The 57,671-nt window shown below is 45.9% G+C and carries 45 protein-coding genes and 1 pseudogene (2 of these 46 cut by a window edge); 21 read left to right on the forward strand and 25 right to left on the reverse strand.

Annotated features, from left to right (window positions below; translation table 11 throughout):
* The 8 genes from hisB to MMG82_RS01755 form a co-directional block, all read right to left on the reverse strand.
* Window positions 1-1,049, reverse strand: the 5' portion of a protein-coding gene (hisB, locus tag MMG82_RS01720; protein WP_011716856.1) for a bifunctional histidinol-phosphatase/imidazoleglycerol-phosphate dehydratase HisB. It extends 43 nt beyond the left edge of the window; the window shows 1,049 of its 1,092 coding nt (coding positions 1-1,049); it begins with the start codon at window positions 1,047-1,049; its stop codon lies off the left edge, out of view.
* Between the two features lie 82 nt (window positions 1,050-1,131).
* The gene (hisC, locus tag MMG82_RS01725) at window positions 1,132-2,322 is read right to left on the reverse strand and encodes a histidinol-phosphate transaminase (RefSeq protein ID WP_156143165.1); all 1,191 of its coding nucleotides are present in this window, start codon (window positions 2,320-2,322) and stop codon (window positions 1,132-1,134) included.
* A 66-nt stretch (window positions 2,323-2,388) separates the two neighbouring features.
* Window positions 2,389-3,690 (reverse strand): histidinol dehydrogenase, encoded by a 1,302-nt coding sequence (gene hisD / locus MMG82_RS01730; RefSeq protein WP_047535517.1) that lies wholly within the window; start codon window positions 3,688-3,690, stop codon window positions 2,389-2,391.
* A gap of 3 nt (window positions 3,691-3,693) precedes the next feature.
* Window positions 3,694-4,593 carry an ATP phosphoribosyltransferase gene (gene hisG / locus MMG82_RS01735; RefSeq protein ID WP_037418029.1) on the reverse strand — a complete coding sequence of 300 codons (900 nt, stop codon included), beginning with the start codon at window positions 4,591-4,593 and terminating at the stop codon, window positions 3,694-3,696.
* Window positions 4,594-5,196: 603 nt separating this feature from the next.
* Window positions 5,197-6,024, reverse strand: coding sequence for a hypothetical protein (locus MMG82_RS01740; protein WP_047535516.1), 828 nt, complete (start codon window positions 6,022-6,024; stop codon window positions 5,197-5,199).
* 65 nt (window positions 6,025-6,089) lie between these two features.
* The gene (locus tag MMG82_RS01745; RefSeq protein ID WP_047535514.1) at window positions 6,090-6,416 is read right to left on the reverse strand and encodes a hypothetical protein; all 327 of its coding nucleotides are present in this window, start codon (window positions 6,414-6,416) and stop codon (window positions 6,090-6,092) included.
* Window positions 6,417-6,484: 68 nt separating this feature from the next.
* On the reverse strand, window positions 6,485-6,937 hold the full coding sequence (locus MMG82_RS01750) for an acyltransferase (protein ID WP_047535512.1): 453 nt from the start codon (window positions 6,935-6,937) through the stop codon (window positions 6,485-6,487).
* Window positions 6,938-7,028: 91 nt separating this feature from the next.
* Entirely contained in the window at window positions 7,029-7,499 is a 471-nt protein-coding gene (locus MMG82_RS01755; RefSeq protein WP_047535510.1) for a DUF2059 domain-containing protein, read from the reverse strand.
* A gap of 434 nt (window positions 7,500-7,933) precedes the next feature.
* On the opposite strand from MMG82_RS01755, the gene MMG82_RS01760 reads away from it, so the two are divergent.
* Window positions 7,934-9,856, forward strand: a complete 1,923-nt coding sequence (locus tag MMG82_RS01760; RefSeq protein ID WP_047540232.1) for an ATP-dependent DNA helicase — start codon at window positions 7,934-7,936, stop codon at window positions 9,854-9,856.
* 231 nt (window positions 9,857-10,087) lie between these two features.
* On the opposite strand, the gene MMG82_RS01765 is transcribed toward MMG82_RS01760, so the two are convergent.
* Together MMG82_RS01765 and MMG82_RS01770 are read right to left on the reverse strand one after the other, a co-directional pair.
* Window positions 10,088-10,378 (reverse strand): cytochrome c3 family protein, encoded by a 291-nt coding sequence (locus MMG82_RS01765; RefSeq protein WP_037417920.1) that lies wholly within the window; start codon window positions 10,376-10,378, stop codon window positions 10,088-10,090.
* A gap of 522 nt (window positions 10,379-10,900) precedes the next feature.
* On the reverse strand, window positions 10,901-12,418 hold the full coding sequence (locus MMG82_RS01770; RefSeq protein WP_047536995.1) for a methyl-accepting chemotaxis protein: 1,518 nt from the start codon (window positions 12,416-12,418) through the stop codon (window positions 10,901-10,903).
* Window positions 12,419-12,888: 470 nt separating this feature from the next.
* Between MMG82_RS01770 and pheS the strand changes: the two genes are divergently transcribed.
* From pheS to lpxM, 4 genes are all read left to right on the forward strand, one after another.
* Entirely contained in the window at window positions 12,889-13,872 is a 984-nt protein-coding gene (pheS, locus tag MMG82_RS01775) for a phenylalanine--tRNA ligase subunit alpha (RefSeq protein ID WP_047540433.1), read from the forward strand.
* A 14-nt stretch (window positions 13,873-13,886) separates the two neighbouring features.
* Window positions 13,887-16,274: a phenylalanine--tRNA ligase subunit beta gene (gene pheT / locus MMG82_RS01780; RefSeq protein WP_047536997.1), complete on the forward strand. Its 2,388-nt coding sequence runs from the start codon at window positions 13,887-13,889 to the stop codon at window positions 16,272-16,274.
* 3 nt (window positions 16,275-16,277) lie between these two features.
* Window positions 16,278-16,574, forward strand: a complete 297-nt coding sequence (ihfA, locus tag MMG82_RS01785) for an integration host factor subunit alpha (protein WP_011622581.1) — start codon at window positions 16,278-16,280, stop codon at window positions 16,572-16,574.
* Window positions 16,575-16,669: 95 nt separating this feature from the next.
* The gene (lpxM, locus tag MMG82_RS01790) at window positions 16,670-17,608 is read left to right on the forward strand and encodes a lauroyl-Kdo(2)-lipid IV(A) myristoyltransferase (protein WP_069455451.1); all 939 of its coding nucleotides are present in this window, start codon (window positions 16,670-16,672) and stop codon (window positions 17,606-17,608) included.
* Between the two features lie 92 nt (window positions 17,609-17,700).
* On the opposite strand, the gene hypA is transcribed toward lpxM, so the two are convergent.
* From hypA to hyaA, 11 genes are all read right to left on the reverse strand, one after another.
* Complete coding sequence (gene hypA, locus MMG82_RS01795) at window positions 17,701-18,057, reverse strand: hydrogenase maturation nickel metallochaperone HypA (protein WP_088585672.1); 357 nt, start codon at window positions 18,055-18,057, stop codon at window positions 17,701-17,703.
* Window positions 18,057-19,076 (reverse strand): hydrogenase expression/formation protein HypE, encoded by a 1,020-nt coding sequence (gene hypE / locus MMG82_RS01800; protein ID WP_047539673.1) that lies wholly within the window; start codon window positions 19,074-19,076, stop codon window positions 18,057-18,059. Before hypE ends, hypA begins: the two co-directional genes overlap by 1 nt.
* The gene (gene hypD, locus MMG82_RS01805) at window positions 19,069-20,208 is read right to left on the reverse strand and encodes a hydrogenase formation protein HypD (RefSeq protein ID WP_037417937.1); all 1,140 of its coding nucleotides are present in this window, start codon (window positions 20,206-20,208) and stop codon (window positions 19,069-19,071) included. The genes hypE and hypD overlap by 8 nt, the downstream gene beginning before the upstream one ends.
* 62 nt (window positions 20,209-20,270) lie before the next feature.
* On the reverse strand, window positions 20,271-20,516 hold the full coding sequence (locus MMG82_RS01810) for a HypC/HybG/HupF family hydrogenase formation chaperone (RefSeq protein ID WP_037417941.1): 246 nt from the start codon (window positions 20,514-20,516) through the stop codon (window positions 20,271-20,273).
* Window positions 20,516-21,313: a hydrogenase nickel incorporation protein HypB gene (gene hypB, locus MMG82_RS01815; RefSeq protein ID WP_047539671.1), complete on the reverse strand. Its 798-nt coding sequence runs from the start codon at window positions 21,311-21,313 to the stop codon at window positions 20,516-20,518. Before hypB ends, MMG82_RS01810 begins: the two co-directional genes overlap by 1 nt.
* 243 nt (window positions 21,314-21,556) lie before the next feature.
* Window positions 21,557-23,971, reverse strand: a complete 2,415-nt coding sequence (gene hypF / locus MMG82_RS01820) for a carbamoyltransferase HypF (protein WP_241406414.1) — start codon at window positions 23,969-23,971, stop codon at window positions 21,557-21,559.
* Between the two features lie 132 nt (window positions 23,972-24,103).
* A complete protein-coding gene (locus MMG82_RS01825; RefSeq protein ID WP_047539669.1) occupies window positions 24,104-25,942 on the reverse strand; it encodes a Ni/Fe hydrogenase in 1,839 nt (612 codons plus the stop codon).
* Window positions 25,923-26,501 (reverse strand): HyaD/HybD family hydrogenase maturation endopeptidase, encoded by a 579-nt coding sequence (locus tag MMG82_RS01830; protein WP_037417949.1) that lies wholly within the window; start codon window positions 26,499-26,501, stop codon window positions 25,923-25,925. Before MMG82_RS01830 ends, MMG82_RS01825 begins: the two co-directional genes overlap by 20 nt.
* Window positions 26,502-26,508: 7 nt before the next feature.
* On the reverse strand, window positions 26,509-27,183 hold the full coding sequence (gene cybH, locus MMG82_RS01835) for a Ni/Fe-hydrogenase, b-type cytochrome subunit (RefSeq protein ID WP_037417952.1): 675 nt from the start codon (window positions 27,181-27,183) through the stop codon (window positions 26,509-26,511).
* A 21-nt stretch (window positions 27,184-27,204) separates the two neighbouring features.
* Window positions 27,205-28,908, reverse strand: a complete 1,704-nt coding sequence (gene hyaB, locus MMG82_RS01840; protein ID WP_037417953.1) for a nickel-dependent hydrogenase large subunit — start codon at window positions 28,906-28,908, stop codon at window positions 27,205-27,207.
* A gap of 3 nt (window positions 28,909-28,911) precedes the next feature.
* Window positions 28,912-30,048, reverse strand: a complete 1,137-nt coding sequence (gene hyaA / locus MMG82_RS01845) for a nickel-dependent hydrogenase small subunit (RefSeq protein ID WP_037427738.1) — start codon at window positions 30,046-30,048, stop codon at window positions 28,912-28,914.
* Between the two features lie 348 nt (window positions 30,049-30,396).
* Between hyaA and MMG82_RS01850 the strand changes: the two genes are divergently transcribed.
* From MMG82_RS01850 to MMG82_RS01895, 10 genes are all read left to right on the forward strand, one after another.
* Complete coding sequence (locus tag MMG82_RS01850) at window positions 30,397-30,864, forward strand: TlpA disulfide reductase family protein (protein ID WP_172589802.1); 468 nt, start codon at window positions 30,397-30,399, stop codon at window positions 30,862-30,864.
* A gap of 3 nt (window positions 30,865-30,867) precedes the next feature.
* Entirely contained in the window at window positions 30,868-31,089 is a 222-nt protein-coding gene (locus MMG82_RS01855; RefSeq protein WP_037417959.1) for a DUF4266 domain-containing protein, read from the forward strand.
* A gap of 75 nt (window positions 31,090-31,164) precedes the next feature.
* On the forward strand, window positions 31,165-32,511 hold the full coding sequence (locus MMG82_RS01860; protein ID WP_050991330.1) for a DUF3570 domain-containing protein: 1,347 nt from the start codon (window positions 31,165-31,167) through the stop codon (window positions 32,509-32,511).
* Window positions 32,512-32,647: 136 nt separating this feature from the next.
* Complete coding sequence (locus MMG82_RS01865) at window positions 32,648-33,550, forward strand: FAD:protein FMN transferase (protein ID WP_037417962.1); 903 nt, start codon at window positions 32,648-32,650, stop codon at window positions 33,548-33,550.
* Between the two features lie 9 nt (window positions 33,551-33,559).
* Window positions 33,560-34,219, forward strand: a complete 660-nt coding sequence (locus tag MMG82_RS01870) for a response regulator transcription factor (protein WP_037417965.1) — start codon at window positions 33,560-33,562, stop codon at window positions 34,217-34,219.
* 110 nt (window positions 34,220-34,329) lie between these two features.
* The gene (locus MMG82_RS01875) at window positions 34,330-35,724 is read left to right on the forward strand and encodes an ATP-binding protein (protein WP_088585664.1); all 1,395 of its coding nucleotides are present in this window, start codon (window positions 34,330-34,332) and stop codon (window positions 35,722-35,724) included.
* Window positions 35,725-36,134: 410 nt separating this feature from the next.
* The gene (locus tag MMG82_RS01880) at window positions 36,135-37,769 is read left to right on the forward strand and encodes a glucan biosynthesis protein G (protein ID WP_037417971.1); all 1,635 of its coding nucleotides are present in this window, start codon (window positions 36,135-36,137) and stop codon (window positions 37,767-37,769) included.
* 23 nt (window positions 37,770-37,792) lie between these two features.
* The gene (mdoH, locus tag MMG82_RS01885) at window positions 37,793-39,976 is read left to right on the forward strand and encodes a glucans biosynthesis glucosyltransferase MdoH (protein WP_037417976.1); all 2,184 of its coding nucleotides are present in this window, start codon (window positions 37,793-37,795) and stop codon (window positions 39,974-39,976) included.
* A 331-nt stretch (window positions 39,977-40,307) separates the two neighbouring features.
* On the forward strand, window positions 40,308-41,798 hold the full coding sequence (locus MMG82_RS01890; RefSeq protein ID WP_052184020.1) for a L,D-transpeptidase family protein: 1,491 nt from the start codon (window positions 40,308-40,310) through the stop codon (window positions 41,796-41,798).
* A gap of 123 nt (window positions 41,799-41,921) precedes the next feature.
* Complete coding sequence (locus MMG82_RS01895) at window positions 41,922-42,470, forward strand: DUF882 domain-containing protein (RefSeq protein ID WP_047540686.1); 549 nt, start codon at window positions 41,922-41,924, stop codon at window positions 42,468-42,470.
* Here the strand turns inward: MMG82_RS01895 and MMG82_RS01900 are convergent.
* Window positions 42,421-42,864 carry a hypothetical protein gene (locus MMG82_RS01900; protein WP_037417982.1) on the reverse strand — a complete coding sequence of 148 codons (444 nt, stop codon included), beginning with the start codon at window positions 42,862-42,864 and terminating at the stop codon, window positions 42,421-42,423. The genes MMG82_RS01895 and MMG82_RS01900 overlap by 50 nt on opposite strands.
* A gap of 312 nt (window positions 42,865-43,176) precedes the next feature.
* Between MMG82_RS01900 and rplY the strand changes: the two genes are divergently transcribed.
* Window positions 43,177-43,464: a 50S ribosomal protein L25 gene (gene rplY, locus MMG82_RS01905; protein WP_037417983.1), complete on the forward strand. Its 288-nt coding sequence runs from the start codon at window positions 43,177-43,179 to the stop codon at window positions 43,462-43,464.
* A 195-nt stretch (window positions 43,465-43,659) separates the two neighbouring features.
* Here rplY and MMG82_RS01910 read toward each other — a convergent pair whose 3' ends face one another.
* Both MMG82_RS01910 and MMG82_RS01915 read right to left on the reverse strand, forming a co-directional pair.
* A complete protein-coding gene (locus MMG82_RS01910) occupies window positions 43,660-47,844 on the reverse strand; it encodes a translocation/assembly module TamB domain-containing protein (protein ID WP_241406392.1) in 4,185 nt (1,394 codons plus the stop codon).
* Window positions 47,841-49,697 (reverse strand): autotransporter assembly complex family protein, encoded by a 1,857-nt coding sequence (locus MMG82_RS01915; protein WP_037417987.1) that lies wholly within the window; start codon window positions 49,695-49,697, stop codon window positions 47,841-47,843. The genes MMG82_RS01910 and MMG82_RS01915 overlap by 4 nt, the downstream gene beginning before the upstream one ends.
* Window positions 49,698-49,817: 120 nt before the next feature.
* Here MMG82_RS01915 and MMG82_RS01920 point away from each other — a divergent pair.
* Window positions 49,818-50,849: pseudogene (locus MMG82_RS01920) on the forward strand (isoaspartyl peptidase/L-asparaginase).
* Window positions 50,850-51,200: 351 nt separating this feature from the next.
* Here MMG82_RS01920 and MMG82_RS01925 read toward each other — a convergent pair.
* Window positions 51,201-53,912, reverse strand: a complete 2,712-nt coding sequence (locus tag MMG82_RS01925) for an acetate--CoA ligase family protein (RefSeq protein ID WP_037429109.1) — start codon at window positions 53,910-53,912, stop codon at window positions 51,201-51,203.
* 431 nt (window positions 53,913-54,343) lie between these two features.
* Between MMG82_RS01925 and MMG82_RS01930 the strand changes: the two genes are divergently transcribed.
* The 4 genes in view from MMG82_RS01930 to MMG82_RS01945 are tightly spaced (at most 14 nt apart) and all read left to right on the forward strand, a layout consistent with a single transcriptional unit that may run on beyond the window.
* Complete coding sequence (locus MMG82_RS01930) at window positions 54,344-55,486, forward strand: methyl-accepting chemotaxis protein (protein ID WP_347154111.1); 1,143 nt, start codon at window positions 54,344-54,346, stop codon at window positions 55,484-55,486.
* Between the two features lie 14 nt (window positions 55,487-55,500).
* Window positions 55,501-55,785 carry an STAS domain-containing protein gene (locus MMG82_RS01935; protein WP_037429105.1) on the forward strand — a complete coding sequence of 95 codons (285 nt, stop codon included), beginning with the start codon at window positions 55,501-55,503 and terminating at the stop codon, window positions 55,783-55,785.
* A 7-nt stretch (window positions 55,786-55,792) separates the two neighbouring features.
* The gene (locus tag MMG82_RS01940; protein ID WP_047537586.1) at window positions 55,793-57,490 is read left to right on the forward strand and encodes a SpoIIE family protein phosphatase; all 1,698 of its coding nucleotides are present in this window, start codon (window positions 55,793-55,795) and stop codon (window positions 57,488-57,490) included.
* A gap of 3 nt (window positions 57,491-57,493) precedes the next feature.
* Window positions 57,494-57,671: the 5' portion of a response regulator gene (locus MMG82_RS01945; RefSeq protein ID WP_037418002.1), read on the forward strand. The gene runs 188 nt beyond the window's last position; only the first 178 of its 366 coding nucleotides appear in the window; its start codon is at window positions 57,494-57,496; its stop codon lies off the right edge, out of view.

Consider the following 57,671-nt stretch of genomic DNA (forward strand, 5'->3'; position numbering starts at 1 on the left):
TTTACGGCCTGACGCAGCGCGCGGCCCAGTACTTTAAATAGCGCTTCGACCTTGTGGTGATCGTTGTCTCCTTCTGCGGCCACATGTAGGGTGCAGCGTAGGCCATCGGCAAAAGAGCGGAAAAAGTGCGGTACCATTTCGGTAGCCATTTCACCGACTTTTTCACGTTCAAATTGGGCGGCGAATTTAATAAAAGGCCTGCCGGAAAGATCCAGTAAGCATTCGCCTTTGGCCTCATCCATCGGCAAACTAAAACCAAAGCGGGCAATACCGCGTTTATCGCCCAGCGCTTGGCGCAGCGCATCCCCAATTGCCAATGCCGTGTCTTCAACGCTGTGGTGATCGTCTATCTCCAGATCGCCATCGACATTCACCTCCATTTTGAAGTTTCCGTGGGTGGCGATTTGATCCAACATATGGTCGAAGAAACCAATGCCAGTGTTAATGGCGCCTTTGCTGGGATTGTCGAGATCGACAGTCACGCGAATATCGGTTTCCTTGGTGGTGCGTACCACAGTCGCGGTGCGGCCCTTGTTGAGTAAGGCATCGGCAATCGCGTCCCAGCCAAGACTGCCACGCTGATATTGAAAGCTTTTAATCCCCATGGCATTACCCAGTTCCACATCTGTGTGTCTGTCACCAATCACGGCGGACTGGGTAAAATCGATGGTGCCTTGGGTCAAAAAGTCTTTCACCAGTCCTAGTTTGGGTTTGCGGCAGCTGCAATTTTCATCGTTAAAGTGCGGGCAGATGAGCACATCTTCAAACTTAACCCCTTGGCTAGACAGGATTTGCATCATCATATTGTGCGGTGCATCGAAATCTTCCTGCGGGAAGGAAGGGGTACCGAGCCCGTCTTGATTGCTAACCATCACCAACCTAAACCCAGCTTTTTGCAGGCGCAGTAAGGCGGGGATCACTTGGGGCTCGAATACCAGTTTGGCGAGGCTATCGACCTGTTTGTCGGTGATTGGCTCTTCAATCAAGGTGCCATCACGGTCGATAAAAAGTATTTTCTGGGCGACATTTGGGGTAAATACTGGGTTCATGCTGCTACCTTTCAATTCAGTTTGTTATCTTTATAAAATCAGTCTATTAGGCCAATGCTGTTACAAGACTTGCACCCAAAGCTCACAGCTTTTGCGATTCAAAGAGCGACACTAAGCGGTCGGTGTCAGACTGAGAGCTAAAGCTAAAACGAATGGCTTTAGCTAGCCTTGGGTCCTTATAGGCCCGCGCGACAATGCCATTGTCGATAAGCAGCTGTGCCACTGTTGCTACGTCGTCAAACTCGGCTAAGACATAGTTGCCATTAGGTTTTAGCACGGCGCCGCCCCATTGCTCGCAGTACAAATTCAGCGCCGCCGCGAGTCGCTCGCCCTGAGAATTGAGCTCATTCACTTGGGTTTTCATCCGCGCAATCCCAGCAGCTGATAGCGCTTGCACGGCCACTTCACTTACGGGCAATGGCACGGGATAGGGCGCAATTACCCGCATGATGATTTCGATAATCTCTTCATTGGCAAGCAAAAAGCCGCAGCGCGCGCCTGCTAAGGCAAAGGCTTTTGAGAGGGTGCGCAGTACAACGAGATTTGGGTAAGACTCGAGTAAATCCGCGACGCTATATTCTGGGCAAAATTCGATATAAGCCTCATCGACCACGACAATGGAGTCGGGTAGGGCTTGGATGGCTTGCTCTATGCGCGCCTTATCAATCACAGTGCCAGTTGGGTTATTGGGATTGCAGATAAACACTAACTTAGCGCCGCGCGTGGCCGTTGCAAAGTCGGATGGGAGACCGTATTCAGCCGTTAAGCTTAACGCCTTAACGCCCACATTAAAGGTTTGCGCGCTAATGGCGTACATGCCGTAAGTGGGCCCAAAGGTCGCAATGGAATCGATGCCTGGGACACAAAAGGCCCGGATCAGCAGTTCGATGGCCTCATCGGCGCCGCGGCTGGCGACAATTTTGCTTTCCACTACACCGCTATATTGGCTATAGGCATTGATTAACGCGGGCGGTTGGCACTCAGGATAACGATTTAACTTAGTTAAATCGAGCTCGCCGACGGCCACATTATTAAAGGGCGATTCGTTAGCGTTGATCCAAATATCCCCACGACCACCCAGCCTGCGAGCACTTTGGTAAGGCGTTAACTCGAGCAGTTCGGGCCGTGCAAGACGTGCGGCAAGGGTTGTTGGCTCGATGCTTGTGTTATCGAGAGTATTGTTATCGAGAGTGTTGCTGGCGCTATTGGCGCTCTGAATATTTGTCACTGGCACATTACTCGTTGTTGCTTGGCTAGTTGGCACTTGGCTCATCCTATTCATCCTAAGTCTTGCTATGGCTTTAATTAAGCGTACTGTTGATTGCGTTACTTATTTCCATCAGTCCTTAAGACTGGCTAAGCGTATCGCGACCGCATTTTTATGGGCATCGAGTAACTCATTGCTGGCAAGGGTCATTACCGCTTGCCCGAGTCCGAGCAGGCCCTTGGCACTGAGTTCTTGCACCGTAAAGCGGCGGCTAAAGTCTGCCAAGGAGAGGCTAGATACCGCGCGGCTATAACCGTAAGTTGGCAATACATGGTTAGTCCCACTGGCATAATCCCCAACCGATTCAGGTGTATAGGCCCCTAAAAACACTGAGCCTGCGGCGCGAATATGATTTAGTACGTCCCGTGGGAAGCGGGTTTGAATAATTAAGTGTTCGGGTCCATAGCAATTCGAAACGAGCGCCGCTTCTTGCATATCTTTTACCAAAATGGTGCGGCTGCCTTTTAGGGCCGTCGCAGCAATCTCTTGGCGCGGCAGGGCGGCCAGTTGCGACTCGAGCGCTTGATTGACAGCTTGTGCTAATGGCTCAGAATCCGTGACTAAAATGACCTGCGAATCTGGGCCGTGCTCTGCTTGCGAGAGTAAATCTGCGGCAATAAACTGCGCATTGGCATCGCTATCGGCAATCACTAATACCTCAGAAGGGCCTGCGGGCATATCAATAGACACAGTGCAGCGACCGTCCTGCGAGACTAAGCGCTTGGCTTCGGTGACATAACGATTGCCTGGGCCAAAAATCTTATCGACGCTGGGAATCGTTTCAGTGCCAAAGGCCAGTGCGGCAATGGCCTGCGCGCCGCCCACTTGATAGATTTCGGTGATCCCACAGGCGTTTGCCGCATACACAATTGCATCGTTAATCGGCGGCGGACTCACCAATACGCGTTTTTCGCAGCCAGCAATTTTGGCAGGCAGGGCCAACATCAGTACGGTTGAGATTAATGGGGCGCTGCCACCGGGAATATATAAACCGACTTTTTCAATCGGTTCGCTACGAAGCTCGCAGCGAACCCCCGCTTGGGTTTCAATGTCGATGGGGCGAAATTGCTGCGCGCTGTGGAACACATCAATATTGGCCATCGCTTGGGCAATGGCGGCTTTAAGTTCGGTCGAGACTCGTGCGCTGGCGGCGCTAATCTCGCTTTCACTTAAACGCAGACTGTCGATATTGGCACTATTAAAGCCATCAAACTTTTGATTAAACTCTTTTAGCGCCGCATCGCCACGGCTAGCTACGGCATCAACAATGGCCCGAACACTTTGTTCTAAGCCGCTGTCACCAATTAAAGGTGAGCGTTGGAGCGCGGCTTTTTGTGCATCGACGGATAACGCTGCCCAAGTCAAAATATCCATAGATCACCCCATCATTTTTTCAATTGGCATGACGAGGATTGAGCTGGCACCGAGCGCGGTGAGTTCTTCCATGGTGTCCCAGAATAAATCTTCGGTACTGACGGCGTGAATGGCCACTCGATTAGTATCGTCGTTTAATGGCAATACAGTAGGATTTTCGGCACCGGGCAGCAGGGCGACAATTTGATCTAAAGTTTCAGTGGGCGCGTGCAGCAAAATATATTTACTTTCACGGGCGCGGATCACGCCGTTTACGCGGGATAAAATGCGATCGATTAAGGCTTGTTTGCTCGGCGTTTGGGTTTGGGTTGATTGAATAATGCAGGCCATGGAGCGGTATATGACTTCAGTCTCGTATAAACCATTGGCTTCAAGGGTTGCGCCAGTGGAGACTAAGTCACAAATGCCATCGGCAAGCCCTGCACGCGGCGCAACTTCAACCGAGCCTTTTAACATACAGTCGCGATAATTTATGCCTTTTTGTTGCATAAAACGGCGCAATAGATTGGGGTAGGAGGTGGCAATTCTCAAGCCTTCTAGGGATGAGGCATTGGCATAGCTAAATTCGGTTGGTACGGCTAACGAGAGACGGCAGGCGCCAAAATCTAATTGGCGTAATTTTACATATTCAGCTGGCTTATTTAGGGTTTGACGCTCAATTTGCTCTTCTTCGAGCACGTTCTCACCAATAATGCCTAAATCGACCACGCCATCCATAACCAGTCCTGGAATATCATCGTCACGTACTCTGAGTAAATCGATAGGCATGTTATCTGCGTGTGCGATAAGACGTTGTTCGTTAATGGAAAACTTAACACCGCAGCTCTTGAGTAATTGCTGAGAGTCGGTCGATAGGCGACCCGATTTTTGAATGGCAATACGTAAACGGTTTGATTCAGTCATAATTTTATCTCGCTCAAAGTTAACAAATTCAAAATGATATTCTTTCGTTTCACGCTTTAACTGGTTTATCGGCACCGCCAGTAAATGTGGCGGTTAACATATTGAAATTAAGTACTAATTATCTATTAAATCGTTAGTTAAAAAGCCCAAAAGCAAAAACCCCCGGAATTCCTTCCAGGGGTTTATGATCATCTTTGAATCAGTCCGCCAGAAGGATATAGTCCTTCGGCAGTGAGCGTCCGAAGGCTACCGCATATGGTGGTGATGATGGTGGATAGCGTTCAGTAGTTGGCTCATATGACTCTCTATACTCTGTGATTCTGTTGAATTTGGTGTTGGTGGATACTTATCCATCGAACGTTTTTTTAAGCTAACCGCTTTCTGTGCCGTTTGCAACAGCTAATTATAACTAAATAAGAATATTTATGCGTTTTGTGAAAATGTTTCATCTTGGTGGTCGCAGGACGATAATCTGCTTATCGCAAGGAGGGGCGAATTAGGGGATTGGCACAAAGCCGATGCTGCGTTTAGACAAATTCGGCTGGCGGTTGTTGCTAAGTGTCAGTCACAGCGATAATGCAGGATTAGCGCGTGACATGCCTTTTACCGTGTTAAATATTTTCCAAACAGGCGATCAACTGTTTGTTGGCAATATTTGTCTTCACCACGCCAATATTCGGCAAATACCCAGTCATTTTTGCCTTGGCGTTGTCTATCGACAGTATTGGGTTTTAATATTCCCAGACTGGCTAATATTTCGATTAATATTTGTCGCTCAGCTTTACTCGACTTAATCACATTCGCTAATCTTTTCTCTAGTGTACTGGGATAATCGCTCGGGTCTGACGTTTCGATAATCGTTAAGATCTCCCTAAAACAGTCCATATCTTCTGACGTCGGCTCTGGAATATCGGCATTAATAAATTGGCTTAAATCAAAATAGGTATACAAAATATCCCCATGGCGCATGCCGCCCCATTTTATACGCTCGAAATTGAATACGTTAATATCCACCTCGATATAGGATTCGCTTCCTCGGATGCCATATTGACTATCTCGGCAAATGCCGCAGGTATAGGAATGTGCAGTTGGTTTGCCATCCATATAAGAAGAGCCTGAAATGACAGGTGTGTATTGATGAGATGGGATTTTTTGGGCGATCGCATAGGATGCAAGGGATGAGCGCCAATCCAATCGCCGAGAGGTTAGACTGCTTAAAAATCCTTTTGTTACTTGTGCTTGCGAAATGCCTTTTACTAGCGTTGTGGTGGCAAGGATACATTCATCATGGGAGATAGTTAAAGGATCAAACATTAATCCTTTCGATTTGGCGTAGTTAAAGTCGGACTCGGAGAGACTTCTATTTTTTGCGTCAATCCAACCATTCTTCCAATAGGTGGAGAATAAAATCCTTTTTGCTTTTTTATCCATATCTGATTCTTTTTATCTTTTAACAATTTGGTTTCATTTATCTTATAAAAACTTAATTAAAGCGGTTAACACTCTACATTTATATAAGCATCGTTTTGATAGTAATAACTGATAGCATGAATTACGTCATGCAAGCTGGCATTTGGTCGCTGTTGCCCTAAGTTAGCCTTGATACTTTGCAAATCGGCAATGCTTAAAAAGTATTGATAACCTTGGATTTTCGGGTAGAGAGGCTCATCGTGTTGGTCGCGTTCTTCTTCAAGCTCATCGTCAATGATTAACACCGACATTGTGGGACTTAATGGTTGTTCTAGGGCTTTGTACACATCCAAGTGCCACGAAAAAGAACCAAGTTGGGATAATAGGGTTTCCAAGGTTAATGTTAATCGCATGAAATATCCTTTTGAGCGAGCATCATTTACATCATTTGGACGAGTTAATTAAACCGACAGAATCAGGCTCAAGGCCTCCACAGACCCTGCATTAATTCGGTTAACGCAAATGATGAGAAAATAAACAGTAAATTAATCAAAGCCCGCATAATCCAAGGTAATGTACCGTAGGAAAGGCGATATTTATTTGAGGCAATCACTATAACTCCCATGATGCCAAACCAAGGTGTAAAAAAGAATATGGTTTGCCATTTAACCAGAGCAACGGCGAGATCGTGTAGCGCACCGCTGACCAAAAAGGTGACAAGTACGGCGAGCCACATCGGCAGAAACTGACTGCTAGGACGCATGACATTACGTGATAAATAATAACCCCAAATCGGATTCCAATAATGCCAAAAAATGGGGAATGACTTAGCACCCAGGGCGCGTGATAGCATATTCCTCATCGAGTGACTGGCACCCAGTGGAACACCATTTCGCTTTTTCACATATTGTGACAAGGATAAGGTCGTTGGCATGGTTAATCTCCGCCTAATGCTTACCACTGAGTGCGTAGCTTTTTACAAGTCTCGTAATATCAGACCTCATGTTCAGATAATTGTTATAGCTTTATTCTTTAATTCCATGCTTTGCGAGAAAAGGTCTAATACGCTCAATTAATTTAGATTGTTTTGCTTGTGCTTCTTGCATGGCGATTTGTGCTCCAGTTTGCATCAATTGTGGCGTTTTTTCTAAGAGTTTTTTACCTGTAGAAGTTTGATAAAATTGGGTTATTTTAATGATTTCTTCATTTGTGAAAGCCTCAGAGTACTGTTTTTTTAATTCGTTTATCACTCTGGGACGATCAACATCTTCATTAAACCATGCTCTATAAATACCCTTAAGTTCTTCTTTAGCCTTATTATCTAATTTATAGTTGGTGGCTATTTGGTCTACTATTGGTAACATAGCTTCAAATCCACCAGCCATTTGTTTATCGATTGACATCACTCTAAACATTTCATCTATTAGTGCTTCTTGCGCTACTACGGGAGTAGATAAAATAAATAACATTAACGGTAATAATTGGAACTTTTTCATTTTATATCCTTAATCATCTCAACGTTTATAAACGGAAACCTTAATTGAGTTATATATCCATAATTGAAGCTTCGTGCAAAATTAAGTCATTAGCACAATCATTAACGCAACTTAGCAGCTTATCTCTTAGCAAGCAATCGGGGAAAAGTTGAGTTAAGCCTTTGGTTGTTAAATCATTTAAACTACGCTACTCTATGTTTTAGCTCAAGAAGCTCGGCGCTAGATTAAAACTATTGGTATTATCAGGCGGGCTTAATTACACTGCGGCAACAGCGTTATGCTCCTTAGCGAAGGCTAACGCCTTAACCCACAACCCGCTTTTTTGAATCGTTTTTATAGGAACTCGCTCGCCATTGACTCACTCTCGACGCTCAGCTCCGCGGCAAGCTAAACATCAGCAATCAAATCAGCAGTCGCTTGATGCTCCTCGTTCGATGAGCAGATTGACGAATGAGGTGCTGCGCGCTTTTGCCAACGATGGCGTGCTCGCTACGCATATTCAGGGGTTCAGTGCGCGTCAGAGTCAGGTTGAGATGGCGCAAATCATCAGTGAAGCGATTGCGAGTAAGGGCAATGCACTGATCGAAGCGGGTACAGGGGTCGGTAAAACCTTCGCCTATTTAATTCCCGCTATGTTAAGTGGCAAGCAAGTGATTGTCAGTACTGGCAGTAAAAACCTGCAGGAGCAATTGTTTCTAAAGGATTTACCCGCATTGACATCTATGCTTGGAATTGCGCCCAAGCTTGCGCTATTAAAAGGCCGCAATAACTATTTATGCCAATATCGACTCGATAGGCAGATGCTGGAGGCCAGCCATATTGAGGCGCGATTGTTGGATGATTTACTCAAAATCAATCAATGGGCGGGCATGAGTAAAGACGGCGATATTGGTGGCTTAACCTCAGTGCCTGAACATTCTCCCGCGCTTCCCTTAGTCGTCAGTACCAAAGAGACCTGTCTTGGCCAGCGCTGCGAATTTTATGATGCCTGTTTTACCCGTAAGGCTCGCAGCCGCGCGATGGATGCGAAAATCATCGTCGTGAATCATCACTTATTCTTTGCAGACAGTGTGTTAAAGGACACAGGCTTTGCTGAATTATTACCCGATCCCGATGTGGTGATCTTCGATGAAGCGCATTTACTGCCGGATATCTGCGTCAGTTATTTTGGCCAGCAATCCTCGAGTCGCACTATCGATGATTATCTGCAAAAGTTATTGCAGATTTATCAAACTGAGCTCAGCGATACGGGGCAGATTGCCCAATTTTGTCAGCGTTGTTTAGCCAAATTGAGTGACTGGCATAATGGATTGTTTTCTATTGCCGAGTCGGATTGGCGTATGCTGCTTGGCAATAAGTCAATTGCGCTAGCATCATGGGATTTACTCGCAGAGTTAACCGCGCTGCAAAAACTCTTGCTCGCCCATGTGGGGCGCAGTGAGTTATTAGATGATATTGCCGTTAAACTGGCTGATCTTAACCATAAGCTCAATCAGTTTTTCCTATGTGACAATCCACAGGCTGCCTATAGTGTTGAATTTGGTAGCCGTTTTGTGATGCTACGGATTTCACCGATTAATATTGCCCGCGAATGTCAGCAGTTATTTGTGGCCAATACCAGTTGGATTTTTACCTCGGCAACCTTACAAGTAAACCGCAGCTTAGCGCATTTTGCCAAGGAGTTAGGGATCAGTGAGGCCAAGGCGCATATTTTGGATAGTCCCTTTGATTATCCGCGTCAGGCGTTATTTTGTGTGCCGAGGCAACTGGGCAATGTGGCGAATCAGCAGCAAGCAGTCAAACAGTTAGTCGATGTATGTGTGAAAGCGATTGAGGCAGCGCAGGGGCGAACCTTTATTTTGTTTACCAGCCATAAAATGCTTGAGCAAACGGCGTTGGCATTGCGAACTCGGACTCAATATCCGTTGCTGGTGCAGGGCCAAGCGGGTAAACAGAGTTTGCTCACAAAGTTTCGCCAACTGGGCAATGCGGTATTACTTGGCACCAGCAGTTTTTGGGAGGGGGTAGATGTGCGTGGCAAGTTATTAAGCTGCGTGATTATTGATAAATTGCCGTTTGTCTCGCCCGATGAGCCGCTTTACCGTGCCCGCGCCGACAATATTAGCCGTCAGGGCGGCGATCCTTTTACTCAAGTGTCATTACCTCAGGCGATTATTGCGCTCAAACAAGGGGTTGGACGTTTGATCCGTGACGAAAAGGACTGCGGCGTATTAATCCTGTGTGATAATCGGATTGTGAATCGCGCCTACGGACAGGCATTTTTAAACTCCCTGCCGCCGATGGCGCGCACCCGTGATTTAGATAAAGCCTTGGCGTTCTTGAGAACAATACCTTGACACTCGTCTTATGGTTTACTTGGGATGCTTAAATTTGTTTTATTTTTATGGAATATGAGCGAAGTATTCAGTTGTTAGATATACATTAAGGCGATACAAATGGGGATAAAAAATGCCACCTGTGAGCAATAGATGGCAAACACCCTTGGAGGTGGGTCAAGTGGCATCCTGCCAAATGGTTCCATTCAAAACAAGTTATTCTTCGGCTTTTGGCTTTAGATTTTTAGTGAGTTAATGGCATGCTTTGCAGGCATCAGCAGGTGCTTTTTCTTCATGAGCGATATGGCAATTTGTGCATGTTAAAACGCCATCATGCTTAGTATGAGCTTCACCTGCGAGTGTTTTCATTTCGCCATGGCATGATACACATTGCTCATTTTCAAAAACATAATCCGCAGAAGGTGTTTTATCCTTATGGCATGATTCACAGTCTGATCTTTCTGAATGGCTGTCGGCAAGAGATGCCGCCATTAAACTAGTAGAGAAACACAGTGCACACATGAGCATCATCTTTTTAAGCATGTTATTTTCCTTCTTTTATTGTGGGTTAAATTATCATTCTTAAGCCAGCAAATAAGCTCTTATTCGATCATAAAGAGCTAGTGGCGCAATATAAGCAATGTGCAAACATTGCTTTTTTAAATGTCTAATTAGTATTTCTCTTGAAACTTATACCGCTGTTTTATTATTAATGTGTACTGAAATACATTAGGGCTTAACAGAGTTTATTAAGCTTAAATTAATAGTTTTTTGAGATTTAACTTGGCTTCTTGAATGTATAATAGATTTTTAAGGTGACAAAACGTTGATCGTTATCAAAGGTGAATGGATGAATACTTTTTTAGTTTAAAAGTATGATCAAGATTTTATTGTGGGGGCGATAAATTCGATAATCCAAATCTAAATTTTAAAATTTAGATTTTATTTTAATTTATTTAGGAATTCTAAATTATAGAAATGAATTAATTAGGGATTAACTAGATGACGATTCGTTATTTAAGCAACAAGGGTGCTTGGCTCCCTTGTTGCTTAGCTCTTCAACGATTAGATTTTTAAACCCACCATCAGCTGGTCCAATTGTCCCGCGGTGGCTTGCAACTCATCACAACCCGATACCGATTGGTTCGCCGATTGCTCGACATCGTGGGATTGATTGCGAATTTCCATCAGATTGGTCGCGATTTCGTTAGCTACGGCCGATTGTTCTTCCGCAGACGTGGCAATCAACACACTCATTTCGAACACGCGGCTGCTATGGTGGGCAATCGACTCGAGATCTTTACCCGTTTGCAGTACATGCTGTTTGCCTTCACTTGCTTGACTCACGGTGCGAGACATCACTTGAGTGAGGTTACGTGTGCCTTGTTGCAGCGACTCAATCATGGCTTTAATTTCTACCGTTGCAGCTTGCGTGCGGCCAGCGAGGGTTCGTACCTCATCGGCCACTACCGCAAAACCGCGACCCTGTTCGCCGGCACGCGCCGCTTCAATCGCGGCATTTAACGCGAGTAGGTTAGTTTGTTGCGAGATAGCATTAATGGTCGAAACCACCTCATCAATCTTACTGGCGTTGTCGTTGAGGGTATTGACCGCATTTGATGCAGCAGAAATCTCATCCGACAGCACATCAATTGCGCTTACTGTGGTTTCAATATCCTTAGAACCCGCATTAACCTGTTGATTCGCCTCTTGGGTTTCGGCGGAGGATTGCTCGGCGTTGCGCGCCACTTCTTTTACCGCAGCGGTCATTTCTTCCATCGCCGTGGCTAAGGAGTCGAGGTGGTGACGTTGATTGACCGCAAGGGCTTGTCCTTGCTGAGCCGTACTTCTAAAAGATGAAACCACTTCGCGGATCTTGCTGGTGGATTCTGCTATCTGCTTCACCAAGTTGTGCTGGCGCTCGACTAGCGTGTCGATACTGATAGCTAAGATGCTGAATTCATCTTTGACTTCGAAGAAGTTTAATCGGCCAGTCAAATCCCCCGAAGCGGCACGTTTGAGTGCCATGACTGTGGTATAGAGTGCACCGCCAACGAAGGTAGAGATGTAGTAGCTAAACAGGAAGAGCACGAATAACAGTACTGCCATCAGGCTGTAGACTAAGATATTGTCATCGGCTAAAAGGGCGTTAAGTTGACGATCATCGACTGGAATGATGGTCAGCATATTTTGATCATTAACCGAGCTAACAGCCCGATTAGGTGAACTGCTGGTATCAATACCACCGCCGCTGCGCGCAAGGGTTTGTGCGCGGCTATCAGCCTCAGAAACTGTAACAATCTGAACATTCTGTAAGCCTTGGCTCAGCTGATTAGGTAAATTTTGGCGCTCTTGCTCGGGTAGCTTGCTAGAAATCTGGGCGGCGAGTTGATTGATTTTCTGGGAAGTGTCTTGGAGCCCATGCAAATGGCTTTCAAGCAGGGTATCCCTAAACTGAGTATTTAAAAATACCGCTAATCCCACAATCATAAACATCGGAACTAGGGCGAGAATTGCAAATTTGGTTTTTAAGGTCATGTGGATAAGGTATTGATCTATCCAGCGAAATTTAACTTCTTTCATTAGCGCCTCGATAAATTGGGCTGTGACCAAATGGATATCGGTCGATTTGCCATAGACTTTATGTTTTTCTGCTTAGTAAGCTGTTGCTTGTATTATTGTTGTCCAATTGCGGCATTTTTGTTTGTTTTGCAGCAATTTTGGCAAGGTACAAACATAAGTTTACAGTTTAGTTACATGTGTCGCCAGTGGTTAGTGCGTGATCACGTGACTGCTGTAAAAATCGACAAATGTCTTTCCAAGGCGATCAACTTGGAAGGTTTGTTGGGATAACACATGAATTTGCATGATAAAAACCCCGAATAAGCCCTAGTAATATGCCGCTCGCTCGCGTAAAATTTCTCTCCTTTTATTTCGTTATAGCTAGCAAAGCGTCTGGCATTAACGCCCGATAACCTGAGCACCGAAATAGCCTGAAAGTTTGGCGCCCATAGCACTTGTTTATCAAGCGCGACTATGCAGTGGAAGAGAAAATGCAGCAGTTAACTGAGATCGTAGAACAAGCCTTAGTCATTATTGACCAGGCCAGTGATCTAAAAGCACTGGATGATATCCGTGTCGATTACCTAGGTAAGAAAGGTAAGATCACCGACATGATGAAAATGATGGGCAGCTTAAGTCCTGAAGAAAAACCCGCTTTTGGTCAGGCGGTCAATGATGCGAAACAGGCCATTCAACAGAAATTAACTGAGCGCATCGACGTCCTGAGAAGTGCAGAGCTAGAAGCCAAATTAATTGCCGAAAAGATTGATGTGACGCTACCTGGTCGCACTATCGAAATCGGTGGTTTACACCCAGTGACGCGCACCATTGAACGTATCGAAACCTTTTTTGGGGAATTAGGGTTTTCGGTAAAACAAGGCCCTGAAATCGAAGATGATTTCCATAACTTCGACGCCTTGAATATCTCTGAGCACCACCCAGCGCGTGCCGACCACGATACGTTTTATTTTAATCCTAAGCTGATGCTGCGTACCCAAACCTCGGGCGTGCAAATTCGTACTATGGAAACTGAAAAGCCGCCATTGCGGATTATTTCACCAGGTCGTGTGTATCGTAACGACTACGACCAAACTCACACGCCAATGTTCCACCAAGTGGAAGGTTTGCTGGTCGATGAAAACGTTAACTTCGCCGAATTAAAAGGCGTGTTGCATGATTTCCTGCGTAACTTCTTCGAGGAAGATTTGCAGGTGCGTTTCCGTCCTTCTTACTTTCCCTTCACTGAGCCTTCAGCCGAAGTGGACGTAATGGGTAAAAACGGCAAATGGTTAGAAGTGTTAGGCTGCGGTATGGTGCACCCAAATGTGCTCCGTAGTGTTGGCATTGATCCAGAAAAATACTCTGGTTTTGCTTTTGGTATGGGTGTTGAGCGTTTAACAATGCTGCGTTACGGCGTAAACGATCTACGTTCGTTTTTCGAAAACGACCTGCGTTTCCTGAAGCAATTTAAATAACGGAGCTGTATAGCATGAAATTTAGCGAATCTTGGCTTCGTGAGTGGGTCAATCCTGCCGTTAGCCGTGAAGCATTATCCCACCAGATCACTATGGCTGGACTCGAAGTTGATGGCGTTGATGCCGTGGCTGCAGAGTTTAGCGGTGTTGTGATTGGTGAAGTGGTCGAGTGTGGCCAGCACCCAGATGCAGACAAACTGCGCGTGACTAAAGTCAGTGTCGGCAGCGGTGAGCTTATCGATATCGTCTGTGGCGCACCTAACTGCCGTCAAGGCTTAAAAGTGGCCGTAGCAATGGTCGGTGCCGTACTGCCAGGCGATTTTAAAATTAAGAAGGCTAAGCTGCGTGGTATGCCTTCAGAAGGTATGCTGTGTTCATACAGCGAGCTGGGTATTGATATCGATAGCGATGGCATTATCGAACTGCCATTAGATGCACCATTAGGCAAGGATTTACGTGAGTATCTCCAACTTGATGATGCCGTGATTGAAGTGGATTTAACCGCTAACCGTGCCGATTGCTTAGGTATGGTAGGTTTGGCCCGTGAAGTTGGCGTGTTAAACCGTCAAGCGGTAACCGAGCCACAGTGGCAAGCCGTGACGCCAAGCACTGATGCCAAAGTGGCTATTAATGTCAAAGAAACCGCAGCTTGCCCACGCTACTTAGGTCGTGTGGTGAAGAATGTGAACGTGAAAGCGGCTACGCCATTATGGATGCAGGAAAAACTGCGTCGCAGTGGTATCCGCTCAATCGATCCTATCGTGGATATCACTAACTTTGTGTTGGTTGAATTCGGTCAACCGATGCACGCCTTCGACCTTGCCAAACTGACTGGCGATATCCAAGTGCGTTTAGGTAATGGTGAAGAGAAAATCACCCTGCTCGATGGCAGCGAAGTGACTATTCCAAACGACACTCTAGTGATTGCCGACGATGCGCGTCCATTAGCCCTTGCTGGTGTGTTTGGCGGTGAATATTCGGGTGTGAGCGACACTACCCAAGACATACTGCTTGAATGTGCGTTCTTCGCGCCGTTAGCGATTATGGGTAAGTCACGCCGTTTAGGTCTGCATACCGATTCATCACACCGTTTCGAACGTGGTGTTGACCCTGAGATGCAGCACAAAGTTATGGACCGTGCGACTCGCTTAGTGCTGGATATTTGCGGCGGTGAAGCGGGTCCTGTGGTTGAAGCCAAATCTGACGCTGACTTACCAAAGCCTGCGCAAATTCTATTGCGTCGCAGCAAGTTAGATAAAATTCTGGGTCACCATGTTCCCGATAGCGACGTGGTTGAAATCCTCGAACGTTTAGGTTTCGGCGTCGTTGCAGGTGAGGGGAGCTGGCAGGTCACCACCGCCACTTACCGCTTCGATATGGCGATTGAAGAAGACTTAATCGAAGAAGTTGCCCGTATCTACGGTTACAACAACATTCCAAACGTTGCGCCCGTGGCGTCACTGCGGATGTCTGATCATAAAGAAACCGACTTAAGCCTCAAGCGCGTTCGTTCGCTGTTAGTGGCCCGTGGTTTCCAAGAAGCTGTGACTTACAGTTTCGTTGATCCTAAGCTGCAAAATCTGGTTCACCCAGGTGAGCAAGCCATGGTGTTACCGAACCCGATTTCTAGCGAAATGTCGGCCATGCGGTTGTCGATGTTCACTGGATTATTGACTGCGGTTGGCTACAACCAAAGTCGTCAACAGGGTCGTGTGAGACTTTTTGAAACTGGCCTGCGCTTTGTTCCTGATATTCATGCAGAATCCGGTGTAAGACAGCAAGCAATGCTCGGTTGCGTCATTACAGGGCTTCAAAATGACGAACATTGGTCAATGGAATCGAAAACCGTTGATTTTTTCGACCTTAAAGGTGATTTAGAAGCAATTATCGGCTTGACAGTTTCCGCATCAGAATTTAGCTTTAGAGTAGCGACGCATTCTGCTCTTCATCCAGGGCAATGTGCTGAAATATTGAGAAATGATCGAGTGATCGGTCATATAGGTGCTATCCATCCTAGTTTGGAGAAGCCTTTTGGACTCAATGGTAAAACCATCGTTTTTGAGTTGGAATTGGATGCTTTATTGCATACCAGTTTACCGCTAGCCCAAGCTGTATCTAAGTTCCCGGCTAATCGTCGTGACATCGCAGTAGTCGTAGATGAAAGTGTATCTGCAGGCGATGTAATGAAATTGATAAGAAAAGTTGGCGAAAATCAGTTGGTTGGCATAAACTTGTTCGATGTATACTTAGGTAAAGGTGTTGAGCCCGGCAAGAAGAGCTTGGCGATAGCACTTACATTACAAGACACTACTCGTACACTTGAGGAAAAAGAGATCGCTGAAACTGTAGATTCAGTTGTTTCTGCCCTGAAGACCGAGTTCAACGCATCGTTGAGGGATTAAAGTATGGCACTTACCAAAGCCGAAATGGCAGAACATCTTTTTGAAACACTCGGTATAAACAAGCGTGTAGCCAAAGAGATGGTTGAGTCGTTCTTTGAAGAAATTCGAGGCGCACTTGAAAGTGGTGAGCAGGTCAAGTTATCTGGCTTTGGCAACTTTGACCTTAGGGATAAGAATCAAAGACCGGGAAGGAACCCAAAAACAGGCGAGGATATCCCGATTTCCGCTCGCCGTGTCGTGACCTTCCGTCCCGGCCAGAAACTGAAAACTCGCGTAGAAGCTTCTAACGCGGGCAAGTAATTTTAGATGTTCGACAGTAAAGCCACTCCTTCGTGAGTGGCTTTACTATTTTCTTTTTATGGTGAATGGCTTTTCTACTGTCTGAGGTGATTTCTTTGTCAAGACAGCCCAAACATTTTGACCGACGTTTTCAACTGGCGTTATTGCACCCTAAATATTGGGTTACTTGGTTGGCGATCGGTCTATTAGTGATTTTTGGGATCATGCCCGCGTGGCTGCGTGATCCTATTGCTAGAACCTTGGCCAAACTGGTGGCGCCTATTGCGAAAAAGCCGATAAGTATTGCCAGGGCGAACTTAAAGGCGTGTTTCCCTGAAAAATCCGCCGCAGAAATAGAAGCCTTAATTGATGACAACGTGCAGAACTTCGTATTAGTGCTGTTATCGCAAGGTGAGCTGTTGGTACGATCTAAGGCGCATTTACGCCGCCGTGTGAATTTGATGGGCTTTGAGCATGTACAAGCGGCGCAAGCAGTAGGGCAGCCGGTGATATTTATCATGCCCCATGTGTGGCCTATTGATTATGCTGGGCTGAGGTTAAACCTCGACTTGCCCATGGTCACTATGGCAAAGGCCCATAAAAACGCGTTATTTAACTGGTTTAATAATCGGGTACGTAGCAGTTGTGGTGGCCACGTTTATATGCGAGAGGCCGGAATTCGCGCCTTATTAGCAGAGCTTAAGCAGAACAATAGCTTTTTCTACCTGCCCGATGAGGATTTAGGCCCAGATCAGAGTGTATTTACCCCGTTTTTAGGCACAGTCAAAGCGACATTACCCGTGGTTGGCCGATTGGCTCAGGCGGGAAATGCCCAAGTGCTGCCGGTGAAAATTGGTTATAACCAAGCTTCACGCCAGTTTGATTTAACTGTGATGCCCGCCATTGCCGCCGAAGACATGGTCGGTAAGGAAAACGAGGCGTTAGCACTGAATAAAGCGGTTGAGCAAGTGATACTCGCTTATCCAGAGCAGTATATGTGGTTCCTAAGATTGCTAAAGACTCGCCCTGAAGGGCAAGCCTCAATTTATCAGTAAGCGTTTATTGCTTATTGTAAACCCGAATAATAATGGCTTTAAGTGTGTAGACTTAAAGCCATTTTTATCACTGAAGCCGTGCTTATAATCGATTAAATATCCTCTGCTTGCTCCATTTCGAGCTGCATCAGCAGCATATCTTCACCCTCTAATACCCGCGTATGATAACTGTTACAGGCGGGGCACACGATTGAACGCTCACCGAGCACCGACTCTTGTTGGCAATCTGCACATTTGATCACCAGTGGCTGTAGTGTCATGCAAAGCTCGGCTTCGCGGCAGATCCCATCGAGTTTAAAGGTCTCAAACGCCGTTTGAAGTAGGGTGGGTTCGACACCGCTCATTACGCCGAGTTTGATTGCTACCCGAGTAATTTTAGTTGCTTGATTTGCCCGCGCATGTTGTTCGCACTGTTCAATTAAGGCGCTTACTATAGAATACTCGTGCATTAACAAATCCTTGGTAGCAGTTCACCTTGAGGCAAGTCTAAGTAACGTTTGGTATTCCATGGCGTTCTTAAGATCACTTTTCCGGGAAGTTCGTCGCTGACGGTACCGATGATGGCCGCCTGCTCGCAGTGACCAAATCGTTGCATAATTTCCAACGCACCAAGGGCGATATCGTTGGGAACAGCCAAGATAAAGGTGCCTTCATTGGCTAAATCCATTGGCTCAAAGCCATAGAGTTCACACAAGCCTTTGACCTCATCACAAACCGGGATGCTCGCCTCATTAACTGTGATGCCTACATTGGCGGCAACGGCCCATTCATTTAATACGGCAGAGAGCCCGCCGCGGGTGGCATCGCGCATAGCATGCAGTGGAATATTAGCAGCGATCAATTGCTCCACGACTGGCCAGAGCGTGGCACAATCGCTTTGTAGCGTGGACTCGAGGGTAAGACCCTCACGCGCCATCAAAATAGCCGCGCCATGGCAGCCCACATCACGGGAGACAATAATCGCATCACCGGGCGCGACATTTGCTGCCGAGATATTCGGACGTAAAATACGCCCAACGCCTGAAGTATTGATAAATAAGCCATCGGCGCAGCCCTTAGGTACTACTTTGGTGTCGCCACAAACAATTCTAGCCCCACTTTGTTTCAGCTCTTTGGCCATACTGCGTACAATTGTGGTTAAGTCTTTGAGCGAAAAACCTTCTTCGATGATCACGCTACAGCTTAAATATTGAGGCTCAGCGCCCATCATGGCGAGATCGTTAACAGTGCCAGCAATCGCCAGCTTACCGATATCACCACCGGCAAAAAACAACGGTGATACGGTGAAAGAGTCCGTCGTAAAGGCTGTCGCACCCTGTAATTCAAGTTTTGCGGCGTCTTCTTCGCTACGCAAAATCGGGTTATCGAATTCGGCAAAAAACAGATCGCGGATGAGTTTATTCATCTCTTTACCGCCACCACCGTGGCTGAGTTGAATCGCTTTCTCTTTGGTTGATACATCAGCCATGATGTTGCTCCTTGCTATCGATGCCTTGATAGCGGTAATAAGCATTACAAGCGCCTTCGGAGCTGACCATGCAGCTACCGAGAGGGGTTTCGGGATTGCAGCCGCGGCCAAAGACTTTGCAGTCCTTCGGTTTGGCGAGTCCACGTAGAATATCGCCGCACTGGCAAGCCTTATGATCATCAATTTCTTTGACGGGCAATCTGTCTTTAAAGCGCAGCTCTGCGTCCCTGTGTGCGTATTCATCCCTTAATTGCAGCGCAGAGTTGGGGATTGGTCCAAGCCCGCGCCAACGAAATTGCGGTCTGATCTGGAAAAACTGTTCAACTTTTGCCTGTGCGGCAAGATTACCTTGCTCAGATACAGCGCGGCTGTATTGGATATCGAGTTCTGCCTTGCCTGCGGCCTTTTGACGCACGATGCGCAGGATAGACTCCATGACATCCACGGGCTCAAAACCTGAGACCACTACCGGTGTGCCGTATTGCTCTACGGCAGGGCGATAGATTTTGGCGCCACTGATCACGCTGACGTGTGCTGGGCCAATAAAGGCATTGACCCTCGCATTAGGATCGTGCATCACGGCATCAATTGCGGGTGGGACTAATACATGGTTGATATGAAAAAACAAATTCGCCAGCTTTTCCTGCTCTGCCAGTTGCAACAATATTGCCGTCATTGGGGTGGAAGTTTCAAATCCAATGGCGAAAAACACCACGGTTTTATTTGGATTATCACGGGCAATTTTGAGCGTGTCTAAAGGGTCATAGATAGGCCGAATATCACAGCCTTTGGCTCTGAAACTGGCAAGTGAACCTTGGGAGCCGGGGACGCGGATCATATCGCCTAGCGTCACTAATATCACATCTTCCTGCTGGGCAAGCACTGCGGCTTGATCGATCCGCTCTTTAGGCATAATGCATACAGGGCAACCGGGGCCGTGGATAAACTCAATGTTATCCGGCAGCAAATCCAGTAAGCCGTATTTCATTATGGTGTGGGTATGGCCGCCACACACTTCCATAATGTTGATTTGTTGATCGAGTGAGTGAGCGACCTGGGCAATATCCTTTGCAAGCGAGGCAATGGTTTGGGGATCGCGAAAGCCTTGATAAAGTTGTTTTAATTCAAGCATGTTCAATCCTTGTCGCAGTGTATCGTCTGTGGTTTGTGATCGTTTACAACTGCGGCTGTTGCTTAATGCGTGGTTTCATTTTCAAGTTTTGCGACTATCTCTTGATATAATTCAAGGCTTTGCAGAGCATCATTGCGATCAATTTTATTCATCACAAAACCGATATGAATGAGCACATAATCACCAATAGCCAAGGGTTCAGTCATAAGATGGCTGCTGACATCGCGTCTTACGCCTAAGGTATCGACGGTTACAGATTGGCGCTCGTTATCAACTGCTACCACTTGTGAGGGGATTGATAGGCACATTATTGTGGCTCTCCCACAGTGTTTCGGCGCAGATTTTCATTTAGCCAAGCGGCGACGGCATGCATGGAATCGCCATTTTTAATTGAGACTTCGAGTATTTGAGTGTCCGGATTGAGTTTTTTAAGCTGGGCTTTGGCCTCGTCGACACTGAAATCGAAGTAGGGTAATAGGTCACATTTTGTGATCAGAACCAGGTCAGCACGGCGGAACATTACTGGATATTTTTCAATCTTATCATCGCCTTCGGGAACGGAGAGCAGCACGATATTTTTATGGGTGCCCACATCATAACTGGCGGGGCAGACGAGGTTGCCCACGTTTTCCACAAAGCAAATATCTAACCCTTCCAGCGGCAAGTGATGTAAAGCGCCATGCACCATAAAGGCGTCAAGGTGGCAGGCACTGCCGGTTTGAATTTGATGGGCTGTAATGCCCTTTGCGATTAAACGGTCAGCATCACGGGAGGTCTCTAAATCGCCTTCAATAACGGCGTAATTAAGTTTTGTGTACTCTTTTAAGTGCTCAAGCAAGGTCGTTTTGCCGCTACCTGGGCTACTCATTAGATTGAAGGCGGTAATATGGTGAGCCTCGAAATGGGCACGGTTGTGGGCAGCTTCTACATCATTTTTATCGAGAATTTTATGGATCACCGACAAGGTTTTTTTATCGTTAAGCTGAGGATTGGTATGCAATTCCTGATGTTTATGGCTGTGTTCGTGGGAATGACCTGTATGGTGATCATGCCCTTGTTGAATCGCAGAGTGGCGGGGTAGAGAGCAGCCGCAGTCTTTACACATCTTGTCATTCTCCTTGTTCTCGTCACAGGTTTGAGCTGTTGTCCGAACAATATGGTGATGCTATCGAATAGGGTTAATTTGATTACGCTAATGTTAAGTGTGATACAAATCCTTAAAGGAATCTTTGATGTTCGTCAGGTTATTAGGTCGTTTTGACCCTGATCAATCAGATTTTGGCCATTTGGTCACGGCGCATATCAAGCTCTACGCAGATATGTCATAGCAGCGGTTTATTTGTGGTTTTTATATTGCCTCTTGATGAATTCCATACCAAAGCTGGCCAAGGGCGATACCGCCATCGTTAACGGGAATATGTTTGTTGGGGAGCACGGTATTGCCTTGGAGATGAAGTTTACTGAGGCAATATTCGAGCAGATATTGGTTTTGAAATACTCCGCCACATAGCGCAATGGGCAGTGATGGATAGCGCGCAGCATAACTACAAATAGCATCTCCAAGACTATGTAAAAACGCGCGGGCGATAATGCTTTGCCTCTGGGAGGAAAGTGGCGCATCAGTGATGTGCACGATAAGCTGTTTAAACAGTTGGCTACTACACCAAACTTGCATTTGTTGAGGGTCATCCTCTGATGAACTCAGCGGTAAATTGAGGATAAGTGGCGGTAGATGTTGTTTATCGGCGCGTCTTGCTGCAGCTTCTATCAGCATGCCCGCTTGGCCTTCAAATTGTGTGGTGTCAATCAATCCTAAGGCGCAGGCGAGGGCATCAAATAATCGGCCAACCGATGAGCTTTTAATCGTATTGCCACTTTGCCAGATCCTGTGCAAATTGCTTAACGTTAAGGGTGTCAGGCTTTTTAGGATCGGTAACTCTAAGGTTTGTACCGCCGCTAAACTCATTTGTTCAAACAGCAGTGCCAGTAATAATCGCACAGGCTGTTTAATTGCTTGCTCACCGCCCAGTAGGGAGATGGCTTCAAAATGGGCTAAGCGCTCTGCTTTGTCTAACCTAGTTAATAACACCTCACCGCCCCAGAGACTGCCATCATTGCCAAGACCAGTACCGTCAAAACTAAAGCCTAATACCGGATCTTGATATTGATTGATGGCCATGACGCTAAGCACGTGGGCATGGTGATGTTGCACGCTTAAGGTTTGGATTGAACCAGAGGCTCCACTCTGTGTATCAAGGCTTTTTTGTTGCTGCGCTTCTGCCCAGCGCGATGGTGCGTAGTCTGGGTGCTTATCATGGACAATCAGCTCGGGACTGAAATGATACAGGCGGGCGAAGGTGCCTAAGGTGCGCTCGAAATACTGCTCGGCACTGACACTAAAAAGATCGCCAATATGCGGACTTAAAAATACATTTGCACCAAATCCGAAAGCGATAGCATTTTTTTGCTGTGCTCCCACGGCGAGGATTGAGCGTGTTAGTGGCGCTGTTAATGGAAAACTTAATGGCGCATAACCCCGCGCTAGACGCAGCACTTGCACCTGCGGCGTATTGCCATTTGGCAGTTGAATAAGTTGCACAACACTGTCATCACAGCCGTTGAGTATTGGTCGGTTATGATCGACGATGGCATCCACCACATGCCCAAGTTGGCTGATAAGCGCATCGCAATCGGTGATAATGGGCTCGCCCGACACATTGGCGCTGGTTGCCACTAGCGGGCCATTAAATTGGCTAAGCAGTAAGTGGTGCAGTGGCGTATAAGGTAAAAATACGCCCAGCTTGGGGATATTAGGTGCGATTTCGGGGCTAAGGTCATGCTCATCCAACGCTTGCATCAATACGATGGGCCGTTCCGGCGAGCTTAAGGTTTGCCACTCCGCCTCCGTGCCCGTAACGTACTGTTTTGCCATTTCAATACTCGGCATCATTACCGCCAGCGGCTTCGCCTTACGCTGTTTTCGCTGCCGTAGTTGACTCACTGCGTGGCTGTTTCTCGCGTCACACATCAAGTGGAATCCGCCGAGCCCTTTTATGGCGAGGATGTGTCCTTGTGCAAGCTTATTGGCCGCAGCGGCCAATACCGCCATGCTGTTGTTTTGCGAGTGGAGCAAGGGCGTCAATGCGATTAGCTCACCCTTAGGTGTTTTTAAACTCAGGTGTGGGCCACATTTGGGGCAACTGACTGGCTGAGCGTGGTATCTGCGATTTAATGGATCTTGATAGGCCTTGGCGCAATCGGGGCACATAGCGAAATCTGCCATGGCGGTATGATGGCGATCATAGGGTAAGGCATTGATAATCGTGTATCTTGGGCCGCAATTGGTGCAATTAGTAAAGGCATAGCCAAAGTGGCGATCCTGTGGATTGCGCATATCGTCGAGGCAATCCTGGCAGGTACTTTTGTCGGCCGACACGGCAACGAGTGCTGCTAAGCTAGGGTCTTTTGTTTCATCACTTTGGCTATCGCTTTGAACAATCTCGAAGCGTGTCTCCGATAATTTTACCGCTAGCTGTCCATGGGTTATATGGTCGATACGTGCCAGTGGTGGCGGGTTAGTTGCTAACTCTTGGATAAAAATATCCAGTTTTGCGCTTGGTCCTTGCAGTTCTATCATCACGCCCTTGGCATTATTGAGTACTGTGCCAGTGAGTTGCAAATCGGTTGCCCAGCGGTAGACAAAAGGCCGAAAGCCCACGCCTTGTACTATGCCAGTGATATGCAGTTGGCGACGTTCAATCATATCCTGTTGGTTAGCGGATGAGGCTGCTTGTTTCAATTTCAGTCTTCTTTTAGGTTTGTTCGCAACATTAGAAGATAACAATCTATCCTCTAATGTTGCGATATCTCTGGAGCAAACATGAATGTTAAGTATTTATCCAAGGGTGTTTAATTGCCGCTGCTTAACATACAGCGCACCTACAGCAAGGTTATCTCCCTCTAAGTCGAGACTACGATTAACCAGTAACGGGAAGTTTTTTCCTAAGCGTAAACTCATGCGTTTACAGAGTGTTTCGTTAGCTAACTCATTGCCCGCTAAAGCAATTGTCTGAACTCCAATATTTAAGTCTATATGCTCAAGCCAATTGGCAAGGTAATCGGCGAGGGAGTCCTGCATCGCAAAAGCCAGTTGGCTTGGGTCGCTGTGGCCAGCCACTCTAAAGCTCAGTAGTGTGCCAAGGGTTTTGCACCAATTAAGGCTCCGATGGGCTTCGCCTTTGGTGAGAGGGTAGTCGATGCGCGGTGCATTCGCTCCCTGATAACGCATGGCAGCTGCCATGAGAGCATCGCTCAAATAGTCTTGTGTCTGGGTTTCTTCCTGCGGATTCAAACCAATCAAGATCGCGGCAATAGCCCATAGGCTCTGAAGATTATCGCGTCTGCCGTGGAGTTTTAGGCTGAGCAGTTTCAAGTAGTCATCAGGAAACTGAGTTTTAAACTTCTGCGCCACCGCTTTTTGCGGGCTGCTGTCGAGCCTGTGGAAAATCTCATATCCATTATCGGGCAGCTCAGGCAGGGCAAAAAACAGTGATGTGTCGCCTTTATTATCGCAGGTGACAATTTGGCTCGGATGATCATGGCTTAAGTAAATCACCGCCGCATTTTTGGCCTGCTTATGACTGGTAAATTTACCATTTAGCAATGCAGCAAAGAGCGCTGCATCGGTAATTGTATGATCTTCTTGATCACCTTCGTAATTCGTTTCACTCTCTACAGAGGATAAGACTTGTACGCTAAGCGTGCCTTGGTGTGAGCGTGTTTTTTTATGCGCTTGCCATTGTGCTTTAAAACCGAGAAAGCGAATTTCTTCCCTTAACGGCTCCGGCGCATTGAAATGTTTGCTGATGTTATTAGCATTGTCTCCATCTTGGTGGGACAACTGGGCCCATGCACCGTCAATCCAAGCCAATTTGGGCCTATGGTGCTGACCTTGAAGATAAACCCAATCAATTCCTTTTTGCCGCAAAATTTCGCTAAGGACCGCTACCACGCGACTATAGCCAAAACAAATATCGTATAGCGGCGCAAACAGTTTTTGGTGATCTTGAATGGGTCTTGCGCAAATAAGCGGTTTTTCAATGCTGGATAGCGCAACGACTTGATGATCCTTTAAGCAAAAATGCGCATTTAAGGTGTTTGGATTACAGATCAGCAGTTGTGGTCTGCTGGCATCGCGAGCAAACGGTTCTAAGCTTAACGCTATACCTTCACAGCTTAACGCTAATGAGCCTTGGGTTATTAACTGCTCAGCCATGGCTTTAAGATCGGTTAGTGTGAGGGCTTTTTGGGCAGGGGTTAAGCGGGTTTCACCGTGGCAACAGGAACAGGTTAAATCAATGGCACCAAATTGCGCCGCTTGATTATCGCCAAACAGGGGATAACATTGCTGGCAAAAAGCGGCAACCGATTTATCCATTTGGGGATCGTGAGTCTCCAATAAGGTACGCTGGCCTTGTGGCTCATCGATAACTTTAATGCCTGAGTCAACCAACCAAACAGACATTAAAAAGTCAGCGGCAATCGCATCGGCCAGTTGCTCTAGCGGCGCTTGCTCACCTTGGGCTTCAATAAAATAGGTTTGTGGACCAAAATCATTGTGGTTGTCGCAACCAATGCTAATATTCAGCACATCATAATTTAGGTATTGATTACATAAATGCGCATATAAGGGCACCTGACGTGAGCAGGTAAAATCAAATCTGATGTTTTTCATCTTCTATATTTTCACCAAGAGTGACACCACGTTTATAGGAGTCGGGGATCAGCGAGTCGATACTATGATCGGCAATGCGTGTCGCAGTGAATCCAAGGGAGGCTAAGTGGGATAACAGGGTGCGCTCCATCAAAGGAACTGCGGATGCAACTTTGGGGGTGAGGCCGAGTGTCATAGGTTCAAGCACGGTTGGAGTAACACCTAATACAAAGGTTTTTGGCCTGTCGCCAACCATTTCCATCATGTTTAGGGTTTGTAGCATTTCGACTTCATGGGCGCTGCCTTGCCAGTCAATTTCCTGCGGGGCTTTATCAAAGTCGAAGAAATAGACCTCACCCGCTTCGACGCCATTGGCATTGACAGTATCGACCACGATCAAATAATCGTATTGGCAAATAATCGGAATGAGTCCCTGGGCTAAAGTGCCGCCATCGAGCATCTCGAGCTGATGGGACTCGTGCGTAAACTGATAATTCTCAGTGATGTAATTGACAAAATGTACGCCGATGCCTTCATCGGCGTACAGGACATTGCCAATACCCAGTAGCAATATCTTCATTGGACTCCTAGTGGTGTGAGTCTGGTTTCGGGTAGTCGTAACCAGAGACAATTGAGTCAACTGAGTTATGTTTGAAGCGTATCCCTGACCAAACCGCCATATAGACGTGGATAACCACAAAGATAACGAATGCCCAAGTGAGGTAGTGGTGCCAAATTCTCACCTGTGCCAGCCCACCCATTTGTGCGGTGATCCAAGCTGCACTGCTCCAAAGCATGCCACCTAAACCTTCATGGTAGACATTGGCATACAGTACGAGACCAGTAATACATATCACAAGCGCAACAAAGGAGATTGCTACATAGGTCACAAATTGCAGTGGCCCGTAAACGCCAGCTTTATGTAAATGTCCCATCCAAATGTAAGATTTTAGTTGGGTAATCCAGCTCTTAATGCTCATCACATCACGAAACGAGCGTCGCTCGATATCGCTACGACTGAAAAAATACAAGTAGAAGCGAGCCAAGGTGACTGCGGTTAAGATAAAACCGCAGATCAAATGGGCAAAACGGATCCAACCTTGTACTAATACATCCGTACTTTCGGGCGCCACAAGAAACGGCCAAGCAATATAGAATCCGGTGATCACCAGCACTAAAATCGTCAGTGCCCGTAACCAGTGGAAAATCCGTATCGCAGGACTAAAAACCAGTGTCCGAATGCGGGTTTCAGAATGGTTCATGTTGCGTTCCCTCCCTCGTTGTTATTGACCATTGGGGCTGACACGGAACTCGCTCAATGCCTGACCTTTAAAATCCATCACGTGTACAGAACACGCCATGCAAGGGTCAAATGAGTGAATAATACGTATCACCTCAAGGGGTTTAGTGGGATCTTCCAGTTTCAAACCAATCAGTGAGGCTTCATAGGGACCAATCTTGCCATTAGCATCCACGGGACCTGCGTTCCAGGTAGTAGGCACCACGGCTTGATAGTTCTCAATGACACCATTTTTGATTCGGATCCAGTGGCTTAGCATGCCGCGGGGCGCTTCAATCATGGCGTGACCCACATACTCTTTACTTGGATCGATATGGGGTTTCACATAGGTGGTTTCATCTGACTGAATGTTTGTTAACAAGGCATCGAAGGTTTTTAGACCTTCCTGCGCGACGATCACGGTTTGCAGCATCCGCGCAGCCGTACGGCCTAGGGTAGTGAAGAGTGCTTCTACTGGGAGACCTGTGCGTGCCAGCAAAGCATTGACGGCATCGACCACCACTTTATTGCCACGGGCATAACTGACTAATAAACAAGACAGTGGGCCCACTTCGACAGGTTCACCTTGATAACGAGGTGATTTCACCCAAGAGTATTTACCATCACCATCTAAGGTTGGCAGTTTGCCGTAAACCGTATCCCGCTCAACAAAGCCAGTATAGTTTGGAATGGTGGTGCCATCATACGGATGTTGCGGCGCATCAGCATTGTACCAAGCGTGGCTGACATCTTCGGCGATAAGATCAGGGTTAATATCACTCACACCTGCTAAATCGCCATTCATAATCACGCCTTGGTCGAACATATATTCGCCATTAGCGAGCACAAAGTCATGGGTCGCCATGAAGTTTTTAACATTGACGCCGCCTAGCACGCTAGGCTCAGTACCAAAGGCTTCGGCTGCCATCACGATATCGGCTTGATAAGCACGCAGGATAAAGTCTGTTACGATTGCGTGTTTTTGCTTCCATTCTTGCAGACGTGCAGGGCTCAACATATCGCGTACAGAAGTCACGCCACCGACAACTAATGATTGAGGATGTGGCTGTTTACCGCCGAATATTGCAAGCATTTCGGCGGCAACTCTTTGTACTTCAAGGGCTTTAAGGTAGTGAGATAGAGCAATCAGGTTTTGTTCAGGGGTAAACTTATAGGTGCCATTACCCCAATAAGCGTTGGCGAATGGACCAAGTTTTCCTGTTTCGACAAAGCCTTTTACGCGCTCTTGCACAGCCCTTAATTCACCTTCGCCAGCGGCGATAGGCTTATCGGTATATTTGAGGGCGACTTGGGCGGCCTTAGCGGGATCTGCACTGAGTGCTGAAACCACATCGACCCAATCTAAGCCATGGAGATGATAGAAGTGCACTATATGGTCATGCATATAGAGCGATGTTTGCATCAGCGAGCGAAGATACTTTGCATTCAAGGGAATTTGAATCCCTAAAGCATTTTCCACCGCTTCGGTACCACAGCGATAGTGCGAATAAGTACATACACCACAGATACGTTGCACAATGAGGCCCACGTCCATAGGCGTACGGCCTTTGAGAATAACTTCAATACCACGCCATAACGTAGAGGATGACCATGCTTTGTTGATGACATTATTCTCATCAACTTCAACTTCGATACGTAAGTGACCCTCGATACGGGTGATAGGGTCGATAACAACGCGCTTGCTCATGGGTTATTCCTCCAGCGGCTTGGCAAAAATACTGGCAACAGCATGGGCTCCAATGCCAACGACTGTCGCGCCTAAAATCACCGCACCGACGGTGTCTGCGGTTGCATCCAATCCATGGAGCAGTTGACGACCAAGGGGTTTCTCAAAGTCAGCCATATCATCCCAGAAATTAGGTTCTGAGCAGCCCATACAACCATGACCAGCTAACACAGGCCAACTGGTATGGTGATTGAAGCGTTCAGTGGGGCAGTTGTTATAGGTATAAGGTCCTTTACAGCCCACTTTGTAGAGGCAGTAGCCTTCTTTTGCACCGTGATCGCCAAATTCTTCAACGAATTCACCGGCATCAAAACGGCCACGACGTTCACAGTTATCATGTACCCGTGCGCCATAAGCCCATTTTGGACGATTGAACATATCCAGTGCAGGTAATTTGCCGAACATGATGAAGTACATCAAAGTACCGACAATGTTCTTTTCACTTGGTGGGCAACCGCCTAAGTTAATCACAGGTTTGCTCACAACTTCGTGCACGCCCTTAGCCCCTGTGGGGTTCGGGTAGGCGGCTTGTACACCACCGAAGGATGCACAGGTGCCCACAGAGATAATCGCTGCGGCGCCTTCGGCGGCATGTTTGATAATTTCTAAGCCTGTATGGCCTTTACAGCCCACGGTCAAGAAGCTGCCGTTATTGGCGGTCGGTATCGCGCCTTCTACCGCGAGCAAGTAGCGACCCTTGTAGGTTTCTAAGGCGTGCTCGAGGTTTTCCTCTGCTTGCCAACCCGCAGCTGCCATCAAGGTTTCGTGATATTCCAAGGAGATATGATCGAAGATCAGCGAATCTAGATTGGGGGTGTCGGCACGAACTAAGGATTCGGAGCAACCAGTACATTCAGCCATATGTAACCAAATTAAGGGTACACGGTCGGCTAATTCGGCGGCCTCTGCAACTAAGTTACTAAAGGGGAGTGGTAGGGCGAGCATACCCGTTACCATCGCACTCCATTTCATGAAGTCACGGCGTGTGATGCCATGTTGTTGTAATTTATCGAGTAATGTTTGCTGTTGACGGGGAGCTAATTGGCGCAACGCATCTAAGCGCGCCTTTCCCTGTTCATAGAGGGCTGCATGTGTGTCCATGGGTCAACCTTTTGTTGTTGGAATGTAAATTGTTAAGGGTTTACATAATTGACACATGCAGTTTAGGCGCTAGGCACTAGAAAATTATTGATGCATATCAAGAATTTTTCAGAGATGTGATTAAACTGATTTTGACATTAAATTAACATGATTCAGATCTAATTTCGATTTTGCTAATGGGACAAAATGTCTCACTTTTAACATTTTTGCCGTTAGAGCTCACTTTCCAACCAATTGATGGCTCAGATGTCCATGTGGCATAAAGACTTTATTTATTCTTTTTAAGTTTAAGCAAACCTTAAGATTCAGTTAATAAATTCGAACTGTATTGTGATAAATGGATAGCCTATGAAAAAACTCGTGTTGTTCCTCGGATTATTTAGTGCAAGCGTACTTGCCGCTCCTTCACTTGAACACCTTGTCTTTGATGCACAAAATCAAACTGTTTCACTGAATGAATTTAAAGGAAAAGTCGTTTACGTCGATTTTTGGGCCTCTTGGTGTGGACCCTGCCGTAAGTCTTTTCCTTGGATGAATACCATGCAGCAAAAGTATCAAGATCAAGGGTTAGCGGTGGTAGCCATTAACCTTGATACCGACAAAGCCCTTGCCGATGCATTTTTAAAGCAAGTACCAGCCCAATTTACGGTGCGCTTTAATCCTGAAGGCGATGTCGCACGTAGCTTCGATTTATTGGGTATGCCCAGTAGTTTTATCTTTAATCGCCAAGGCAAGTTAGTAAATCAGCATGTCGGTTTTTACCAAGACAATATTGCCGATTATGAACAAGAACTGGTGAATCTTTTGAAGGAGTGATCTATGCGCAAAATCACATTAGTTGCTGTCTCGTTAGTGATGCTAGGAGTGAGTGGTTGTTCAAGCTTAGGGGTTGAGCCTTGGGAAAGAGGGCAGTTTGCGCGTAGTGATATGGCGCTTGATAGCGAAAAGTTAGATCAGGCGTTAGATGATCATATTTACTTCAGTAAAGAAGGTAGTAGTGGTGGCCGAGCTTTTGCTGGTGGTGGATGCGGTTGTAACTAAACCTTAATTTAATAATCGTTAATACCTTAGGTTTTCGTCTAAATAAGCTTCAGTGACATAAAGGTGTTGTCAGCCATGACAAATAAGAACAATAAGTTAGACAAAAATGACTCGCAAATTGTGCAACTAAAACCGCAGACAAAACAGATCGCTAGCGCGTTAGCCTTAGCCAGTTGTGGGTTGTTCGCGTCCAATGGTCACGCAACCGAGCTGGCGAAAAATATCGATGACTGGAAAGTTGATGCCGCACTCATGTATTACGGTGAACAGGACAGAGTTCAAGCGATAGAAGCCATAGGTACGGCACAGAAAAACTTTGGTGATGACAGTGTACTTGACCTTAAGCTGGTGGTTGATAGCTTAACGGGGGCCTCGGCATCGGGCGCTGTCGCTCAAAGTAACAGTCAAACCTTTACCCGTCCTTCTGGCAATGGCCAATATACCGTAGCAGCGGGAGAAACCCCGCTCGATGATACTTTCCACGACACTCGAGTGCAGGCAAATGCGAACTGGTCGCAGGTACTGAATCCCGATTGGAAGGTCAATGGCGGTGTTTATGCTTCTAAGGAATTCGACTATATGTCGATGGGGATTAATGCAGGTGTCGAGCGTGGCTTTAATAAGGACAACACTACGCTGTTTTTAGGCACCTCATATAGCTTCGATGTGGTTGACCCTGTTGGTGGCAGGCCTGTAGCGTTATCAACGATGGCGATCCGCGATAACTTTACCAGCGATGAAGCTTATCGCAGTGCATTTGATGCCACTCGCCAAACTAGTAGCGATAATAAACAAACTGCTGATTTGATGTTGGGTATCACTCAAATTCTTAATCAGCGTTGGTTATTGCAAGCAAACTATGGTTTATCGAGTGTCAGTGGCTATTTAACCGATCCCTACAAAGTCTTAAGTGTCGTAGACAATAACGGTACGACCGAGAATATCGTCTACGAGAATCGTCCAGATTCACGCTTAAAACACAGTTTTTATATGATGACTAAAGGCGCGCTCGATTCGGGAGTGGTCGATTTTTCCTATCGCTATACTACCGATGATTGGGATTTAACTTCACACACCTTAGAAACCCATTATCGTTATTACTTCAGTGGCAGTTTTTATGGTCAGTTGCATCTTCGTTACTATCAACAAGCTGCGGTGAATTTCTATCAACCTTTTTTGATGGCGGAGTCACCATTGCCTGAGTTTGCTAGTGCTGATTACCGCATTGGGGATATGAGCGCCTATACGGTAGGGGTTAAGTTTGGTCACCGTTTGTCAGGCGGACATGAGATGACATACCGCTTGGAATACTATCAACAAGATCCGAAAAACAATGGCACCGAGCTCCCTGGTCAGTTGCAAAACTATGATCTGTTCCCGACTCAAAAGGCGATTACTGCACAGTTTAGTTATTCTTTTTAAAGCTAAACTGTGCTAATTAGTTCACGTTATTACGGTTTGAACTGGGCAACTGAGTTGCCCAGTTCCTGTATGTAAGACTTGTATTTAAACCTGTCATTGGTGAAGCCACATTAAGCACCACCATAAGGAACGCGAAATGCCATCATTTTCTCCAAGTGCGCCATATCGACTCCTGCGCCGTGATTGGGGATTCTTGGGGGAATTTAGGGCAATGGCCAGCCCATGCGAGCTACTCATTGCCAGTCATGATGAGAGTATTGCCTACGATATGCTCGATATGGCAGCTCGGGAGGCGTCTCGCATCGAGCAAAAATACAGCCGTTTTATTGAAGGTAATTACCTGTGGCAGTTGAATCATGCTCAAGGCAAACCAGTGACCATTGATGAAGAAACCTGGCAACTTTTATCCTTTGCGAAACAATGCTTTGAGCTTAGTGGTGGACTATTTGATATTTCTGCTTGTCCATTGATGCAAGTGTGGCGTTTTACTCCGGACGCTACTCTGCCCACAATGGCTGATATCGCCGCAGCGCGATCTTTAGTGGGATTTGAACGCCTTGAATTTAATTCACACGAGCTAAAAATCCCCACGGGTATGCAACTTGATGTGGGGGGGATTGCAAAAGAATACGCGGTTGACAGTGTGGCCTATGAACTGGCGGAATCCTACCCTAAGATTTCGGTATTAGTGAATTTTGGCGGTGATATTGCTTGTCCTGTAGCTCATTCAGTCCCATGGCAGGTGGGGATTGAAGATCCGCATCGCCTTGATTGTGCAGCCAAAGTGCTCGCTATTACACAAGGTGCTTTAGCGACGAGTGGTGACACAAGGCGTTTTATTGAGGTCGATGGCAGGCGTTATGGGCATATCATTGATCCACGAACCGGATATCCTGTGCGCGGTGCGCCACGGTCGGTGACCGTTCTTGGACCCAATTGCGTTACCGCGGGAATGCTCGCCACCATGGCAATGTTGCAGGGTGAGCAGGCAGAAGCCTTTTTAACCGAGCAATCGGTTCAGTTTAGTCTTTTTCGATAGGGCATCATCATGCGTATCATGTTAGTGGAAGATAATGAATTACTGGCCCAGGGAATTTGCCTCAACCTTGCCAAAATGGGCATGCAGGTGGATCACTTAAGTAGCTATCAGCAGGCGTTAGTGGGAATAAAAAATGAAACCTTTAGCGCTATTGTGCTTGATTTAGGTCTTCCCGACGGTAATGGTAAAGAACTCCTTAAAACATGGCGTTCGCAGGGGGTATCGATTCCCACCATAGTGCTGACCGCGAATACCGATTTTGATACTAAATTGGAGTGCCTAGATGTCGGAGCCGACGATTATTTAGGTAAGCCCTTCGATGTGCGTGAGTTGGCGGCACGTATAAGGGCAATTGTGCGCCGTCAATATGGTCTAGACCATAACAGTTTAAATATTGGTGCATTAAGTATTGATCTCAACACGCGAGAAGTGATTTTTCGCGATCAAAATGTGCCCCTTTCACGCAGAGAATTTCAATTATTACTTGAACTTGCTCAGTCGGCTGGTCGAGTGTTAACCCGTAATCAGCTGGAACAGCTCACCTATGGCTGGGATGAGGTGGGCAGTAATTCAATCGAAGTCCATATTCATCATTTACGTAAAAAATTAGCTAATGAGTTAATTAAGACCGTGCGCGGAATTGGCTACACCCTTACGGAACTGAATTAGCCATCTTGCAATTTATGCAAGGATTTAAGTGACAAACTCGACGTTTATCGGTATGAAGTAACTGCTTTATAAGACAGGTTTACACTCATACAAACGACGGGGATAACGGGTTGAATCGACTCAAGGTGCTGGATGTGTACTCTTTACGCTTGCTATTAACCTTGCTAATGCTCTCGGGGATTTCGGTTTCAGTAGGGATTTCAAGCTGGTTTAGCACTCGTGATGCGAAGCATCAAATTGAAGAATTATTTGATGCTCAAATGTTGCAAACCGCAAAAATGCTCGAGTTGTTCTACCATGAAGAAGCCGATTTTAAGCTTCCCCAATCACAGCCTCAAGTTCTCCACGTTCCGGACAGTCAAGTCAGTAGCTTTGCTGAAAAGGCTGATGCACTTAAGCTTGCCTATGAACATAAACTGGCGTTTCAGATCTGGAGTGAAGCGGGGCAGGCGTTGGTTTTTTCAGACAATATTGGGCGCGAGCCGATCACTAAATTTGTGCAGGGCTATAGTAAAAAAGTATTCGAAGGGGAGCTGTGGCATGTGTTCAGCTTTTTTTCTGTTAAATATAAAGTGTGGATTATCACGGCTCAGCAGGATGAAGTGCGCCAAGAGTTGGTTTCGCAAATTATGCATAACGCAGTAATAGTGCCATTAATTGTGGTACCGTTAACCCTGTTTATCGTCAGTTTACTGTTTTATATTCTATTTCGGCCGCTAAAAACCCTTGAACGGGAATTAATGGCACGCTCACCTAACGATCTCACTCCGTTAGCTATGTCATTGCCTAAGGAATTAGTGCCAGTTCGACGGGCACTCAATCAGTATATCAGCAGTATTGCACACTTCATTGCTAGAGAGCGCCGCTTCAGTGCCGATGCCGCCCATGAGTTAAAAACGCCATTATCTGTGATTAAGTTACATCAACAGGGGTTAGAGGGATTAGTCGCAGATGAACCTGCTCAGCATATCCACCTTGCCGCGATTGATGCTGGTGTTAAGCACATGAGCCATACAGTAGAACAATTATTGTTGCTCGCTCGTGTCGATTCGATTGCCGAGTTGAATGTGCAATCCCATACCTTGTTGTCTATGGTGGAGGATGCGCTCAACCAACTGATGCCCCTGATCACTGAATATGAGTGGAATATTGACGTGGATGCCGGATTATCCATTATGTGTGACCGTTTTTATATGCTGGTGGTTTTAAAGAATATTATCGAAAATGCTTGTAAATACAGCCCAGTAGAATCTGAAATTAGCATTAGTGCAGCGCAAACCACCACAGGCGTTGAAATAAAGATCGCCGACCGTGGTCAAGGGATGACAAGTGAGCAAATTGCGAATGCCACCGAGCGTTTTTACCGTGTCAATGAAAATGAAGGTATAGGTGCGGGATTGGGATTATCCATTTGTCAGCATATTATTGGCTTACACCAAGGCCAACTAACCATCACTCCTCGTGAAGAGACAGGTTTAGTCGTCAGCCTATTTTTGCCTCGATAGTGTTAAGAGTGTAAGTCAATGAAGTCTCTCTCTGAATCACTTTTTGTATGCTTAGGCTCGCATATTAGCGACTATCACCTAAGATTATTGTCGGTGGCCAGTTTGTAAAACTAACTGATTTTATGTTCATTCTGCGAACTTGGCAGCACTTTATTAGCCTTTGTAACTTTTAAAGATCAATTTGGTATGTTAATTCGAATTTGATATTCTTTAAAAGTATAAGTATATTGCTAAATAGTATTGTGCAAAGGGAGTTAACTGCATCTTTATTTATGAGTTTTTTACTCCTTCTGATATCTTTCGCGATGTGTAACAGTCGGTGTTTTTTTTCGCTCAAACCGCAATAAAAAAATGTCACTGTACATATAAAAAACGTTGATTTCTTAGTTTATTTTTAGGTTACCTATCCTATGGTTAGCTTGTTGCGTTGCCAATCGTTTAAACCTTCTTCACTCATTTGCTCACTGGCGCTTAGCGCGGCGTTCGCCTTTTCGGGCACTGCATTTGCTGATGAGACCAAGCCTGTTGAGAATAAACCTACCACGCCCGTGGTGAGTCCACCCAAGGCAACTGCTCAGCCTGCAAACAAAACGCAAGTAAGATTCACCAAAACAGGCACCTTTGATGGTGAAACTGTGGTGAAATTGGCGCGTAAATTGGCCTCTAAGCCCTATGTCGTGTTAAAAGATCCACTGCCTGCTGGTCTTGCTAAGTTAACCTATGATGAATACCGCGATATTCGTTTTAACCCAGTATCGTCAATTTGGCGCGATCAAGGTTTACCGTTTCAAATGCAAATGTTCCACCGCGGGTTTTATTTTCAAGATTTAATTGAAATTGCCATCGTTGAAGCAAACCAAGCGACCCACTTAGCTTATGAGCCTAAGTATTTCACTGCGGGTGAGGTTATCTCTCAAGCATTACCTAATGATGATATCGGCTACTCAGGGTTTCGTATCCATAACCAATTAAACACTAATGGCATTTTTGACGAGCTGATGGTGTTCCAAGGCGCGAGTTATTTCCGCGCCTTAGGTAAAGGTAACTCTTATGGTTTATCTGCCCGTGGTTTAGCATTAAAAACTGCTGATCCAGAAGGTGAAGAGTTTCCGATTTTCCGCGCTTTTTGGGTTGAACGTCCATCCTACGACAGTAATCTGATCGTGGTACATGCGTTGCTCGATAGCCCGAGTGTTGCAGGTGCATACCGATTCTCGGTACGTCCAGGTGATAACACCCAAATCGACGTTGAAGCGACCTTATTCCCTCGTGTCGAATTAAATAAAGTTGGACTAGCACCTAGCACCAGCATGTTCCTGCATTCATTAAACGGTCGCCACGATACCGATGACTTTAGACCTGAAGTCCATGATTCAGACGGTTTATTGATGTTCAACGGCCGCGGTGAGCACCTATGGCGTCCATTGGCAAATCCACGTCAATTGCAGGTGAGTGCGTTTTCTGATAACTCACCACAAGGCTTTGGTCTTATACAGCGTGAACGTAACTATGCCTCTTATCAGGATCTTGAAGCCCAGTATGAGCGTCGTCCAAGTTTATGGATTGAGCCTGTGGGCAACTGGGGACAAGGTGCGGTTGTTCTGACAGAAATTCCAACAGAATCAGAAATTCATGATAATATTGTGAGCTTCTGGAAGCCGCGTCAGCCTATTCCTGCTGGTAGCGAATATCACTTCGCTTATCGCATGAGCTGGGGCGATGAACCAGTTGCGAAAACCAATTCTGTCGTGGTAAGTCGTACTGCAAGTGGTCGTGCTGACATTGCTAAAGCGACCCCTAGACGTTTGTTTGTCGTTGATTATCATCTAAATGGCGCTATGCCTGATGAGTTACCACTCGCGAAGGTTGAATCTTCTGGTGGAGTAATTTCAAATGTTGTCATCGCGCGTAATGCGGCAAACAATGGTTATCGCCTCGCGTTTGAGTTAGAGCCCGAAGATAAAGACCTTATCGAATTGCGTGCTGAACTCAAGTTCTCTACACCGCGTCAGGTTGAAACCTGGCTCTATCGCTGGACGCTTTAAGGTCCATGACGGAGCAACATAATATGACTGTATCCGAGAATTCGGTACTTGAGACTGAAGTACTCGTGGGTGGTAGCGCTATGCCTAATGAAAGGCCAGGCGCTATGGAGCCCCAAAGTTTAACCCAAATGCCTGAAGGATTTCCACGCCGTAGCACTGTGGCAAATGGAGTCCGTTCACGGGTTTCCCGTCGGGTGTTTGTTGTTGGTGGTGCCTTATTACTATCGGCCTTTGCTATCTATGAAATGGGCGCAGTTTTCAGTATTGGAGGGATTACTCCCCTCGAATATTTGATGTTGGCGTTATTTGCGATTAACTTCTGCTGGATTGCACTGGCGTTTTGTAGTGGTATTGCTGGCTTTTTCCTCCTGTTGAAAAAGCCTAAACCAAACGAGCTTGCACAAACTGAGCTGCACACGCGCACTGCGATTTTAATGCCTACTTATAATGAATCTCCTGACCGGGTATTTTCAGCGGTATCTGTGATGGCTGAAGCATTATCGCAAACTGGTCATGGGCATGCGTTTGATTGGTTTATCTTAAGTGATACTACCGATCCTGAAATTGCGCTGTTAGAAGAACAAGCGTTTTTAGTTCTTCGCCAAGAAACCCATAAACATTCTCGTGTTTATTATCGTCGCCGCCGTAAAAACGTCGCACGTAAAGCGGGTAACGTAGCGGACTTTTGCCGTCGTTGGGGCTCGCGTTATGATCACTTGCTGGTCCTGGACGCTGACAGTTTGATGGAGTCATCCACTATCACGGGGTTAGCGCAGCGGATGCAGGCTGATCCTGATGCGGGTCTTATTCAAACGATTCCATCACTGATCAATGGCACCACCTTAATGGCGCGTTTGCAGCAGTTTGCTGCACGCATTTATGGTCCTGTGATCGGTACTGGTCTTGGTTGGTGGGTGCAAAAAGAAGGTAACTTCTGGGGCCATAACGCTATTATCCGGACTGAAGCCTTTATGGGCGCAGCGGGTTTACCTAATCTTAAGGGAAAGCCACCTTTTGGTGGTCATATCCTAAGCCATGACTTTGTTGAAGCTGCATTGATCCGCCGTGCCGGATGGAGTGTGGTCATTGCATATGATTTACCCGGTTCCTACGAGGAATGCCCTCCATCAATTGTTGACTTAGCGGTACGCGATCGTCGTTGGTGTCAGGGTAACTTGCAGCACTCACGTATTCTGCCAACTAAAGGGTTGCATTGGGTTAGTCGCCTGCACTTAATGACGGGTATTATGGCGTATTTATCTTCGCCATTTTGGTTGTTATTGATTTTAACGGGGTTGATGCTCGCTTTGCAGGCCCACTTTATTCGTCCAGAGTACTTCACCGATCAGTTCTCATTATTCCCAACGTGGCCAATCATGGACTCGGATAGGGCATTGAGACTGTTCTATATCACTATGGTGGTGTTATTTGGACCGAAGATCTTTGGCGTGTTGTTGCTGTTAAAAGATGGCAAATTTGCCCGCAGCGTAGGCGGGCGCATTAAAGCGATGCTCAGTGTGTTATTTGAAGTCATTCTCTCAGCATTGATCGCGCCAATCATGATGTTCATCCACTGCGGTGCGGTAATGTCGATTCTGATGGGACGTGATAGTGGTTGGTCTCCACAGCGCCGTGACGATGGTAGCATGCCTTGGTTAACCCTGATTTATCGCCACCGTTGGCATATGCTTGCAGGTGTGATGTTGGGGTATGCCGCGATTTTGGACTCCTTAACATTGCTCGCGTGGATGAGCCCCGCCTTGATTGGTTTGTGGTTAGCGGTGCCCATTTCGGCTTGGACCGGTTCGATTAAAATTGGGGAGTTTTTCAAACGTATTGGGATCCTCGCCACTCCAGAAGAACGCAGTCCTGCGCCTATTTGTATTAGGGCACAAGAAGCGCGTGCGGCTTACCAAGCGCATATTGAACAGCCTTGGACATTAGCGCAATTGCTGAAAGACCCTGCGCTGATGGAGCTTCACTTAGCCATGGTTGATAAACAGCCACTACGTGCCGCCGGAACGCCGATTGAACCAGTTGAAGCCATTGTGCACGTCAAAGTACATGAAGCACAGTGTCAGCAAAGTGCCTTAGCACTCTTTAATCGCCAGGAAATGGCTTTAGTGCTGGCTAATCCGCTAATGCTGCGGAGTTTGCAAAAACTACCAGAACAGTTTGTGCCAGAGGATCTGGTCTCCTTCTGTTAATTACTTTCTATTACGCTAAATAGTAAAAATGCCACTGATGATCAGTGGCATTTTTGTTTTAGGTCGATAGTGAGCTGCATTTTACGAACAGCTTCAGCTATAGTGATCTTAATACTAATCTCGCTCTGGATAATAAATGTATCGCAAACAATTCGTTGCACGACTTACGGATTGAATTGACTTGCTATAGGCTCGTTTTTTTGCGCCTACATTTGCCTTGTTTTCAGCGCCAAAGTGCAGTTTGAGATTAGGCATTTTATTTTTTGCTGTATTGATTGCATTTATCCATCTCTTAACCTACCTAAGTTACTGTTGTCAAAGGGAGATGTCTATGGTGTCTGTGACTCGTTTTGCGCGATGTTATCGCTTGGGGTGTTGCACATTTCAATGGTATTTAAAAGCGCTGTTGATGGTGTTTACATTCGTTTCGAGTGCACCACAAGCCGCTGAGTCTACCGAACTAACACATGGTTCTACAGAGCTAGACATTTCTATTACACAACTACTCGATCAGACATTGTTGCTTGATCTTGCCGATGTCAGTCCGGTATTTCGAGCTAATTATCAAAAACTCAGCCAATGGCAACATCGGCCCTTGAGTACTGATGAACAAGCCGAACTGCTTAAGATGCACCAACAACTTGAACGCTATTGGTATTACCTCGATCAGCAAGCGGAATGTGTTGAACCTTGTATCAGTAAGGTATTTACTCAACAGGACACTCATTACCGAGCCGTGCTCTTTACGCTTAAACAGCTCATGAAGTTAGAGAACATGACTTCATGGGATACGTTAACACAGGAAGAAAAACTAAATCCCGGGCAGCAAAGTCCTTTGATTTTGCCAATTGCGAAGCGACTTTTTGTATTAGGCTTTCTGCCAAATGAACTCACTATCGAATCTGCTGAAGAGGTGAGTAATGGGATGATTTATCGCGATGAACTAGTGATAGCCATTAAGAAATTCCAGCAGCAACACGGCTTACAGGCCGACGGCGTGATAGGGAAACAAACTCTTTTCTGGCTTAACCAATCGCCCCATACTCGGGCTAAGTTACTGGCGAAAAATATGCTGAGACAGTGGATATTGACACCACAGTTACCAGCACGCTACCTACTGGTTAATATTCCAGCATTTGAGCTCCAGTTAGTTGAAGCAGGGAAGGTGACTTTACAGTCTAAAGTGATTGTCGGTAAAGCATCGCGGCCAACGCCTTTATTAAAAAGTCAAATTTCCAGTGTTGTGATGAACCCTGAATGGCGAGTGCCACGCACGATTATTCAACGTGATATCCTGCCGCATATTCGCCATGATGGGCATTATCTTACTGAACGAGAATTTGATGCTTACGATTATGATGGTAAGCGCGCCGAGCATTCTGCAGAACAATGGCAAGTACTCGCTTCATCGCATTTTCCTTATCAGTTGGTGCAACGGCCAGGCCCCAAAAATGCCTTAGGCCGCTATAAATTTCATTTCGACAATAGTTTTAGTGTGTATTTGCATGGAACTTCTGAGCCAAGTCTCTTTAAAAAGGCTAACAGAGCTTTATCATCGGGCTGTATTCGGGTCGAGAAGGTTGAAGAATTAGCACGCTGGTTTAAGAACCATTTAGTCAATGATCAGCGTCTTTGGGATAAATTAAGTTCAGATATCACCCAATCCCAATGGTTTTCCTTGTCTGATAAGTTGCCCATATTTATTGTCTATTGGACGGTATGGCTTGATGACGCTGGGGAAGTGCAATATCGGAATGACATTTACCAGCAGGAGAGTGAGCTGAGTTATGTGGTTTCGGCAACGATTTTTAACATGCTCTAATTGATTGAACTTTTGAAGGATTTTTTAATCTGATTGTTTGCATGTCGATCAAGACTTGATCTGGATGGCAATTCACGATAATTTGCGTTCTCAGTGTCCAAAAAACGAACAGAAGGTGATGATGTGACCTTACTTTGTCCTGCCCGTAGGCAGTTGTTGTTAGGCCTCAGTGGTGTGGCATTGTGTTCCTTAATTCCTTCCAAAGCGATAGCAAGCCGTTCAACCAAAGGTGTGCGTGAGCTTAGCCTGTATAATCGCCATACGGGTGAATATAACAATGGCAGCTATTGGGTCGATGGCCATTATCAGAGTGAAGTGTTGGCCGATTTTAGCCACTTGCTGCGAGATCACCGTCAAAATGTAACAGCACCGATGGATAAACGCTTATTTGATCTGCTTTATACACTTAAGACGACGTTAAATACTGATAATGAAATCCATGTGATTTCTGGTTACCGCTCACCAAAAACCAATGCGATGTTGGCAGGTAAAAGTGGTGGTGTAGCTAAAAAAAGTTACCATATGCAAGGGATGGCAATGGATATTGCGATCCCTGGGGTCAAACTAAAGACAATCAGAGATGCGGCTTTATCACTTAAGCTAGGAGGCGTAGGCTATTATCCTAAGTCTGGTTTTGTGCACGTTGACTGCGGTCCTGTGCGGCATTGGTAGTTTGTATCTTTTGCTCAGTGTTTAATGAGAGCTGCTGATAAAATTGCAGCTCTAGCGTTTGGATGTCCTGTAAGTAATACTCGAGTAGCGGCAAAAAAACTTGTCCCAGTTTATTCATCTCACGGTGTTGCTGCCAATCACTAACCTGCTTATTCAGACTTTGTGAAAACTTAAATTGTCTTAGTCTTTGGCTCTCAACTGCCGGTGATTCACAGATCTGCATTAGCATGAGTAAACTGCGGTTTTTTTGTTGTGTGCAGGCGAGCAGTTCCAGCAATTTTAACTCTATCGTGGTCTGCTGATAGGGGACAGTTTTAATGAGTGAGACCAGTTCACGGGCTAATTGGCAGGAGAGTCGATTTTCTTGTTGCAATAAATACAGCTCGTGACACATGTTTTACAAGGCTGAAGTGGCAAAATTTGCTCGAGCTTAACAGGCATCGAATGGCTTAAGTGTGATCAAGATCGCGTGTTTTTCGATTCAGATCAAAGGTGTTTCGCCTATGTAACAGCGCTAGAACAAGTTTCCCAATTCAATAAATACTCTTGTTAATTGATAACGATATCCCATTATTACCCCATTGCATTCAGAGTCTGGCTGTTCTTGTACCTGCTGAGTAACTGTGTTAGTATGCGCGCGCTTTATATGAGTCACCATTGGTCGAGAATGGTGATATTTTTTACTCTAAATTTAAGTGAGAAACACATGTCTTACACTATCCCAGCACAAACCCGCACTGAAATAGGGAAAGGTTCGAGCCGCCGCCTACGTCATGCAGGTAAAGTTCCTGCCGTTATTTATGGCGCAGGCAAAGAGCCAGTTTCTATTGTTTTTGATCACAAAGATATCATCAACATTCAAGCTAACGCTGACTTCTATACTTCTGTAGTGACTATCGTATTAGATGGCAAAGAAGTAGGCGTTCGTGCACAAGCTATGCAACGCCACGCGTTCAAGCCAATCATTGAACACGTTGACTTCGTTTACGCTTAATTGCGTAATTGAAGCAAAAAGCGCCTATATGGCGCTTTTTTTGTGGCTGCTTTTCACTCATCAAACTCTGATGCTTGCAAGTTAAGTGACTTTAACCATCAAACAATTGCTGGTGTTTAATCATTTTGCCTGTGCACAGCGTCAATATCATCATCGGCATGTAGCTCACTATTGTGTCTGTGTGCTAGCCAAACACTACTTGATATTAAAATTGTAATAGATATCAAGGGATTGCCCTAAAGTACCGGATACGGTTTCAAGATAGAGTTGGGATAACAGGTAATATCTGACAGTCATCTCATATCCAGGATTGAATACGCCAACACCGTATTTGACCATAAGGTTATCACCGATAAAACCACTGATGGCAACGCGGCCCTCATCATTAGTATCGAGTTGCACGTTAGAGAAACCAAATTCTTCGATAATGCCCGCTGCTGTATTTCCAATATTATTAATAGCGCCACCGCCACCAACCTGAGCACTGAGTCCCAGCGCCGCTCCCATCATCAAGGAGTTGTTCTGCTCATTATTGGTACTGTTGAACCCGCTGCCTTTAATAATATAAGACAGAATTTCGGCTTGTTCCTTGGCCGGATTAGAGAAAAGGGTGACCACCGGCCGAGTGGGAGTACCAGTGACGCGCACTCCCGCGACCAAATCTTCGCTCTTTATTTCCCGAATTGCTTCAATATTTAAATTAGGGACAGAAGGTGGGCCCACAAATTGCACTTCACCCGTACGGATTTTCAGCGTTTGCCCCATAAACTTATAGTTGCCTTGTTTGACCTTAATATCTCCAAATAACAGGGGTGGGCGAAACGCCTGTTGCTGAAGTTTTAAGGTTCCCTGTAGCTTACCTTTGAGGCCCATACCATCGATTTTAAGATCGTTGCCAACGTTAATATTCAGGTCGGCCACAATGGCATAGGGGCTGGCTTTAGGTTGCGCGGCGGCAATTGAGTCATTGAAAACGACATCCTCTGACAAGGCTACACCACCCTCAGCCAGTTGCACTATCTTAATATTACCCGAGGGAACATCGACTACGCCTTTGACTTCAAGTTGTTGGCTGCTAAAGGCAATCGTGAGATCGGGCGATACATCTAAGAGTGCGAGTGGTGGTTGGATCACCGCCAGTTTATCGCCTTTGACGGCAAGTTCTCCGCTAAACAACCCTTGAGGCCAACGCATTTGTCCCGTAATTCGGCCTAAACCATTGCCCATCATCCAGCGACCTTTAAGGGATGCCTGCTGACCGCCAAGATCCATCGACAGATCAATTTTATTGATAAGGGTAGGGTTCGCTGTCAGTGCAAGAGCTCCTTGAGTGAGCGAAACATTACCCGATACTTCGGGGGCATCTAGGGTACCAGCAAAGTTTAATTTGCTAGTCAGTAAGCCTTCTAGGGTATTGAGCTGTGGGAAAAATTCGCCAAGAGGTTGAAGGTTAATTTGTTTGATATTGGCATAACCCGACAACGCGCGGTCAGGCGTCACGTTAACAGTGAGTTCACTTTGCCAGCTTGCCACGTCCTGTGACTCAAAGTTGATAGACGACATTAGTCGTTTGGCATCTAAGTTAGCTTTTAAAGCAAGTTGCTGATATTTAATGGTGACTTCGCGATTTTTGGCGCGCTTGAGTTTGATGCTACCGGGATCGAAGTTAAAATCGATATTCGCCGTGGGTTTTCGCCCTGCGGTCCAAGCAAAGTTTGCCAATAGCGAAGAGCGACCATCCCAATCCATATTGCTTGGTAATACTGGGGCTAAAAGTTTACCAAGATTACCAGCATAACTTAGTTGCACCTCGCCTTTTTTACCTAGCGAGATTTGATTATCTAAACAAATCTTACTGTTAGGGTTGACTAGACAGAAGGGGCTGACATTGCCTTTGGTTGTATTTTGATCCCATGCAACAAGGATATCTTTATCTATTTCCCAGCGACCAACAGGGGTTGCCAAGTTAATTTTATTCACTTGAGCTTGTAGTCGAGATTTTTTCATATCGTATTGACTGGTCACGCCAAGCTCGAGCCCCAAATCCCCAGTGGCACTTAGTGTCAGTTTTTGGTTTTGAATATCGCCTTTACTGCCAAGGGTGACGGTATCTAGATTCTGTGAACCGAGTTGTAGCGCCTTAGACTTGAGCGATAGGGCAAATTCGTGTGCATCCAAAGGCTTATAGTAGGCTTTGAGCGTGGATTCCCTCAGCTTAATATTTTGGTGCACCAGATCGACCAGTTGCGCGGTTAACTCTAGCTGTGGATGTTTTTCATCCCCAGTGACATTGATATCGGCCTGCAATTGGCCGCTGGCTTGGGGCAGCCATAAACCAAAATCGGGGACTTGCAGCTTACCCTCAATGTTCCAGGTTTTGTTGGTTTCTCCCGCTAAAGTTAAGGTGGAACCCAGTACCTTGGCATTGACCCCTTTGGCGCTGATATACAGTTTATCGTTGATACTGACATCGGCGGTGATATCAAATGGATATCCCTGCAAGGAGCCCGACAGTTGAGTGTCCGTTAGAGCAACTTGCCACTGTTTATCTAACAAACGTCCCGTGGTCTGTAATTGTCCAGAGATTAAACTGTTTGGCAGGCTGCTGCTTGCAGTGGCAGGCATCGCCTTATCGGTATTTGTGCTCGGTGTTTTCGTGTCTTTATTTGGCGTTGATTCTGACGTCTGCGCCATTTCTGGCAGGGAGATTTCTTGTAATTTCAGGTTATCGAGCAATACCTTGGCTTTCCAATTGATCGCCTTAGCGTAATCTAGTTCACCGGTCACATCGATCGAACCTAGCTCGCCCTTAGCATTAAACTGCTTAATATCGAGTTTCGCATCTTGATGATGGAGTTCACCGCTAATGGCTAACACTTTATGAAAAGGTGTGGTGACATTTCCTTTGAGCGTCGCGGCTTGTTGATTAAGGGAGCCTTGGCTGTCGAGGTTAAGATCGCTGACAATATATTCTGAATTGTGCAGCGGCCATTGCGCGCGGGCTTTCTCCAGTTTGACCTTGTAGGGAAGCGTGGGATCTTTCAGGGTCAATTGCCCATTGAGACTAAAATCGACATCTCCTTTTGCAAGGGCTTGAATACCGAGTTGTCCGACACTTTGGCTGAGCGTGAGGCTTAATTGCTGATGTGTCAGCTCCGGCAACTCGGCAACCTGAGTCACATTGGCCTTAACCTCAAGTGCGAGCGGATAGTCCTGTTCGAGGGCGAGTTGGCCCACCACAGAAAGATCTCCATAACTGTGGCCAAGTTGCAGTTTATCAAGGGTTAACTGATACTTGGCAAATTGCCCCTGAAGCTCAATATGGCTAAACAGATCTTCGCGTGGCCCAATCTGCAAACGGCTGTTGTCTAAGCTAAGTTGTTTTACATCCACCGGAAAAGGCATAAACACCTGCGGTAAATGGGCAAGTGCCCATTCCTCTGTCGATGTTTGCTTATCGGCGTTTTTATCAATTTGCTTTTCAGCCTGAGTATTCGCTGGCGTTTGCGCCGTAGATCCCTTATTAGCAATGGGCTTATCCGCTGAAGCTTTAGCACTTGCTATCGCCGCTGCAGTTGCAGCTGTCTCGGCTGCCTTGGTGTCAGTGACTTGTGTGCCTGTGATTTGAGTATCTGTGACTTGAATACTTGCGCCTTGAGGATCTGTGGCCTGTGTGTCTAGAACAGGGCTGTCTTCGGTAGGAATTAACACAGCCAAGCCTTCACTGCTAAGCTGCTCGACTGTCAGTCCTTCGGCAAACCAAGTAGCGGCGGTCTGAATATGATTGGCCGAAAAGCGCATCTTATCGACCGCAATATTGATGTTGTTCAGTTCAGCGCTGTCGAGCTTTATCCCAAAGGGCAGAACCAGTTCACTCGGCTCATCATTTTCGGGGGTAACGTCGGCTTCAGTGGAACCTGAGCTTAAGGCCTCGGTATCGATATTGACATCGATTTGGCTCGCCGTTAAAGCATTCACACACAGTTGTTTTTGTAGCAAACAAGTGGGTTGCCACGCCAAATGTAAATTCTTGAGCTCAACGTTAATCCCTTCCATTGACCAACTGGTGTGGGCTAAGGTGAGATCCTTATTTAAGGAGCCAGAGGTGTAGGTGAGCGCCAGATCGGGCACAAATTTATCGGCTAAGCCGACACTGACCCGTGAGCCAATTTCAGTCCCCAGCAGTAATGCCATCATCACCAAGAAAGTTAAGGGGACGTAAACAATAATGCGCGTACAGAGTTTAAATATTTGCCATAGGCGCAGCTTTAGGGTTTTAGGCGGAACACAAGTTGGGTTTTGTTCCACAGTTTGTGGCTCATGCGTTTGATTTTCATGTTGAGCGGATGTATTGGGCTCATGAATTGGGGGCTGACTCATAATTCTGTCCCCATGGTTAAGTGAATACGCCATGAGCGGTCGATAGTGTCTGTTTCTTTCAAACCTACCCCTAAATCCAACTTAATTGGGCCAATGGGGGATATCCAATGGATACCACCGCCTACGGCGATAACGGGCTCAAACTGATTGTTATCAAAAGCGTTACCCGCATCGACAAAGGTTGCAACTCGCCATGTTGGTGTAACGTAATATTGATATTCCAAACTACCAACCATTAAGTAACGACCACCGATAACCTCCCGATTGACCTTGCCATCGGCATCGATATAGTCCAGATAAGGGCCTAACTCTTGGTAGCCATAGCCGCGAATGGTTTGGTCACCACCTGCAAAGTAACGCAGTGATGGTGGGATCAAGGCTAACTCATTTTCATTGGCAAGGTTAGCGGCGAGATCCATACGCGCCACGATTCTGTGGTTATCAAAAAAGGTGTCAATCCACTTAAATTTTGCCTGCAAGCGGGCAAGGCGTGTTTCTGAGCCTAGATAAGGATCGGCATAATCTAGGCTGTATATTTGCCTAAAACCGGATTTGGGATCGAGGGTGTTATCGCCACGGGTAGTTTTAGAAAAGTTAATCCCCGCTAGGTAAAAACTCGGGCTGTAGTCGATATCTGACTGAGTATATTCTTCACGAATGGCATCGAGGGAATAGCTCATGAGCCATTGATTTTCCAGCCGTTGCTGTCTTAGTAGACCGAGTAAATACTTGGTCGCTTCTAGCTGCCCTGTGTTGCGAAAATCACGATTTTCAGGCTCGTAAACTTGTGTAACCCCATATTTATCCCGCAGTAAGCCTAAACGGATCTTCAGTTGGTCGTCCAAAGGATGAGTCAGTGGAATGGTATAAGTGGTCAAAAATTTGGGTCTGTCTGGCGACCACTCCAAACTGGTTTCTTGGGAATGGCCGTATTTATTGATCTGTGGGGTTCGCCAAGTAACACGCACCCTAGGATCGAAGGTCTTATCTGCGCTTTGGCCGATATCACCACCTAAGCCTAATTCGATGGAATGGCTGGCTTTATCGGTCAACTCTACCTTGACGGGCAGTTGATTATCTTTTGCCTGATCGAGCTGTGGGATCACTTTAATATTGGAAAAATAACCCGTATCCAGCAATTGACGGTTAAGGGCGCTGACTCTGCGAGTCGAATAGGCCGCATCTTCCTTAAAGGGGATAAGTTTGGTGAGAATATCCGGCTCTAAGGTGTGACCTTCAAAACTGACTTGGCCAAAATGGTAACGTGCGCCAGAGTTAAAATGCAGGCTGATTTGGGCTGTGTTTAAATCGCGGTTGATGTTAATCTGTGATTCTGTAAATTCGCCATCGAAATAGCCTCGCGCGAGGGCGAGCGTCACCAGTTGAGATTTGACATCCGAATATATGCCGTGGTTGAGCGTATCACCGGGCTTAATATTCACCTCAGCAAGCCATTTGTCGAAGGCTCGGTCGTCAAGCATTTCGCCTGAAAAATTAATATCGACCCATTGAATTTTAACCGGTTCACCTGCATTGACCGTAAGCTTGAGTTCCCAAGGACCTTTCTCTTTCTCGACTAAATGTTCCTCCAACTCTCCATGGTAATACCCCATAGACTCTAGGGCGGTGGTAACATTGTCTTCCACATTAAATAAGAAGGCTCGGCGCTGCACTTCGGAGTCAGGCATTGCACCTAAGTGGGCGAGAATATTACGCTTCAGGGCTTCGTCGACCCCATTGACTGAAAGCGTTAAAAAGTTATCAGCGGCCATAGTCGCTGATGCCACTAAACTTAGACTCAGTAGCAAATGAAGACGAAAAGATAATGAGGTAATTTGCAAGAATCGCTGCACTTTATAGTCCCTGTGATGTGACTTCATTGTCGCCAGAATAGCGTTAACAGGCAAGGAGATGATTGAAATTAGTCATTGAAATGGTTACAAAGGACGTTACTGTTTAAGGGGATGTAAATAATGAAAATAAAATTAGCCACCTTTAGTTTAATTCTCTCGAGTGCACTTTTTATGTCACAAAATACCCAAGCAAATGAAAAACCTTTTGCCATTGCGATCCACGGTGGCGCAGGCACGATTTCTAAAGCTAATCTCACGCCTGAACTGCGACAAGCCTATAAAGATAAACTAAAAGAAGCCGTTGATAAGGGCTCAAAAATATTAGAACAGGGCGGCGATAGCATACTTGCCGTACAAACAGCCATCAATGTATTGGAAAACAGCCCATTGTTTAACGCCGGCGTCGGTTCGGTTTAAACCTATGATGGTGGTCATGAGTTAGATGCCTCTATCATGGATGGTAAAACCATGAATGCTGGTGCTGTGGCAGGTGTACGCCATATTGCTAATCCTATCGATTTAGCTATAGCGGTGATGAATAAGTCCGAGCATGTGATGCTCTCGGGCGCTGGCGCTGAGGAGTTTGCCTTGACTCAAGGTTTTACGCTGGTACCTAACAGCCATTTTGATAGCGATGCCCGTTATCAGCAATTACTCGATGCCAGACAAAAATTGCAGGCGGCTGAAAAGTCCGAGCAAATTGCAGGTATTGAGATGAAAGATCTCGATTATAAATTTGGCACCGTTGGCGCAGTCGCTTTAGACAAAAACGGTAACTTAGCGGCGGGGACATCCACCGGCGGCATGACGGCTAAGCGCTTTGGCCGGATCGGGGATTCGCCAGTGATTGGTGCGGGCACTTATGCGGAAAACGGTGTTTGTGCTGTATCTGCAACGGGTCACGGTGAGTTTTTTATTCGCTACCAAGTGGCGGGCGATATCTGCGCTAAGGTGAAATACCAGCAAAAATCCATTATTCAAGCGGCGGATGAAGTGATTAATCAACGTCTTATCACGGCGGGCGGTTCTGGTGGGGTGATTGCGGTTGATCATCGAGGCAATGTTGCTACCCCCTTTAATACCGAGGGGATGTACCGTGCAACCCGCACCAATGGTGAACCCGCACAGGTAATGATTTGGCAGGACCAATAATGTGAGTCACCTGCGATCATCACAAATAATAAGTGCCGCATAAGCGGCACTTATTATTTGTAAGACATTAGGGCGTGTTGACGTTTCAAGATTAAATGTTGCTCGTTCCGGCTGCACGTGCTCGCGAAACGAGGAATGCTGTGTCGTTATTCTACTCAAATGACGAGCGGCTCTTATGGCAGGAAGTAAGAGCAAGGGCTTGCCTGACGCACCCTTGGGGCAGCATTTGGCGGGCGTTTCTGCCGCATTATCGTCCATTTATGTAGAATAACTACACGGACTTTGCCTTGCATAAACGCCCGCCAAATTGCTGCAAAAACAACCCTAAAACGTCAACATACCCTAGATATATCATGAATTGACAGGGCTGTTACTTTTGAGGTCCATATGCATTTTGATTAGATGTTCTTCCATATCGAAGGTCACCTTAAAGCCTAGGCTTTTAGCAAGACTTGCCATATTGCGGTTTTCAAACATGGTAAAGCCTGTAAGCACAGGGGTGTCATTGGCTTGATAGTATTTAATCAATTTTTCAAGCAGCAGTTTACCTAGCCCAATGCCTTGATGATCCCCCCGTACCGCCATAGCAAATTCTGCCTCGGTATTATCGGGGTCGATGGAGGCCCTTACCGCGCCTAAGGTAATGTCATCACCGTCCGGCCCTTTGGCCGTAGCGATAAAGGCCATTTCGCGGGCATAATCGATTTGAGTCAATACCGCCATTTCCTCGTGGGTCATTTTCGAGCGTACGCCAAAATAGCGTTTATATCTGTCCTCATCGGAGAGGGAGTTATCAAAGGCCAAATGTTTAGGCTCATCCTCGGGAAGAATGGGGCGAAGCATCACTCTGAGGCCATTTTTTAGCTCGGCAAATTCTTCTAACTCTTTGGGATAGGGCATGATGGCAAGTCGAGAGGGATTATCCGTATTGGCATCGTGTAGACGGATATTCACATCGAGCAGGGTAATGTTTTCCCCCGCCGCCAGTACAGGGTTGAGATCCAGCGCCGCAATCTCTGGACAGTCGATAATTATATGGGATATTTGCGTCAGCATCACGCATAGGGCGTTCATATCAAGCCCTAGTGGCAAATGCCGATCTTTTAACTTATGGGTTTTTAGGGCTTGGATGACCATATAACGGGCCAGCGCCATATTCAGTGGGGGAAGCGCAACGGCTGCATCTTGAGTCGGATCCCATTCTGAGCCGCCTTCACCCAAACAGATAGCTGGGCCAAAGACGGGATCGCTTATCACGGCGACACGGATTTCCTGCGCGCCTGCAGTCAGTGCCATCTTTTGTACTATCATGCCTTCGATAATGGCGTCCGGATTGGCCTGATGTACCCGCTGGGTAATTGCATTCGCGGCATGGCGAATGTCTTCCTCCGAGGTCAGATTAAGCATCACCCCGTGAACATCGGATTTATGCAAAATATTGGGTGATTGCACCTTGAGCGCAAGGGGGTAACCCGCCTCATTGGCAATAGCGACGGCCTCATCAGCATCTTTGACAAACCAAGTGTCGATTGTATTGAGGCCATAGGCGCGCAAAATCGGGCTGGCTTCATGGGTTTCGAGTACCGCTTTACCCTTGGCCTGCGCCGCTTGCAGCAATTTTCGCGCTGTTTGGCTATCGGTCGGAATATTGTCGGGGATCGACTGCGGCACTTCCTGTAGCAGTTTTTGATTGCGACGATATTCCACCATATGCATAAAGGCGCCTACTGCACCTTCGGGGGTGCGATAGGTGGAGATGCCGCCCTTGGTAAAACGTTTGCGGGCTTGATAGGCCGAGTCTTCACCGCTCCAGTTGGTGAGGATATTTAAACGGTTTTTCTTCGGGTGCGCATGGATAACTTTAATTAAGGCATCGGCAATCTCGACACTTTCACCAAGGGCTGAGGGCGAATGCAATACTAAAATGGCATCTAATTCCTCACTATCCATTAGGATGGAGAGCGCATTGGCATAGCGGCTAGCATTCGCATCACCGATAATATCTACCGGATTTTGTTTCGACCACGTCGAGGGCAGTACTGCGTCAAGCTTAGCAAGCGTTTCTGGGGATAATTCTGCTAATTTCCCGCCGCGGAGGATCAGTTCATCGACGGCTAATACCGCGGGCCCGCCACCATTACTGATAATACCTAATCGCTCTCCCTGCAGTGGATTGGAGTGGGCAAGGCTTTCAACCGCGGCAAAAAGTTCTATTAAATCATTTACCCTCAGCATCCCCGCGCGCCTAAAGGCGGCTTCATACACAGCATCATTACCACCGATACCGCCCGTATGTTGTTTCGCGGCCCGTACGCCTTCGGCGCTGCGGCCCGATTTAATCACTAAAATCGGTTTATTACGCGAGGCTGCTCGGGCAGCAGAGAGAAAATGGCGCTTCTCATTAACTGAGTCGATATACAGCATAATGGCACTGGTACGGCTATCGCGGCCGAGATAATCGAGCAGTTCATCGAAGTTAATATCAGTGGCATCGCCAAGAGAAATAAAAGACGAAAAGCCAATCCCTTTGTTATTTGCCCAATCGAGCACTGTGGTGCATATTGCCGCTGATTGGGATACAAACGCAATTTTGCCGGGTAAGGCACTCGCATGGGCAAGGCTAGCATTGAGTCCTAAGGGCGGTAAAAGCATCCCTAAACTATTAGGACCAAGGATTCGCATGCCATAACGTTTGGCATGTTGCATAGCTAGGTCGAGTAAGCTTACACCATCATCGTTGACTTCCTGCGCCATCCCAGAAGCCATAATAATTGCCACTTTACAGCCAAATTGCGCGAGAGTTTCGACAATCGCGGGTACACGGCTAGCACGAGTACAAATCACCGCGAGGTCGGGTTTTATCGGTAAGGCTTCAATGTTGGGATAGGCAAGCACGCCCATAACCGCGCGATATTTGGGCGTAACGGGCATGATGGGCCCAGAAAACCCGCTGGATAGCAGGTTTTTCATTAGCACATTACCTGCTCGTTTCTCGCTATTAGAGGCGCCAATGATGGCAACGGATGTGGGTTTAAATAAGGAATGTAGTGTACGTTGACTCATAAATGATCCCATCCCAGACGAAGACGCTGCCAGTGTAACCTACGCACGTGGGGCTGCACAGTTTTGATTCAGGTATTGCGCGGTAAGTTTATTAGTAAATCATTAAGTTAAATGCGGTAAACATCATATTTTTATCTTTAATGAAACATTTTTAGTAACAGCGAGATCTCTGACTACAGAAGCGAAAACCTGTGGGCTTTGCGGAGATTTTGGTTGCCAAATGCTACAAGGCAGCAGATGGCAAACGTCTACTCCTTGCCTCTCGTCATCTGAGTCGACGTGTTACGAGAGTATAAGCTTGCCAGAGCGAAGATAATCTAATCAAGAAATGTCAACACGCCCTCAACAAAGTAAAATTTTTCCGTATTTGTTTGAAAACCCCTGAATCTCAAACTACTTTTTACACACGGATAAATTATTGTGAAGTGTTTATGAGATACATGGATGGCATCATCGCAGTCTTTGCAATAGCAATAGGTTACTTGGTGGGGTCTATTACCCTTTGGCTCCTCAGTCCGGTGTTGGCGGTTGCCGTGATGTTATGTTGGCAATTTTACCGTCAGCAGCAATCTTCGGTGGTGTCTAGCATATCTCAAGTAGAACAACGGGATGGCGTCGCTCTTGGTTGGCAAACGCACCAACGCTTATACCAAGAGGCGATTGCGACTGTTAGTGAATGTGAAAATAATATCCATAATGTCCTTCGGGTTCAGGAAGATGCGGTTAATTTACTCGGAGATTCTTTTGATGGCTTAGGCCGGCTGATGACTGAGCAAACGGGATTTATCTCTGATCTAGTAAAAAGTACTGATGATGCTGAGATATTTCACTCCGAGCAGATGAAACAATTTGCGAATAATACGTCGCAAACGTTAGAACGCTTTATTCAATCCACCATAGAAATGTCTGCCTCAACAATGGAATTGCTTGAGAAAGTTAATCTTATTTACGAATCCATGCCGCAGGCGATGAAGGCCTTACAGGATATCGATCAAATATCTTCTCAAACAAACTTACTCGCTTTAAATGCCGCGATTGAGGCGGCGCGTGCGGGGGAAGCGGGTAGAGGCTTTGCGGTCGTGGCGGATGAAGTGCGTGCATTGTCTAACCGCAGTTCTGGATTTAGTGAAAGTATTCAAAAACAACTGAGATCTATTCAGAATCAGATTGAACAACTCACCCAGCATGTAAGTAAAGTTGCCGCACAGGATATGAGTTATATTATTGATGCAAAAAAAGATATTGATACAGCACTCAAACAAATTATCGTAAAGGCGGAAAAGGATTCTAAGGTCATTGCGCGCATTGATTCATCTGCGCATGAACTTGAAATAGCAATTTCAGATACGATAAGGGGATTACAATTTAGTGATATAACCTCGCAAAGTTTGTCACACACCAATCAAGCATTACATCATTTAAAAGAATCGCTCAAACAAGTCACAGCTATGTCTTATGAGGAGTTTGGAATTACCGGTGACGACGTGACTGAAAAAATGAGTCGGCACCGAAATGAAAAACATAATCCCGTATCAAGGAATGAAATAACGAGTGGCGAAATCGAACTCTTTTAAATGGATATTATATTATGTCAAACATTCAGACCATTATCTTGCCAGAGCGATTTGACTTTTATTACCACAAAAATTTTACACGAGACTATCAACAAATCTTAACTCTTAAGGACGTTAATCATATTATTTTGGATTTTAGCCGAGTGTTATATCTTGATAGTTCAGCGTTAGGCATGATGGTACTGCTATATCGAAAAGCTCAAGAAAAGGGAATGTCGACATCAGTAAAAGGAGCTCATGGTCAAGCTGAGGAGATATTAACCATCGCCAACATGCAGAAAATTTATATCATCGAGTAACCTAGCTATGTCAGAGCACTCAGCAATTAATCACTTTGTATTGGTTGTCGATAATGATGCTGTTGTGAGTCAGTCTATCAGTGACTTTATTCATAGCAAAGGTTATAACGTGATTATCTGTGATAATCTTGAGGATGCTTTTTTTGAAATATCCATCAACAGAATTGATTTGATTTTAGTGAATTTCTTTCAGTCCGATGGTACAGCGTTGACATTGCTAGAAAATCTTCGTCAATTGAATAAGGAAATTCCAGTTGTCGTTGTAACTGATAGGAAAGAACCTCAGGCATTTTTAGATTGCTTTAAAATGGGGGTATTGGATTTTGTTGTTAAACCTATCAATGTTGAATTGTTTTGGTATAAAGCTGAAATTTTATTAACACGTATCAGATTGCAAGAAAAAGTTAAGCAGCAAAGTGTTGAACTCGAAAAAATGCTCTATGAAAAAGCAAGGGAAGAGCAACTGGCTCGTCATATTTTTGAGCATTTAGTGAATGTTGATAATAGCCAATTTGACTTTATAAAGTCATTTTCTCAAGCAAGTGCGAATTTTAGTGGCGATATTTTGTTAAATAGTGTCTCACCTAACGGTAATTTATTCATTATGCTAGCTGATTCAACAGGTCACGGTCTTAGTGCTGCCATGCCTATCATGCGAGTGGCAAGTACATTTAAAGCTATGGTTTATAAGTGCTTTTCACTAGTAACCTTAATCTATGAGCTTAATGAAAAATTATTTTACGAAAATCCAGATGATAGATTTGTTGCCTGCATTCTTCTTGAAGCCGATTTATTTCGTAATAAACTTTATGTTTGGAATGGTGGTATGCCGCCTGTTTTTCTTCACCTCAGACATAATAATCAATCTCAAGATAATAATTCGTGGCTAAATAAAGTGTTTAAGTCAACGAATATGGCGCTTGGAATTTTACCGCCAAATACATTTATTGCAGACATTGTTGAGATTGATTTGCCGCACGAAGGATATGCATGTCTATATAGCGATGGATTAATTGAACAGCCATTATTTGATAACTCTCAGTTTGGTATGGAGCGACTTAATGCTCTGTTTCATGAAAAGTTAGACTCCTTGCCTTATTTTTTTAAAGAAAATTTTGATAATAATTCTCTGGATAATCATATTGTTGATGATATTAGTGTTTGCACTCTTGATTTTCAGCGTCTTCATGACTGGTATCGTTCTCAAGATGTTAGGCATTTATTATCAAATAAGAATGGAGAGTTTGATTGGGATATCAAGATATCAGGACCTATGCTACTAAGTGCGGATTACTTGAGTATGCTCAACCAGTTTTTATCAGCATTTGGTTTTGCGACATATTTTTGTCAAAGAGTATTTACGGTAGTGGCCGAGTTATTTAGTAATGCTATCGACCATGGTGTACTAAAATTAGATTCTAGACTAAAAAATGATCCTGAAGGCTTTGAATTGTACCATAGTATAAGAGATGGCTGCGCAGATAGGCTTACTTCAAATGATTGGGTAAAAGTGAGCATAACGTGGAATGACAGGTATGAACTGTTGATCACTGTGTCTGATAGTGGCAAAGGATTTACTGGTTTTGATAAATCGATTTCAAATTATCCTGAACTTTCTGGACGAGGCTTATCACTGGTGAAAAAATTATGTAAACACTATGAATTAATTTCTCCCGGTAATATCACTAAAGTGGTTATGGAATAGGGCATGAGTAAAAAAATATTAATTGTTGATGATTCTGCTGCCATTCGACAGATGGTTGAAGCCACGCTGAAATCAGCAAACTATCTAGTCACTTTGGCTAAAGATGGCCAAGAGGCTCTCGATTTGTGTAGTAGCCAGCGATTTGATTTTATTTTGACTGACCAAAATATGCCGAGAATGG

The organism is Shewanella sp. MM_2022_3, assembly GCF_022557375.1.
Classification (GTDB): domain Bacteria; phylum Pseudomonadota; class Gammaproteobacteria; order Enterobacterales; family Shewanellaceae; genus Shewanella; species Shewanella xiamenensis.

Coding starts and splice junctions, on each gene's coding strand:
- MMG82_RS01890 (WP_052184020.1), top strand. CDS start 40,308: ATGGTGTCTGTGACTCGTTTTGCGCGATGTTATCGCTTGGGGTGTTGC.
- hyaA (WP_037427738.1), bottom strand. CDS start 30,048: ATGGACACACATGCAGCCCTCTATGAACAGGGAAAGGCGCGCTTAGAT.
- MMG82_RS01925 (WP_037429109.1), bottom strand. CDS start 53,912: ATGAGTCAACGTACACTACATTCCTTATTTAAACCCACATCCGTTGCC.
- MMG82_RS01825 (WP_047539669.1), bottom strand. CDS start 25,942: ATGAAAAACATCAGATTTGATTTTACCTGCTCACGTCAGGTGCCCTTA.
- MMG82_RS01760 (WP_047540232.1), top strand. CDS start 7,934: ATGAGCAGATTGACGAATGAGGTGCTGCGCGCTTTTGCCAACGATGGC.
- hisG (WP_037418029.1), bottom strand. CDS start 4,593: ATGACTGAATCAAACCGTTTACGTATTGCCATTCAAAAATCGGGTCGC.
- pheT (WP_047536997.1), top strand. CDS start 13,887: ATGAAATTTAGCGAATCTTGGCTTCGTGAGTGGGTCAATCCTGCCGTT.
- hisD (WP_047535517.1), bottom strand. CDS start 3,690: ATGGATATTTTGACTTGGGCAGCGTTATCCGTCGATGCACAAAAAGCC.
- MMG82_RS01810 (WP_037417941.1), bottom strand. CDS start 20,516: ATGTGCCTATCAATCCCCTCACAAGTGGTAGCAGTTGATAACGAGCGC.
- MMG82_RS01830 (WP_037417949.1), bottom strand. CDS start 26,501: ATGAAGATATTGCTACTGGGTATTGGCAATGTCCTGTACGCCGATGAA.
- MMG82_RS01900 (WP_037417982.1), bottom strand. CDS start 42,864: ATGTGTCACGAGCTGTATTTATTGCAACAAGAAAATCGACTCTCCTGC.
- MMG82_RS01930 (WP_347154111.1), top strand. CDS start 54,344: ATGAGATACATGGATGGCATCATCGCAGTCTTTGCAATAGCAATAGGT.
- ihfA (WP_011622581.1), top strand. CDS start 16,278: ATGGCACTTACCAAAGCCGAAATGGCAGAACATCTTTTTGAAACACTC.
- MMG82_RS01855 (WP_037417959.1), top strand. CDS start 30,868: ATGCGCAAAATCACATTAGTTGCTGTCTCGTTAGTGATGCTAGGAGTG.
- MMG82_RS01770 (WP_047536995.1), bottom strand. CDS start 12,418: ATGAAAGAAGTTAAATTTCGCTGGATAGATCAATACCTTATCCACATG.
- cybH (WP_037417952.1), bottom strand. CDS start 27,183: ATGAACCATTCTGAAACCCGCATTCGGACACTGGTTTTTAGTCCTGCG.
- MMG82_RS01745 (WP_047535514.1), bottom strand. CDS start 6,416: ATGCGATTAACATTAACCTTGGAAACCCTATTATCCCAACTTGGTTCT.
- hypF (WP_241406414.1), bottom strand. CDS start 23,971: ATGATTGAACGTCGCCAACTGCATATCACTGGCATAGTACAAGGCGTG.
- MMG82_RS01865 (WP_037417962.1), top strand. CDS start 32,648: ATGCCATCATTTTCTCCAAGTGCGCCATATCGACTCCTGCGCCGTGAT.
- hypB (WP_047539671.1), bottom strand. CDS start 21,313: ATGTGTAAAGACTGCGGCTGCTCTCTACCCCGCCACTCTGCGATTCAA.
- MMG82_RS01755 (WP_047535510.1), bottom strand. CDS start 7,499: ATGAAAAAGTTCCAATTATTACCGTTAATGTTATTTATTTTATCTACT.
- MMG82_RS01935 (WP_037429105.1), top strand. CDS start 55,501: ATGTCAAACATTCAGACCATTATCTTGCCAGAGCGATTTGACTTTTAT.
- hypD (WP_037417937.1), bottom strand. CDS start 20,208: ATGCTTGAATTAAAACAACTTTATCAAGGCTTTCGCGATCCCCAAACC.
- hypE (WP_047539673.1), bottom strand. CDS start 19,076: ATGGCTGATGTATCAACCAAAGAGAAAGCGATTCAACTCAGCCACGGT.
- mdoH (WP_037417976.1), top strand. CDS start 37,793: ATGACTGTATCCGAGAATTCGGTACTTGAGACTGAAGTACTCGTGGGT.
- hisC (WP_156143165.1), bottom strand. CDS start 2,322: ATGAGCCAAGTGCCAACTAGCCAAGCAACAACGAGTAATGTGCCAGTG.
- MMG82_RS01740 (WP_047535516.1), bottom strand. CDS start 6,024: ATGGATAAAAAAGCAAAAAGGATTTTATTCTCCACCTATTGGAAGAAT.
- MMG82_RS01750 (WP_047535512.1), bottom strand. CDS start 6,937: ATGCCAACGACCTTATCCTTGTCACAATATGTGAAAAAGCGAAATGGT.
- hypA (WP_088585672.1), bottom strand. CDS start 18,057: ATGCACGAGTATTCTATAGTAAGCGCCTTAATTGAACAGTGCGAACAA.
- rplY (WP_037417983.1), top strand. CDS start 43,177: ATGTCTTACACTATCCCAGCACAAACCCGCACTGAAATAGGGAAAGGT.
- hyaB (WP_037417953.1), bottom strand. CDS start 28,908: ATGAGCAAGCGCGTTGTTATCGACCCTATCACCCGTATCGAGGGTCAC.
- MMG82_RS01850 (WP_172589802.1), top strand. CDS start 30,397: ATGAAAAAACTCGTGTTGTTCCTCGGATTATTTAGTGCAAGCGTACTT.
- MMG82_RS01860 (WP_050991330.1), top strand. CDS start 31,165: ATGACAAATAAGAACAATAAGTTAGACAAAAATGACTCGCAAATTGTG.
- MMG82_RS01870 (WP_037417965.1), top strand. CDS start 33,560: ATGCGTATCATGTTAGTGGAAGATAATGAATTACTGGCCCAGGGAATT.
- MMG82_RS01940 (WP_047537586.1), top strand. CDS start 55,793: ATGTCAGAGCACTCAGCAATTAATCACTTTGTATTGGTTGTCGATAAT.
- MMG82_RS01880 (WP_037417971.1), top strand. CDS start 36,135: ATGGTTAGCTTGTTGCGTTGCCAATCGTTTAAACCTTCTTCACTCATT.
- MMG82_RS01765 (WP_037417920.1), bottom strand. CDS start 10,378: ATGCTTAAAAAGATGATGCTCATGTGTGCACTGTGTTTCTCTACTAGT.
- MMG82_RS01910 (WP_241406392.1), bottom strand. CDS start 47,844: ATGAGTCAGCCCCCAATTCATGAGCCCAATACATCCGCTCAACATGAA.
- pheS (WP_047540433.1), top strand. CDS start 12,889: ATGCAGCAGTTAACTGAGATCGTAGAACAAGCCTTAGTCATTATTGAC.